Below are 57,671 nucleotides of genomic sequence, written 5' to 3' on the forward strand. Positions count from 1 at the left end.
AGCATCTTTGATCTGATGGGAAAATAGGAAGTTAGGAGAAGACCATGACTGATGATGTTTCAATAAGCAATCGAATAGAGGAAAAGTGGGACGAAATTAAGCAGATAGTTCGAAAGGAGTGCTGTCTCACCAATATATCCTATGGCACGTGGATAGAGCCATTGGAGTTTTTGCGATATACAGATGGCGTGGCTTATGTACTTCTTCCGCAGAACAATGCCATGGCAATGGACTATGTAAAAAACAGGTTTTACAGCTTTTTTGTTGAAGCTATGGCTGCTGCTGCGGAGCTGGACGGCCTGATAGATGAGTTGTCAGTGGAGTTCACGTTTGACGCTGAAGAAGTAACAGCGAGAAACGAAGAAAAGATGTCTGAAGAGAAACTGGCACAGCTAAGGGCGAGCCTGAAACCCAAGTTTACCTTTGAAAGCTTCGTTGTTGGAGGTAGCAACAGGTTTGCTTATAGCGCTGCTGTGGCTGTAGCTGAAGACCCAGGGGCTATATACAATCCGCTGTTTTTATATGGAGGACCGGGGCTTGGTAAGACACATCTTCTTCAAGCCATAGGTAATTACATCTGTAGAACGGCGCCTGAGCAGAAAGTCTTATATGTTACTTCTGAGGATTTCACCAATGAGGTTATTGAGTACATCAGGACAGGGCAGGTAGATGAACTGCATGAAAAATACAGGACGGTAGATGTACTGTTGATTGATGACGTTCAGTTCATAATTGGCAAGAAGGCTACGCAGCTTGAGTTTTTCCATACCTTTAATACTTTATATCAGGATGGGAAACAGATAGTTCTTTCCTCGGATCGTCATCCAAAAGAAATAGAGGCTCTGGATGAGAGATTCAGGTCGCGCTTTGAGATGGGATTGACTTCAGATATCCAAAAGCCCGACTACGAGACCAGAATGGCAATTTTGCGAAAGCTCCATGAGGGAAAAATTCTTGATATTGATGACAGCGTTTTTGAGTATATAGCAAATGGGGTTGTTTCTAATGTCAGGGAGCTTGAAGGTGCTTACACAAAGGTTGTTGCTTATTCAAGGCTTAATAAGTTAGAGCACATTGGAGAAGAAGAGGCAAAGCTCGCTCTCCGGGATGATATCGAGGTTGGAAGAGCAAGAAATATCCCTCCGTCAGTAATCATAAGCACTGTAGCAGAGCAGTATAACGTGAGTGTTGATCTTCTTAAGTCCAAAAAGAGGAGTAATGATATTGTTCTTCCAAGGCAGCTTGCAATGTATTTAATCAGGGAATATACGGATACAACGCTCGCTGGCATAGGAAAAGAGTTGGGTGGAAGAGATCACTCAACAGTAAAGAACAGTATTGAGAGGATAACCGACATGCTCTCCACAGATGAAGATGTCAATCAAAAGATAGATGTTATCTGTATGAAGCTGAACCTCAACAAAAAGGAGTAGTTATGTATGCGAGAAATAGAGTGTATACATTTGAAAACTTTGACGTAGACAGAAGAAATAAGTTTGCGTTCGAGGCAGCTAAGGAAGTCACAAACGAACCAGGTGGCAGATTTAATCCTCTTTATCTGTATGGGAAAAGATATGACGGCAAGACACATCTGTTAAAGGCAATGGAGCGAGACCTTCGCGAGAAAAAGCCTCTTTTGGATGTCCTATATGTAAGAGGTGAAGATTTTGATAACGACCTGCTAAGCGCAATTTCTTCAAACCAATATGGGATAGGAATCAAATTGTTCCGCGAAAAGTACCGAAATGTAGATGTGCTTCTGGTGGATGACATTGATTATTTTATGGAAAGACGAGTGGTCCTAAATGAATTCATAAATACCTTTGATTCCCTTTATTTACAAGGAAAACAAATAGTCTTTTCAGCAGACAGGAGGCCTACTGACCTGGGGGAGACGGACAAACTGTTCAGAGGAAAGCTTGAAATGGGACTGGTAATAGGGATAAGGAACTAAAAAACAGTATACGAGGGAGGAAGACAATGAAGGATGAAAATGTATTGCGGCGGGTTCCGCCGAATAATCAGGAAGCAGAGCAATCTGTAATAGGGGCAATGATACTTGACAGAGGCGCAATCAAAACAGCTGCTGAAATACTGATTGAAGATGATTTCTATTACAGACAGCTGGGAACGATGTTCTCTACGATGGTAGAGCTGGAGAAAGAGGAAAGCGCTGTTGATCCGGTTACTCTGCAAAATCGACTCAGAGAAAAGAATGTTTCTCCTGAGGTTTGTAGTGGCGAGTTTATCGCAGGGCTGGTAGAAAAAGTACCGACATCAGCCAATGTAAAGTATTACGCCAACATCGTAAAAAATAAGTCTATGCTACGTAAGTTGATCAAGGCATGTAATGATGCTGAGAACGCGTGCTATACAGAATCTGATAATGTGATTGGGGTTTTAAACGATGCTGAGAAAACAGTACTGGATGTAACTCAGAAGAGAAGTGCAGGAGATGTTGTCCCTATCGATCAAATTGTCATGGATGCACTTAACCTTATGGAAAAGGCAAGCAAAATGCAGGGGCATGTTACCGGTGTTGCAACGGGCTTTACTGATCTGGATTATAAGACCACTGGTTTTCATTCAGCGGATCTGGTGCTTATAGCTGCTCGTCCTGCTATGGGAAAGACTGCTTTTGCCTTAAACATGGCAGAGTACATGGCGCTACATGATAACAGATGCGTTGCAATCTTTTCTTTAGAGATGCCAAGAGTCCAGCTGGTCAACAGGCTTATTGCGATGGATTCCCGTGTTAATTCAGAAAACATTAAGAGCGGAAATATGTCCGATGGAGAATGGAGCAGCGTTGTTGATAGTGCCAATGTTATAAGTAAGTCCAAGCTCATTATAGATGATGCCCCTATAATCACTCTTCAGGATATTCAGGCAAAGTGTAGAAAATTCAAGGCACAGTCCGGATTGGACGCTGTCTTTATCGACTATTTACAGCTTGTGAAATATAAGCAGGGCAGAAATGGCCCATCTTCAAGGCAGGAGGAGGTTGCAGAGATTTCCAAATCGCTAAAAGCGCTTGCCAGAGAGCTTGAAATACCGATTATTGCTCTTTCACAGCTGAATCGTGATACAGAGAAGAGAACGGATCATATCCCAATGCTGTCTGACCTTAGAGAATCAGGATCTATCGAGCAGGATGCTGATATGGTGATGTTTATTCATAGAGAAGATGTATATGATCACGACTGTGAAGAAAAGAACGTTGCCCAGATTATTATCGCGAAGCAGAGAAGTGGCCCTACAGGAACGGTAAAGCTGGCATGGCTTCCAGAGTATACGAAGTTTGCAAATCTTGCACCAGAGAGAAAATAGTTTATCAGTTTCGCGGAGGAGATAACATGCCACTTACTAATAACCAATACAACAGCATTATGCAGCAATATGAAGATTTGCGCATTCGCCACAGACGTGAGCGGGAGGAAAAGCTGCAAAAAATATATGAGACCGTCCCCGGATATAAGGAGCTTGATGGGCAGACTTCTACTGCCAGTGTGGAGTTTGGCAGACGAATTATAGCCGGAGAGAAATTGGATAAAAACATTTTGGATTCAAAATTAAAAGCTTTAGCCGCTCAAAAGGCGGAGCTTTTAAAGAACGCTGGCTATACAGCAGACTACCTGGACTTCGAATACAAGTGCAAGGATTGTAAGGATACAGGATATATAGGGAATGAAAAATGCCACTGCTTTAAGCAGAAGATAATTGAGACTCTATATGACAAGTCAAATCTCCGGGCGCTGACCGAGGAGTGCAATTTTGCGAACATGACTGAGTCGTATTACAAGGGTGAGGATCTGGTTAAGTTCAGAGGATTAAGAAAGGCTGCTGAAGAGTTCATTGATACCTTTAACACTGATTATAAGAATCTCTTTATATATGGTCCGGTTGGCACGGGTAAAAGCTTTATGACCATTTGTGTAGCAGATGAACTATTAAAGAGAGGAAACTCAGTTATTTACTTTGGCTCCATTGGCTTATTTGAGCTTATTTCGGAATATGCATTTGATTTCAATAACAAGGCCTGGTTAAGAGCGGTATATGATGACCTGTACGACTGCGACCTCCTAGTTATTGATGACCTTGGGACAGAGATAACAGGCAATTTCGTGAGCAGAGAACTGTTTTCCCTGCTTGAAGAACGGAAAAACCGCAAAAAATCAACAATCATTACCACAAATTACTCTCTTGAGGGTCTGCAGAGTATTTATTCTGACAGAATTTTTTCTAGGATTACTGGGAATTATAAGATCCTCAAGTTGTCAGGACCGGATATCCGTAAAGAAAAGAAACTTGCCCAAAAAGACTTGGAAAGTAAGCGTAGTAATACTGACTGATATGGTATGCGACGTACCCGGAAGAGGCAGAAACCATGGATATTCCAGTGCTTTGGATAATCACAAATGAAGATGTTACCCCACCTTGGGGTAGGATTGCCAGGATAAAATGCCAGGTAGTATAGTTGATGTATTAGGAGGTATTTGTCATGGACAGTAACTATGATTTTCAGAAGTTTGCCGATTTTATGAATGATTGGAATTTAATGGAGAAATTTAGCGATTCAGTACTGAAGGGACTGAGGTTTTCAGTAATCTTCCTTGAAGGAGAAGGAGCTTTTTGCGACTGGATGGTTAGCTTTACATCTAATAAGAAAATGCAGCTTGCTGAAGCAGAAGAGACCAGGAAAGAGAGCCTTCGAAGGATATTTGGTGGCTATGATATCGAGTACGATCCGGATGACTATTTTTTTGAAGTAGATGATGAAGAATTCATAGAAAACGCTGTGGATGAGTATAACGTTGCACCAACTGTAGAAGAGCTCATAGATACAACATTTGAGGCTCTTATAGATCTGGCGAAGAGCACAGCTTTTGATGATGATAATGCCAAGGATGTTGAAAAAAGGCTACTTGGTAAGAAGGCTGAGGCGATTGAAGCTATCGGTTGAGTGAAAAATCATAAGAATATTGTAAAAATGCGCAGAGTGGTCAAAATATGTCCACTCTGTTTTTTATACTCTAAGGGGATGTATACATTTTGAATTGTTGGGAGAGGTGAAGTATGAAAACAGAAGAACGTAACGAGCTTATAGTTAGGAGCAAGGACTATAAGAAGTCAAATGAACTTATTAATGCGATGGGCATAGGTACTGCTCTCAGCCAGAAGCTCTTTGCTGTTGGAATGCTTAACATGCATATAGATGAGACCAACAACGTTGTGGCAACAATACAGGGGACGCAGCTTAGAAAGCTGTTTAATTCAACCTCTGGGTCTCTGTATCAGCATATTGAAGAACTTTGTGACCAGCAGATCAAAGGCTCTACTATTTTCCAATGGCAATTACTCTTCAAGGACAAGGAAAACGGGAAGATAGAAGCACACCAGGTTGTGACTGATGCAATTTTTGAAAAGGGTGTTCTTACTCTAAGGTATAACAACTACCTTACTGATAAGATCACGAATTTGAAGAAAGGCTACACGACACTAAGCCTTGCGGAGACGCTCAGCCTCAAGAGTGTATATTCCTTGAGAATGTATGAGATTTTCAAGTCGGCCTATGATTATCAGAAAGCCTTAAAGAAGAATATTAACGAATGTGTCCTGGAGTATTCGCTGGTGGAACTAAAGCTGGAACTTGGAATAATAACTACCGGTGGAAATAAGGAGATCAAAGCAGAGCTCGAGAAAGAATACCCCAACTACGAAAGAATTGGGGAAATTGTAGACTCCATGGGGGATAAGGCCAATAACAAATACAAGGAGTATAAGGTTTTTAACAGGAATGTCCTGAGTAAGGCAAAAGAAGAACTTAACGAGAAAACCTGCATCCAAATGGACTATGAGCCTATGAAGAGCGGCAAAAGAGCCACCGGAGTGAGGTTCTTCATTGCCAGAAAAGATCTTGTGGAAGAACCTGTAGAGCAGAAAGCTACATTGACTGATGATCTTTTGGACGAGTTATATGACCTGATGCATGAGAACTTCAGGCTCAGAGAGATTCGGGAGATAGCAGATGCCGCGGAGTATGACGCTGAGAGGATTCGAAAAGCATACAACTATATGCTGAACTATAGCAATCCTATTGATAACGCAATAGCCTTTATGAAGGATTGCATTAAGAAGGAATACTACAATCAGGAAAAGAAGCCATTTTTCCCAAAGAAGAATTCATTTAACAATATTATGCAAAGAGACAACATCGATTTTGATGAGATGGAAAGACTATTGGTAGATAACTAAGAACGAGGTGAATCATGAGTAGTAAAGCAAAAAAGAAAAAACATAATGCATATAGCACAGGACTTTTTGCAGGAATGCCTGTCTTAGCAGAAAGAGCTGCTGACTCAAATCGTAATGAGCTATCTAAGAAATTCATACAGGTGTCAAAAGAGTTTGACACTATGATGAATGAGGTTAATGGAAAGAGTAAGACTAAGAAATATATGACATTTTGGCTGGATTTTGAGGGGCAGAACCTGTTTGATCAGTATATCGATATGTCGTATTTAAGTGATGATTTTGAGGATGCCAATTTCTTTTTGGTTGATGCAGGTTCCAAGTATGAGGCGGCCAGGCAGTTTGTAACCGGGAAATATAATGACCTGATAAGACGAAATAAGAGATCCGAAATACAGAATATGTGTCTGGAATACATCTTTGAGGAACTGTCAGAGGGCGAACACGTTCAGGTAGAAGGCAAGATTGGGCACTTGATAAGTGCAATTGAGAATCTCATGGAAGCTTATGAGATTGATGATGCTTCCTCTGAAGAAATGGATCCATTTAAGATGTTCTTCAGTAAGAGTAATGTAAGCGAGCTTTTTACGCCAGAGGTAGAACTGGAGTTATTCATTAAGGAGAATATCCATAACGTTGGAGTGTTGGAATTAAAAACTTTTCTTCAAACATAAGGCAAATCCTAAATAATTTACAGGTGTAGACAATCTTTGTCCTATCTCTTTTGTAATATGTTGAATGAAAAAGAAAAGTGAATAGGAAAAGTCTTATGAAAAGGAAGGATAAATCAAATAGTGAGTTCTCTGCAGGGAGTGAATTCTCCGCAAGGAGCGGAAACAAGTATTCAATACAAAGATTGATTGGCGAGGGTGGTCAAGGTTGCGTTTACGAGGCTTCTTGCGAGGGAGAAAAATATGCCCTCAAGTGGTATAAAACAGGAACGCAGGGAAGACCTGAACAGAAAGAAATCATAGAAAACCTGATCAGAAGAGCAAAACCGTCTGAGGCCTTTTTGTGGCCAATTGACCTAATTGAGCATGGGGATGAGTTCGGATATGTCATGCTATTAAGGCCGCCAGGGTATTTAAGCATTCCGGCTTTACTGTCAAGAAAAGCGGAGCCGTCATTTATGACAATCTGCAAGATTGGATATAATCTCGTGGCAAATTACAGAAAGCTCCATGCGAGCGGATATAGTTATTGCGATATAAATTTCGGCAATGTTTTTTTTGACGCTGAGACAGGTGATGTTCTGATATGTGACAACGATAATGTGACTATAGATGGCATGAAGCAATCACTGGCAATGGGAACTATAGGGTTTATGGCACCCGAATTGGTAATGGCATGTGAAAATCATACGTCAGAGCGCCCATCAACAGTCACTGATTTACATTCGCTTGCGGTGTTATTGTTTTATCTTTTTATGATTGCAGATCCATTCCAAGGGGAGCTTGTCAATAAGATAAGATGCTATGATCTGGCGGCAAAAGTTCAGATTTATGGCAAGAATCCAGTGTTTATTTTTGATCCTGTAGATAAGAGCAATAGACCAGTTAAAGGCATTGATGACAATGCCATTATTTTTTGGAATTTGTATCCGGATTATTTTAAGGATTTGTTTGTCAGGACCTTTACAGACGGTTTACATTCACCCAAAAAGCGAGTGCAGGAAATTGAATGGCAGAATGCAATCATCAAAATGATGGATGAGATGATCACTTGCCAGAATTGTGGGGCGGAAGTGTTTTACAATCCACTGATAGAAAAGTCGCATGCGGCTCATACGTGCTGGTTTTGTGGGAACTCTTTATGTGTTCCAGCCAAGCTTGAAATTGGTGATATGACAATACTGTTGAATTCTGAGTCAAAGATATCAGAGCACCATATTAAAAGAAATTACAACATGGAAAAGACAGTTGCAAGAATTACAAGGCATCCAACTTATTCGAATGTCTGGGGACTAAAAAATGAAAGCACACAAAACTGGATATATGAAAACAGTAGTGGTGAACAACAAATAGTAAAACCAGGAAAGTCTGCAACAGTTTCTCACAATGCAAAAATACTGTTTGGAGAAGCAACTGGAGTATTTAGAACGAAAGGGGAACAATAAAAATGAAACGACCAGGAAGAGAGTTGGCTAATAGATCTTTACACTTTATTTGGATGGTTGATTGCTCAGGATCAATGTCAGGGGACAAGATATCAGCCGCAAATTACGCTATTAAGGATGCCATACCGGGTATGAGGCAAGCTGCTGAAGAAAATCCTAATGCGCAGCTTTTGGTAAGAGCGTTGAGGTTTGATAATGGTGCGTCCTGGATAACTCCTGCACCTACGCCCGTTGAAGATTTTGATTGGGATCCATTGGATGCAGCAGGTCTTACTGCGATGGGAGCTGCATATGGGCTGCTATGCGATCAGCTGGAGATGCCTCCGATGCCAGAAAGAGCTCTTCCACCTGTAATTGTTATGCTCTCTGATGGTAATCCTACAGACGAGTATAAAGCAAATCTGGATAGACTATTAAAGCTTGCGTGGGGAAAGAAAGCAGTTAGAATTGCTATCGCAATTGGAAATGATGTGGATAGAGCCATATTGGAGGAATTCACATGTAATCCAGAACTTGTTTTAAAGGCTGAGAATGCAGCGCAATTATCAAGTATGATCAAATGGGCTTCCACTGTCGCTAAGCAAGTATCTTCTCCAGTCAGCATGGCTGTTACGTCGGATACTGATGGTGGTGATATGCCAATCGATATATCTGGCATTTCCAGTGGTGATGCCTCAGTTTCTGTTTGGTGATAGGAGCATTCAATGGGGATAAACACATATGCCAAGACGGTTCAAGGATCAAGCCACATCAGAGTCAAGAAAGTGTGTGAAGATTACTCCTGGTATGATAAGCACAAGAATATGCGCGATTGGACCGTCTGCGCTGTAGCGGATGGTCATGGAAGTGATAAGTGTAAATATAGCCATGATGGATCAAGACTTGCTGTTGCAGCTTTCTGTAAAGTGGTTCGCGATGCTATGGAGAATGATTCTGAAACACTAAATCATATGCAGATAAATGAGCTTCTGTGCCAGGAGTTTGTTGTAAATGTTAAGCGGGAGTGGAAGAAGAGAGTAATTGAACTCCATTTAGCAAATCAAAGAGAAACGGATAATTCTTCTATGAAGAGGACATCTGTTAAACTGGCACATGTTAAAGCCGAGGACATGAACTACTCCAATAAAGAGATTGATTATTTGTTGTATGGAACTACATTGATCGGGGTAGTACAGGACAATGATAATACTATGATATTTCAAATTGGAGACGGTGATGCGGTGTATGTGGACAGAAAAGGGGCTGTTCATCTGACAGAAAGCGATAATCTATTAGGCGTTGAAACACATTCCCTGGCAGAGGAAGATTACACTGATCACACGAAGTTAAAGATCTTGAATTTTGGTAAAACGGAAAAAAATCCGTTCATGATAATTCTAACCACGGATGGATTTAGTAATTCATATACAGATGATAAAGCTTTTTTGGACACATGCTTTGAGTATTTTTATTTTGCAAAGAATAAAGGTTTCAAACGGCTATGTGATGGATTAGGAGATAATAGGACTGGTTGGCTTAGAGAAATAAGCGATGGCGGTTGTGGTGATGATGTTTCGATTGCAATGCTGTATTATAAGCCAAATATAAAGGATTATCTCAGACTTTTCACAAGGAAATACCTGAATGCCTAGGAAAAATGATGCTGAATTAAGACTGATTAGCACAATATTCTCTAGTCGGCAAAAGAAGAATAATGAACTGTATACCAGATTTTCCGGAATAATGATTCCAAAATCACGACTTAATAAGGCGATAAAGCTTTACAATGAGCGGATCGTAAGTATCGATACCATCTATCACGCTCATCGTACGGTCTTGGATCCAAAGAGTAAGGATTTTGAAGATAAGCTGATTCTGGTAGCAAATGCTCATGTTCGTGGGAAGATGTCGATGGAGACTGTACAGGTGAAGCTTATAACTTACGGTATAGTTGATGCGTTCTGTGAAAAATGCGGCAGAAAGTCAGATGGGCAAGATAGAAAAGATGCTGCCAAACTGTGTGAGCATGAAATTGCTGTACTGAAATATATAGACGACTATCTTGTTGCGGGGAATGAGTATTTTGGAGCAGATTCCAACAATAATCTCAAATATTATGCAGAGGTGCTTGCGGGAACCAGGAGTGTGGACTCTTTAAAGCTTGTTTCTCGAAAAAGCAGCTTGGAATCACGATATTTGGGTGATTTTCCTGGCATGAGTACGTTGATTGATAGGGTAACCGGAGTATTTCTGTCGGATTCATGTCTGTGGAGCAGTGATAAAAGAATCAAGGCAGTTATTCTTGATGTAATGCCTGAAAAACGATTAGAAAAAAACATAATCAGGATACTGATAGATGAAGGCATAAATGAAGACCTGGAAATCCGCAAAGACATAGAGGGGATAGCCAATAGGTATATTTCAATCCTGGTGTATGAGTATGGTGTAGGAATGGAAGTTGCTAGATCCATCGCCTATTTTTGGATTATTTGCTATGAACGTATTATGGGGAAAAGCAAAAAAAATAATAAAAATCTTGACATGGACATATAATGTCCGATATATATGATAGTGTAATAACAGAAACAACAAACAAAGATTTTTCATGATTCTAAAATGAATTTCAAGAAAGGAGGACGATCATGAAACACACGATGAATACTAACAACATAGCAGCAATAGACAACAGGGGCATGATTGTCCGCCGTCTTTATTTCTAAAACTATTTCACACAAAGAAAAAGGACTGGTATAAGGACAAGACTTTAGGCCTCTGAGGATTAGAGGTGTTTTTTGTGTACTCATTTACACAAGCACCTGCAACGGAGGTTTTATTTTGATACCAGTAAAAGGAAAATATTCAGATGCCATGATCATGTGCATGGGAGATATCGCTGACGGAAATGTTGATCAGTATGCGATTGCCCAGGTTCAGATGATCAGTGACATCGAAGCTACTAAAGGTAGCAAGATCCGTGTAATGCCTGACGTTCACCCTGGAAAGGTTGGACCTATCGGTCTCACAATGACTGTTACAGAAGCAGTGCTTCCTGCACTCATCGGAATCGACATTGGTTGCGGTATGAGCATGGTAAAGATTGGAAAGATCAGAAAGGATTTCCAGAAGCTCGATACAGTAATCAGAGATAACGTTCCGGTTGGATTCAAGGTAAGAAACGCTGTTCACAGGGATGCATCAGATTTTGACCTCGGAAGACTCAACTGCTTTAAGCACATCAGAGATGATAAGGCAATGCTTAGTATCGGAACTCTTGGCGGAGGGAACCACTTTATTGAGCTTGATGCAGACGAGAATGGAGAGGGATATCTGATCATTCACAGTGGCAGTCGTCACCTTGGCAAGGAAGTTGCTGAGTATTACATGGATAAGGGACACAAGTACTTAATGGAACATGGAAAAGAGGATGTTCCATATGAACTCACATACCTTACAGATGAGCTCCTTTCTGATTATATCCATGATCTTCAGGTGGTTCAGGAATATGCTGAGCTTAACCGTCACATTATCATGAGAGAAATCTGCAAGGGAATGAAGTGGAAGGTAACAGATGAAAAGAGCTGCATCCACAACTACATTGAGCAGGCTGATGGAGCAGCTATCCTTAGAAAAGGTGCCATCTCCGCTAAGGAGAATCAGGAGGTGATCATACCAGTAAATATGAGAGATGGCGTAATCCTTGGCGTAGGAAAGGGAAACACTGAGTGGAACAGCTCAGCACCTCATGGCGCTGGAAGAATCTCATCAAGAGAGAAGGTTACAACCAGCCACACAGTGTCTGAGTTTAAAGCTTCCATGAAGGGAATTTATACAAGCTGCATCAGCAAGGACACACTGGATGAGGCACCCTTTGCTTACAGGGATATTGATTACATTAAAGAGGCTGTAAAGGAGACTGTAGAGATCACAAAGCTCCTTAAGCCAGTTTATAACTACAAAGGAGGCAATGCTTGAAGATTAAGTTTGATAAGTATCATATCAAGCTGAGAAATGCCGAGCATACGATACTTATCCCCAGAAATACCGCTGGTATTCACTGGAACGCTGTTGGCGGTGAATGGGGAAATGAGCTTATCGGTGACAGAGAAGCTTTATATGCACTTTTATATTCATGTGCGGTGCTTACATATGATCACAATAAGATAATCTATTTCCCCATTAAGGAAAACAAGCTTAATGAAGAGGATTTTCTCGACTACAAGCATGATGTCGTGTTCACTACATACAAGAGCGGTCTCCATGTCAGTGATTGGAAGGAATACAGACAGATTATCAGAAAAATGACACCGCAGACTTATTCTTTCAATTACGACAGAAAAAGAATTGATGCTCATGCAAAAGAGATAGAGGATCAGGAGTATTGGCACTACAAGGTAAGGGAAAGAACTTGCATCGGCTACGAAAAGGATGCTTTTGATACCTGGTTCGTAGCACTTGATGGAGAGGCTTACCTTTCCGGCTATGGGGCACTACGAGAAATGGCAGACAGACCAATGGAAAACGAATTTGTGAAGTGCCAGGGTTATCCTCCATTCAGGACTTTTCTTACTTATGAGCCCGCAACACGGTATGGGGGCAGCTATAGTGATAAGTACTGCTATGGTTTTATGTTTTACGATACTTCTCTTGTTCCAGCGATGAGAGCATACATAGAAAAAATCCGTAGTGAAAAGAAGTTCGATGAGAAAAAGAAAAAGCTTGTAGTAAATGAACATGACACAACCAAGACCAAGAGCGACCTTAGAAATATCAGGGTAGCAAAAAAGAAAAAGACCAAGAAAGAGGAAGAGGTAGTAGAAATATGATATTACAGATCAGCTCTGGAATGGGCCCAGTTGAATGTAGAGCAGCTGTAGGCGGCATTTTCAGAGCGTTACAGAAGGAATTTCCGGATATAGAGATGATTACAGGCGTGAAAGGAGAGGTAGAAGGAGCCTATTCATCAATCATTTTTACTTCAGAACAGGACTTGTCAGCCCTTGAAGGGACAATGCAATGGGTGTGCAAGAGTGGCTACAGACCGGGTCACAAGAGAAAGAACTGGTTTGTAGACGTAAGCATAATCGAAGAGCCTGATGAAGTGGATGAGAAGATTACGGAAGACAAGATAAGAATCGAAAAGTTCCACAGTGGAGGACCGGGCGGACAGCACGTTAACAAGACAGAGTCAGGGGTTAGGATCATTCATCTACCTACAGGTATTACCGTGTCCTCCACCAAGGAAAGAAGCCAGTTTATGAACAAGCAGGACGCACTCAAGAAGCTTTCTGCAATTCTCAAACAGACAAACGTAGATAGTAAGGATAAACAGAAAAACAGCGCGTGGAGTAAACATGCTCAGATAGTTCGTGGTAATCCAGTGCGCATTTATGAAGGTGAGAGCTTTAAGCTTATCTTCGTAAAGGAAGAAGAGGAGAACGAAGATTTATGAATCTACCAGTAACAGTAAATCAGGAGGAATTACTGGATATTCTGCTTAATATTGCACCTGCAAGACCAGTATTTATCTGGGGAGCTCCAGGAATCGGCAAGTCTGCTCTTGTAGAGGAGTTCTCTATGGAGGTTGGACTTGAGTGCGTTTCACTTCTTGGAAGCCAGCTTGCACCAGAGGACATCATTGGTATTCCTCAGATCAGAGGAGAGACATCAGAGTTTCTCCCTCCTAAGATGATCGCAAGAAAAGAGCCATATGTTCTTTTCCTTGATGAGCTCAATGCATGCTCACAGGAGGTACAAAAGGCATTTTATAGCCTTATCTATGAGAGAAGGATTGGTGAATACCACCTTCCTGAGGGCAGTATTGTAATTGGCGCAGGAAACCGAACACAGGATGCAGCAATAGTTAAGACAATGTCCAGCGCACTTATTAACAGAATGTTTCATGTTCAGCTCAAGCCAGATGTAAAGAGCTGGCTCACATGGGCTTATGGAAACGGGATCCATAGCTGGGTAACTGATTATATCAGCCAGAGACCAGATCACCTTTTCTCAGAGCCACCAAAGACAGAAGAGCCTTTCTCTACACCAAGATCATGGCATATGCTGAGCGATGCACTTAAAGAATTTGGAGCCGGGGAGAAAGAAATCCCAATCGAGACAGTCAGAATGCTTGCTTACGGAAGCATTACAGCCAGTCACGCTGGAATGTTCGCGGCATTCGTAAAGCAGCTTGATAATAAGTACCTTCTTGAAGATATCATCAAGGGAGATGCAAGATGGCCTGAGAAGCCTGAGGACAGGGATGTTCTCTACTTCCTTGCACAGTCTTTCAGAGCAAGACTTCTTCATGACCTTCCTCAGAAGAAGGCTGAGATTGACAAGAAGAACCAGTACTTTGCACACCGAGCAAAGTCTCTTTTAAAGGAACTTGCACAGCTCAACTACGAGCTTGCACAGATGGTTGTATCTGCTGATGACGGCAAGGTACTTCCTGAGTGGTTCATGATTGAGATTGTAAGAGATCTTCCCAGGCTTGTAGCACAGGAGAAGAAAAAGGATGGGAAAACAGCATAAGGAAAGAGACAATCCAAACCTTGTTCAGCTTAGAAAGGGAATAGACCTTGTATATGAAAATGATGTTTTCAGTCATTTTGTAGCTTATTACCTTGAGATGGCAGGCAAGGGAGAAATTGGAAAAAAGACACCTGCATGTTCGAAGTCAGATGGAACAATACTTGTAAACAAGCAGATCAGCCTTGCACCTAAGCAGTGGGCTTTCGCTATAGCTCACTGCATTCTTCACAACTGCTTTGGTCACTATGATCTTGATAAGATACCAGGTTATATGGTTGAGGATGCATCAGGAAAGCAGGTCAAGAAAGCTAGCTTTAATATGAAGCTTTGGAATATTGCCTGCGATATCTATGTAGACAGATTTCTTCATGACATAAAGTTCGGAGAACCACTTAATCAGTCACCGGTAGGAACAATCCCTTTCAGTATTATGGAGGATGAGTATAAGATTTATGACTATCTTGTAAGGGAACACTGGGATGAGAACAATAACATCTATGGAGTGGGAGACCTTGATTCCATGGACATGATTGGCCTGGATAAGCCAATTGAGTACGGCATCGACAGATGGGGCAGACAGGAAAAGAATGAGTTTGCCAGTGATTTTGCGTATTATCTTGCAAGGTCCGTATCAAACGCAATCGACTATGTTTCTGATCATGAGGAGGAAAACTCTTTTGGAAGAAGCATAGCCAGCTGGTTTATAAATGCATTTCCGCTTCTTGGTGCTATTGCAGCATCATTCAATGTGGTTGATGACATTGAAGAATGCAGAAAGTACGACATCAGCATAGCTGCTGTGGATGCCTATGAAGGCATAATCTACATCAATACTTCCAAGAACATGTCAGAGGAAGAGTGGAGATTTGTCATGGCGCATGAGTTTCTTCATGCAGCACTTCTCCATCACAGAAGATCTGCTGGGAGGGACCCATATCTTTGGAATATTGCTACTGACTATGTGATCAACGGCTGGCTTTTTGAGATGCAGATAGGTGTTATGCCCGAGGGAGTACTTTATGACCCTGCGCTTAAGAACATGTCTGCGGAAGAGATTTACGACATGATCTGCCAGGATATGAGAACTTATATGAAGATGAATACCTTCAGAGGCAATGGTCAGGGTGACATCATGGGAAGAAGAGCTCCAAGTATGTTTGATGGTTCAGGAAGAGGAGTATCCCTTGATGAGTTTTATAGGAATTCACTTACTCAGGGACTTGAGTATGAAACTGGCAGACGTGGCAGAGGCTCTATTCCGTCAGGGCTTATTGAAGAGATCAGAGCACTTGCTGTGCCTCCTGTACCTTGGGATGTAAAGCTTTCAGAATGGTTCAATGCTCATATCAGGCCACTTGAAAAGCACAGAAGCTATGCGCATCCAAGCAGAAGGCAGAGCTGCACACCTGATATTCCAAGAGCAAGATATGTTGTTACAGAGAGCAAAGAAGCATCAAGAACTTTTGGAGTAATAATTGATACTTCAGGGTCTATGACTCCTGCAGATATCGGGAAGGCACTTGGCGCTGTGGCGAGTTATTCCGCTGCGAGGGATGTACCTGCAGCAAGAGTAATCTTCTGCGATGCGGATGCATATGACGCAGGCTACATGACACCTGATGATATCGTTGGAAGAGTAAAGGTTATTGGAAGAGGTGGCACCAGGCTTCAACCTGCAATTGACATGCTTCAGAACGCAAAGGATTTTCCAAAGGATGGTCCAATCCTCATTATCACAGATGGCGAGATTGACCAGCACCTTGATATAAAGAGGGAACATGCATATATCATGCCTGTTGGGTGCAGGCTTCCTTTCAAGGCAAAGGGCGAAGTTTTCTATATGTAAAAATGGTATGATGAGCTTTAATGCCCGATGTAGCCTAAGACTCGGCAAGTAGGCAAGAATATGGTAGACATATAGTGTCTTTGCTGTTCTGTATAATAGAATCATAAGGAACTGACAACGCGCTTAAAGAGGAGAGAAGGATGTTAGGAGCTATTATCGGTGATGTATACGGGAGCATATATGAATTTGACAATGAAAAAGACAAAAGCAAGATAAAGCTGAGCAGATTCAGCACCCCAACAGACGACAGTATAATGACAATAGCTATATCTAAAGCACTTCTGATATGCTACGACGAGCTTATTAGCAAGACCGAAGATTATGAAAAGCATTTATATGATAAATGCGAAGAAATAATGGTTGCTTATGGTAACGCATATTCACGTAAGGGTTATGGCGGGCGTTTTAGAAAATGGCTGGTTGATCCAAACAGAAAACCCTATGGAAGTTATGGTAATGGCTCTGGTATGAGAGTATCACCAGTTGGATGGATGTTTGATTCCCTGGAAGATACTCTTAACATAGCAAGGATAACAGCTGAGCCTACTCATAATCATCCTGAGGGTATAAAAGGAGCACAAGCTATAGCTGCAGGAATATATCTTCTTAGAATGGGAAAGACCAAAGAAGAAGTGAAGAAGTATATAGCAGAGACATTTGAATATGATCTGGACAGAAAACTAGATGACATCAAAAAACACTATAAGTTCGAGGTTTCTTGTCAGAAATCTGTTCCTGAAGCAATTATTTCCTTTTTAGAGGGTGAATCCTATGAGGAAGTCATTCTCAATGCCATCTCTTTAGGCGGGGATAGTGACACAATTGCATGTATGGCAGGTGCTCTTGCAGAAGTTATATATAAGATCCCGGATTATATAAGAGAAGGTGTGATTGAAAATATTTCAAATCAGCATGAGCTAAAGCCAAGGGACTTTGAGTTCTACAACAAAGTGGTTCTAAAAAAGAAAAATCCTAATTTCCACGAGCCACCGGTTGAATTTGAGTATAGTAAATTTAATCCTTTAGAGTATCTGAAGGACTTGGGTTTGGGAAGGAATCTGGAATGAACGCAAGTGATGTTATAAATAGGATAACTGAATACTTTGATAAGGAAGAATTAAAATATGATTACAATGAAGAACTAATGCGTTTTGACTATGGGTTCTGCATAGATAATGAGATTGTTCAGAAGGTAGATTGCTTAATACTGGTAGATTCTGATGGAGATGATTGCCAGATAGTAGGATATCCGAACATAAAGGCTAAGCTGGAAACCAAGAAAGAATTGGAATCACTTTTGTTTGGAATTAACTGCAATACGTTCCGGGGAATCTGGCAATTATGCAATGACGAGGTTCGCTATATAAGAACTCTTGCATTGGAGGGTGATGCTGTTCTTACAGATGAGATGCTTGATATGGCTGTATTCAGTGTTCCAAATATCATAGCGAAATACGCCGATTCCATGGTGGCAGTAGTAATGGGATATTCTAAAGCTGATGATGAGCTGAAAAAGCTGTATGACGAGGATGGTGATGCAGATGATCAGAGCGAAGATGCTGAGGAAACTTCCAACCAGACAGAATGTAACTTTGATGAACTTGAAAGCATTTTATTATGGGTAAAAGGTGATAAGGATGAAGGAGATAACAGGAAAGTATAATACCGCAAAGGTATTCACTGATAATTGCGAAGATGTTTGTGTTGAGCAGATAAGAGACTTACTGGACCAGGAGCCATTTCGTGATTCAAAGGTTAGGATAATGCCTGACTGCCACGCAGGAAAGAGCTGTGTTGTTGGTTTCACTGCAGATTTGGGAGACAAGATCATTCCTAATGTAGTAGGTGTAGATATTGGCTGCGGAATGTTGACAGTAGAACTTGGCAAGGAAGCCATTGATTTTGACAGGCTTGATAAGGTGATAAGGCAGTATGTTCCTTCTGGCAGAGAAGTAAATGAAGGCCGTCTCATGAGGTTCCCAAAGCTTCAGGATATGAAGTGCTACCGCGAGCTTCAGGACACCAAGAAGATGGAAAGAGCTATAGGATCACTTGGCGGTGGTAACCATTTTATAGAGATTGACAGGGATGAGGATGGTAACCAATACCTTGTAATTCACACCGGAAGCAGAATGCTTGGAACAAGGGTTTGCGAGATATATCAGAAGATGGCTGTTGGCCTCCACACAGGCAAGGAAGCACTTTGGGATGAGGAGGACAGAATCAAGAGGGAATATAAGGCAGCTGGAAGAAGATCAGAAATTCAGGAAGTGATCAAGGAACTTCACCGTAACTTTAGACAGACCGCTCCGGATCTTCCGCTTGACCTATGCTTCTTGCATGGAAAGTACAGTCAGGACTATTTATATGATATGAAGATTTGCCAGGAATTTGCTGATGAGAACAGGCACATGATTGCTAGGATGATCATTGATAACTATGGATTCAAGCCTCTTGTAGAGTTCACTACAGTTCATAACTATATTGATCATGATAGTAACATAGTAAGAAAGGGCGCTGTTTCAGCGAAGAAGGATGAAAGGCTCATTATTCCCATCAATATGAGAGACGGATCTCTGATTTGTGTCGGAAAGGGCAATGATGATTGGAATCAGTCAGCTCCTCATGGTGCTGGAAGAAGGTTCTCCAGGACAGAGGCTTTCAATAGATTCACAGTAGAAGAGTTCGAGAAGGCTATGAGTGAGGCAGGCATCTACACTACATGTGTCAATCATTCAACGCTGGATGAGAGCCCGTTCGCTTATAAGGGCATGGGTGATATCGTAGATAATATCGCGCCTACAGCTGATATTGTTAAGGTCATAAAGCCTGTATATAACTTCAAGGCCAATAGTACCACTGTCAAGAAGACAGCAAAGCAGATAGAAAAGGAAAATGAGAGCGATAATTCTAATGAAGAGTAATGTGCGTTAATTCGTTCGCGGCCAGATAGTAAACCGAATGAATAATACCATAAATAAATTAATAAAAAATGATTATATTACTCTAAAGAAGCGGCTTTGCGGGCTGTGCTGCATTGACACATTTTGTCTATCTCAATAATATTATTCTATAGGAATTCTTGGCAAAGCAGCCGAAAGACTGTGACGCAAAACTATTAGGGCCTTTAACATGGTAGCCAGTTGTTAAAGAATTTTGCACCGTCAGGAATGGCGGTGCTTTTTTGTTTTGGGAGAGAAATTTAACAACCAGAATAGCCAAATCATAAGCGTTACATTTTTTTGCTTTTGCAAATAATTAGAAAAGAATAGTATGGTGCCTTACATACATCGTACGGAAAGGTGAATATGGAAACATCAAAAAAAGATCTATATGGCATTTTCGAGGGATTACTTCAGAAATATGAAGAAAGCGAGACACAGGTAAATTCATGTCTAAAAACGTTACAATCCGAACACATTGGAAAGGTGGATTTTTCTGAGCAGAAACGCACCATAAAACAGCAAATGGCAACTGCACAAAACAAGTTTACTATTGCCACTATAGGTATGTTTAAGGCTGGAAAGTCAACAACATTAAATACTTTATTGAATTTACAAGGTGAAACGGGATTAAGTTGTGAGTTTGAACCAGATACTGCAAAAGCAATACGAATAATGAAAAAGTCTGAAAATCAAAATTTTGATGCGGAAGTAGTTTACAGAGATGGTGCGGATTATAAAGATGAAAAAATGAGCTGGAGCGAAGCAAAAAAATACACTAGTCAAGTCGCGTTAAATGATAACCCTAGCTTAAAGCGTAAGGCAGAGCAAATCTCAGAAGTTCGATACTATATTGATTCAGACATTCTGGATTTATGCGATTTTTTAGATTTACCGGGACTCGGAGTGAATCCAAAACATGATCGGGTGACAATAGAGAAAAGTAATGAATGTGATGCTGTGTTTTGGATTGTATCAAATACCGAGGAGGTAAATAAGGACACTTTGTCACAATTGCAGTTGATAAAGCAAAAAATGATTCCAATTATTAATGTTTGGTACAACAGCGACACTAAGAAAATTGTTGGTGATTTTAGCTATGATGAAATGAAGGATATTCTCCTGAATAATTATAAAGCATATATTGGTGAGAATACTAGAATTATGAAGTATTGTGCCAAAGCTATAGAAATGGCTTTGGATAAAATTGCTGATGGAGTAGAAAAGGAAGACGCGTTCGAAGACAATATTGATGATGCTTGGGGATATGATGCAATGCAAGAATGTCTTCATGATTTGGTTTATGGTGGAGACGCTGATTTAGAGGAGGAAAAAAAGGAAAGACTAATTAGCAATGTGCTAGGTGCATGTTCAGATATGGACCAAAAATTGGATGGTACGATTTCTGAAATAAAGAATGTAAATAATAAGTTAGATAATCAAGTACGTTCAAATGAGTTGATAAAAAAGAAAATATCAAAAGCATATCATTCAAATCAAATCGAACTGAAAGAGATAGCAAGTAATTCAGTGGACGAAATAATTCAAAGAATTAACGAAGCATGCGAACTGTTTATTGATGCAAAAATGTCTAGCTTAAAGATAGGAGTAGCACTTAAAGCTTTATCTCAAAAGGGGAAAAAACAGCTACAAGAAGAATATAGACGTGAGTATATTTCAAAATATCTGGAGATTGATAATTTTGAAAAAGGAGGAACATGGATTAATTCTGTTATGAACGAGTTTAAGGATGACCTGACCTCAATTTTTGAAAATGAGTATTCTAAAGCCGGGTTAGATATGGATGATCTGGAAGGAAATCTTGATAATAAAGTTCGATTAGATTTGAAGTTTTTTGATGCAATTGGAGAAAACATGAGTATTGCTTTTGAGCAAATCTGCAAAGAGTTTTTGCCAACAATTGTTGCAGGGATACTTCTTTATATTCCAGGACATCAGATAGTGGATCTTTTGCTGATGCTCGGGTCACTAACTGGTATAAAGAATGGTAGTGGTGAAAGCAAGCTTGAGAGACGTGTTAAAGAAACTAAAAGACGAGCTAGACTCTCAGTGTCGTTTCAAAGGGTTAAGCTTACAGATTATTTCAAGCAACTAGGCAGAAGCTACAACGAATCATATCGGAATAAAATTAATGAGCAACTCAATTTAAAAAACGAGCAAATTGATCAACTTATAGCCGCTACTGAGGAAATCTTTACAATTCAAGAATGTTTAGATGAATATCATAAGCAGTGTAGAGAAAGTCTCCTAAACACTGATGAAGGAGTCTGATATGAGTGATAAAAGAGATGTTTTGTTAGAAAATAGGAATATTCTGTCTGATAAGCTAGTCAGCAGAATTAATGCTTTTCTGAATTATGAGGATTCATCAAGCGTAAGAATTGTTGCTATTAGCAATGAAGAAAAGCTTAAGGCAAAGGCTTGTTCGGCATTAGAATCTGAATCAAGTTTTATTGTTGAAGGGTATGCAACTTCGCAGACTGAGGTGGAGGTATATGATTTACTTTTGGCGGATTACATCGTGGTGCATACCGCTGCGCTCAGAATGGCTCCGTTACAATTGGTTAATGCGTTAAGGTTAGTTGGCAGATTTAATAAAAAAGCATTTGTTATAGTTGATAAATGGGATATGCTGACCCCGACAAAAGAGAATATTGAAAAGGTTAGGAAAAATGCAATAAAGGAATTCTCTATGCTAAATATTGTTGGTATCTATAATGTTGGGGAAAGCAAAGATTTAGGTCTGGAGACAATAGAAGAAGTAATTGGGAAAATCCAGGCATGTGTTGCGACGGTTGGTGAACAAGTAAAAGGACAACAAGTGGATAAAATCTATGAGTTCTATTTGGATGCTGTTAAATCAGAGTATCTAAATGTGAAGGGACAAGCAGATGAAGTTAGAGCTAAAATTGAAAGCTATATTACAAGTGTAGATAGTTTTCACTCTGCTAATAGCGTAAAGATAAAGAGCGTTAGTTCTGAATTGAACATGTATTCACAAGATCTATATACTAAATGGAATTTGATTAGTATTGAAGAGTGTGTAGGAGATATGTCTTACGATGACGTAGATGGATTGCGTAAGCATATTTTGAATGAATATGTACAGCGTGTTATGAAAGATTACTCTGTAATAACCAAAACGGTATTAGATAATTATAAGAGAAGATTGGGTGCTATTAGAGAAAAGGTATTAGAAGAATTGTATCAAATCATCGATAAGATAGAAGGACTTAAATACACTAGCGATGAGTTGGTAGAGAAGTTTAGAAGAGATGTTGATGAATTAGAAACAATAGACAATATCATGAATGATATTCAAAGTGTAGCTAATGAGAGCATGGCAGAATTGGAAAGGAAAGTAAAACAAATTGCCTCAAAGACATTTGATGAAGAAACACTCCAAGCTACTGTTAGGAAAAAAATAGAAGAGCTAATATCAATGATCAAATCTGAGGGTGAGGAAGACAGCGTATCACAAAATATAATGGGGGAGGCTTCAATACGTAAGTATTATGCGGATATTCTAGAAAAGTGTACTACCCAACTGTTTTCTACAGTAGACGAATTTGTTTCTGTATTAAAACAAAATTTAAATAAAAAATCTGAGAATATTTTTGATACATATTACACATTGTTAGGGAAGGACCTTTCTGAAATAGAGACAGCTGTTGAAAAGGAATACATTGTTTTATGATTGACGGATTGACAGAATATGAATCATTAGTAGCTGAGGTTGAACAGAATCAGGACTTTGCTGATTGGACAAGAACTAAGATTGGTATTGGATATGATCGTTTGAATTATGGAATAGATGATCGTCTCATGGCAAAAATGGGACGATCATCTAAAAATACTGCCTTTTATAGAAATCATATTTATGGCAACAAGAACGATTATAGCTTAATAATTTGTGATGAAAATGATATTTCTAGTGACGATAAATCAAAGCTGTTATATAAAAAGGCTAATACGAAATGTTTGTTTATTATAATGGTGTGCCCTACAAAAATGTTAAAAGAAGTACATGATGTCCATGATATTCCTAGTATTATACGCGAAAAAAGTGAAATATCTGGATTCCCTGTAGGGATAACTACTGAGAGCAGTTTTGCACAGCATATCAAGCGATACATGAGCTTGATAGAAAAATATGTAATGGTAAAGCATATTTCATTCCAAATTGAAAGTAGAATAAATTCGCTGGAAAGCGTATTAGCAAGCCTTGCTAATAACGATAGTGATTTGTTCCAAAAAATGTACATATGGTGGAGTGTACAGTCTATAAAAAAGAGTTTAAAGAAACTATATGATTTAGGGCAGGAGTGTGAAGCTGTCCTTAAGAAATTAGAAGCAGATTATTATAGATATTCAATAGATTGTAAGAGTGAAATTGCGGAAGAAATTTTTCATAAGGCTAATGTGGGTGATTGGGCTGCTGATATTGCATTCAAGTATGGAGGAATTCAAAATTTATTCAGCGAAAGCTTAAACGTTTTGAAAGATAGTCAATGCTCGGAAGATGATGCATTTAAATTGACTGTTAGTAACTGTATTACAAGGTTGGATGAGAAACCACAAGTTGCCTTTGTCGGAAACTTTTCATCTGGTAAAACATCATTTATTAATTGGATATTATCCATGGAAGGAAATAGGCAATTACGAACATCTGGTAAGCATAACACTGCCATTCTCACGTCTGTAAAATACGGGAATCCAGAAAGGGTTGTCGTGGAGTATAAAAAATCTCCAGATTTATTTCAGTGGAAATTGTTAGATGTGGAATATGAAAAGCAATTTGCAGATTATTATAGGGGAGAAAAAAAAGCAATTGTAACAGCAGTTGATGATGAAAAAAGAATTGTAAAGTATAGGTATCAAGGAAAAAGTAAATATATAGTATTACAGAATAAGTCAGATCGAATCCTTGTTAAAAAGAATGATGTATTAAGACATGGTATGCAACTTACAGAGGGAGCAAGAGACCATGTTGACATGCCAAAACCCAATGCAAATATAAAACTATGTAATGTAGAAGAATATAAAGAAATTATTAAGTCCATAAATAATCAATCGTTAACAAATTGTACGTTGATAATATCATATGTTAGTCAGAAAAACGTGAAACAGAGACTTGGTGCGGAAACCAAAACTATTGAAAAGAATGCTAGCTATGAAATACTAAAGTTTTTATCTTTGCTAGAGAGCATAAGTTCCGAGATTGGTACGAATATAAGTTTTAATAAGCTAGAAGAAAATGGAGGATGGTCGCATAATGAAGTTTTCAACTTCCCTGAAAACGTAAATTTTATCTATGATGTAGTGATAAAAGGTGAGTGTAACTTTGGGGATACAAAAGAAGAATTAAATGAAAAAACATGGATTAAATATGGTGGTTCGGGCAAAGAAGGAGAAAATGTCTTTACAGAAACACCTAAGTGCTATTTATATGCTAGCCAGATAACTTATTATTTAAACAAAGGTTTTTTAAACTATTCTGATATCATTGATACTCCTGGTTTGGGCTCAGTGAGTGGTGAACATGATGCAATTACGGAAAGATATATAAGAAAGAACGTTAGCAATCTGCTAGTTATGATACGAATAGATAAAAACGGGAAGGATAGAAAAAAAAGAAAGTTTATAATTGACATCTCTTCAATATATGATGACTCAAATAGGGATAAAAATACTGTATTCTTCGTGTGTAATATTTGGAGCAAAGATTATGGGACCAGCGATTTAAGGGAATTAGAAAGAATATGCGATTATTATTACAACGATATTATAGAATATGGATTTAGCAAAGATAATTTCTATGTTATAGATATTCTAAAAATGCAAGCTGGCTATAAAAATGATGAAATATTTAAGAGATATCAATCTGCTGAAGTTTTTAGGGGGAACTTTATTGAACGCATTGCAAATGATGGGATTAAACAACAATTAAAGAAAATAGACAATGAAATAGTTAATCTATTTATCATGCAAATAAAAACCTATGAGAAAATAATTTCTGAAATACGTGGGAATGCTTTAGAAAAAGAGATAAAAATAGAAAAATTAAATTTAGCGCGAAAGCATATTAATAAAATTGAGTTTAAAAAGACATTTGAAGAATTGTTCTTCGAAAATGAAGTTTTACAGTATCTTTCTGATTTATCAAGTCAAATTCGAAATCTATCTTATAGGCATGAATGGATTAAATTTGCATCAGAAGTACTCGTTAAGAATTATGGAGATGATAATTCAAAAGATGAGCTTGATGCGATAGAGTCATTATGTACAGATCCGGATGATGTTAGTAAATTTGAGGATAAAATAGCTACCTATTATGTTTTGCTAATTGAAAAGATTAAAAGAATCATAGTGTCTGATCTTGATTATGATAATACTCATCCAATCTGTGTATACATAGAAAATGAAAAAAGTGAGATTCGCTATATTGGAATGGGGTCTTTTCCTTTTAATGATTTTAAAAAAAGGATTAAGGCTCAACGTGATCATTTTGAGAGCATAATCCGTTTTATTCACAACACAAAAGTTAGCAAAAGAGATGCAGAGGAGATTTCGAATTATATTGATCAACAGATTGAGAAATGCCGACAGGAAAACCTGAAAAACTATAATCTTCTTATTGGAAAATTTAACGATATTAAAAATGCAGCACTAAGTAATATTTGCAAGCAGATAGATAGTTTTTCGGTTGATTCAGATGAAGGCTTACTAGTATGTAAATACGAGGACAATATTCGCGAATTAACCAGCTTACAAGATAAATGGACAAGAACGATTAGTAATACTGTACTAATGAAGGAGATTTTAGCATGAATGATTCGGTTGAAAACATGGTTCAAAAGATAAAACAAGATGCAAAAAAGAGTGAAGAGTCATTCCTTCAAGAAGTTGATAGTGCGGTTAGGAGTGCAATAGCAGAGAATATAGATAACGCAAATTTTCAAGATTCTGTAAAAGCTTTGAAAGAAAATGCTGAAGAACTAGGGCAATTGAAGAATATCCCAGATATCATAAGGACAAATAACGAGAGCTGGCAGAATATTAAAGATATAAAGGCATCAGAAGAACAAACAGCAAATGAAATACAATTCATTAAGAATACTTTAAAACCTGAAGATGTCACTGATTTTAAAGCAAAAATGAAAGGAATTAGTGATAAAAATGAAAGTATTCTTGAAAAGGTTCAGAAGCTTGAAAGTACTTTGACTCCTAAAGATATTATAGACATAAAAACAAATTTGGATACCTTAGATAGCACAATTAAAGGAATAAGTGCTTCTGAAACTGACATTATTGCTAACATTAAGACTTTAAAAGATGTTATAAAAGCAGAAGATATAGCAAGCATTTTAACTAAGTTAAATGGAATAAGTGAAAGCAATGAGTCTGCATCAGAGATAATAAAGTCGATCCAAACATGTGTTATATCGGAAAATGAGACTAGTGTTAAGTCAATATTATTAAAATTAGAAGAGTTAGAAAGTGAAAAGTTTTCAAGCATCATAGTGACGCTGAACGATATAAAAAGTAATGTTGCTGAACTTGAGGCAAGACAAGATGCGTCTACAAGGATAGAAGAATTACAAAAGAAGACAGAAGAGATTTGTGACACAGTTAATAATATACATGATAAAAATGATGAAAGACTAGATAGAATAAGCAAAATAACGCAATGGGGATTATATTTGAATATGGTTTCTATTATAGGTATTATCGTTTTGCTTATTTTAAGGTTTTTGGGGTAAGCGTTAGCTAAAGGGGTTGTAAGAAATATGGATAAAGAATCAAAGAATTTAAGGACTTTAGACATGTATGTTCGCTTATGTGAGGGTAAAGTTCTTAATAAACATGAAGAAGCTCTTCGATTCGGTGTTGATGAGCGTTCTATTCAGCGCGATCTAAATGGTATACGCGAATATCTTGCTGACCATGCTGGCGAATCAAAGGGTATACGCGAAATAGTTTATGGCCGCTCTAAAGAAGGTTTTGTCATGACTGGTTCTGATGGATCTCTTATGTCAAATGACGAGATACTTGCGGTTAGTAAAATTTTGCTCGAGAGTAGGGCTTTTACAAAAAAGGAAATCAGCGTCATCCTTGATAAGCTTATATCGGGTTGTGTACCACAAAAGAACATAAAACTAGTCTCAGATCTTGTTTCTAACGAGAAATACCATTATGTAGAGCTTCATCATAAATCTACTGTTAAAGATAAGCTTTGGGCATTAGGAGAAGAGATAAAGCAGACAAATCTTCTCGAAATAACTTATGCAAAGCAGATTGCATCAAAAGAAGTGGTAACTCGTATCATTCAACCACTTGCTATCATTTTTTCTGAGTATTATTTCTATCTTAATGCTTTTATTGTAGAGAAAAATGATGATGGAGAGTATATAAAGAAGTATGATTATCCTGCCATTTTCCGCATAGATAGAATAAATAATTACCGCGAGATAGGAGAGAAGTTTGCTATCATATATTCCAATCGGTTTGAAGAGGGTGAGTTTAGAAAAAAAGTTCAGTTCATGTTTCCGGGTAAGCTAATGCGTCTTCAGTTTAAGTATACTGGACGAAGTTTAGAAGCAATATTGGATAGATTACCAACCGCAAAGGTCGTTTCTGAAGACGGGGAATCTAGTTTGATAGAGGCGGAAGTATATGGCAAAGGTATCATTATGTGGCTTTTGAGCCAGGGACGTTCTATAGAGATTGTTCGCCCTAAAGAGATGAGAGAGGAATTTAAACAAATATTGGAAGACATGCTTTCAATGTATAATTAATCGGTTTTTTTCGTTTCTTCTACGTCCTCCGACAGTAATGGCCCAATAATTTCTGTTAAACCAGGGAGATACTCCACATAAGTATTGTGAGCGGAATTATAATATGTAAAAGCCCGGATATTTACATCATGTGTAAGTTCTTCCAAAGCTGTATCAAGACCTGATGTATGATATAGTTCTTTGTAGTAACTAATTGGAAAAAGCCTGTAATAATCATGGTTATCCAACAATTCTTTTGCCAACGTAGATTCAAAAGAATCGTTGCTCTCGCGCATAAACAGATTTATTTTAGAATATGCTTGAAGCAGTTTTGCTATGGCTTGATAGTCATCCATACCGTCTGTATAAAGCTCGATTGCTTCATCTATATGCTGCATGTAATAATTCAAAGTAAAAGAAACAATTGAAGTCTCTGATTCTGAATCAAACAGATCAGAGGCTTTTTTGTATGCCTGATTTATGATCTCCGAAGAATTTGTCTCGCTGGCATAGTCATTCCGGGAGATAGTAAACTCGGAAGCTGGCTTTTCGCTCAGAGTATTACTTATTTTTTGTGATATTAGGCTGTTGTTTTTCATATCTGTATTATATTTTTTCACCTGGACATTATACGTCTTGGATTGATGATATATTTGCCTTACCACTGAAACAACATAAGCTAATAATTTAATTGTGGGAAGGAGTACTATAGATGGTTCTGAGCAACATTCCAATAAAAGTCATGGACAATGAAATAATGTGGGACACCTTACAAAGTGATAAAGGTTGGAAGTTAGAGCAAAACATTATAACAAGTCATGCGCGGATATTAAATCCAGAGGATATCAGGCTTGCTTGGGGTAGTGTTCAGGATATGACGGAAGCCTTTGATCGATTTGTAAAGCCATGGAAGGGATGTAAAAAGGGTGACATCATTGCAGTTCAAAGAATTGGCGGTGTTTACTCACATTATGCCGTGTACATAGGATACGGTAAAGTTATTCATTACGGAATGGATACTACAGCGGATGATAAAAGCAGATGGATATGTACTATTCATAAGGCTGACTTTTCAGAATTTCTCGGACCAGATACTTGTTATGAAGTTTTGAGTTTTCCTGAGGATGGCTCCGATCCTATCCATAAAAGCATAAATCTCTTTTCACAAAATGGAACCCTTAACTTCCGCAGTACCTTTCAAATTTTTCCAGAGCTCAAGGCGATGCTAAGGCATCTGAAAGGATATCATCTGTATTCTGCAAAAGAAACTGTAGATCGTGCCTATATTCGACTTGGAGAGGATGAATACAGCCTGGCATTCAACAATTGTGAACATTTTGCTTTGTGGTGCAAAACAGGGCTGCGTGAGTCGTCGCAAGTAGATGATTTTTGGAAAAAGTTTTGGGTAGGACGAAGAATTTTAGTATAAAAAGAGGAGTTTAATCATGCCAAAGTCAACAGAAAAAGCCGCGAGACTATTATGTATAAACGAGTATCTGAGGAGCGGGAAACAGATTAATCTTCAATCACTTGCAACTGAATTCCAGGTTAGTAAACGCACAATACAGCGTGATTTGGATGATATTAAAGCTTTCTATGCAAACCAGATTGTTCGAGATGAATCTTACAAAAGTGTCTATTTTGACAATAAAACTAATACATATAGACTTAAATGAGCGTTTTGTGGCATGAGGAAAAGAGTATGTTAGATGTACTATCAAGAGAAAACACCTGGATCGCTCCAAAATTGAGTGAACAAGATATCCTGAAAGCCACTGCAGAAGCAAGAAGAATCAATGAGAGAGTAGCACTGCTTACGTTTATAACGATAGAACCTTACATTGACCTGTTTCTTGTGGAGATAATTGATCCAGAAGACAAGATATTTAATGTCTCTAGATTTACATTTCATGAAGGATTATCTTGGAGTCCAGAAGAAGAGGAACAGTTTGAGAAGAAATGCCTGAAAAGTGAGTATCCACTGCGCTTTAGCTCTGCCGACTTTGATCATATATACAAGTACTATTCAGAAGCACACCCGCAGTGGCACTTAAAAAGATATTACACTCACGAGATGCGTCTTTTAGATCATATCCACCACTGCATGACTCAGAACACAATCAAAGAGCTTCTGTATAAGTCCGGCGTTGATGAGTTGGCCGTGAGAGTTCCCGAAGCCCATGAAATCAATCTTTTGGCGACTAATCCATCGGAAATCTATGATCATGTTCCCATGCGAGTCATCAGAGCAGTGAATACTGAGTACGGCGCCGAGTTACTGGCAAACAAAGAATACCGGGAATATCTAAAACAGTTGAATAACCAGTATCCTGATATCTTCAAAGATCCTTTAAACGATGCCCAATGCGAGTATCTTTTGCGACTGAAAAAAGGAAATCTGACTAATCCAGAAATATATAGGCTATTCTTATCGAAGAAGCCAAAGCTTACCAACATCTGGATCCATGCACAGTTTTTGAGATTTATGTATTCTGAGACAGCGCAGAAAACGCTTAATGAAAGAGCTAAAGCGCTTGTAAAGGTTGATCCATTCTACACAGCATATCTGCCCAAGTTGGATCCTTCAAAGATTTCAGAACTTCTTCATTATCTGACTTCTTATAGAAAGGACCTGGATAAGGATATTCGAAGGTCTAATAGAAAAAGAGATTACAAATGGCAGGAACGCTATGATGGCTATGTTATCCGGTATCCTCAGACAATAAATGATTTTTGCAAAGAATCTATCTACATGAGTAATTGCCTCATGACCTATCTTGAGGCTTATATCGAAAATGATACAACCATTATGTTCCTAAGAAGAGAAGAGAACATATATGAGCCCTTCATTACTCTTGAAATCTATGAACAAGAGCTTACTCAAGCCTATCACAGATTTAATACTGAGTGCTCAGAAGAAGAGTGGCAGTGGATAAGAGAGTTCTGCTTTAGGCACGACATAAATTGTGACTTCTAAGGCTGGACATAATATGTCTTTTCCGTTTTGTAATATGTATTCATGGGAATCTATTATAATCAGGGAGAATGCGATGATATTAGACGTGGGTTTTACGACCACTAAAATATTAGTGGTTGGTTTTGGGGAAGTAGGTAAGAAGATAACAGATAAGATACAACAGGATGATCTAGTCGACGTTGACACTGTTTTTGTAAATTCTGGGAAGATTGTTCTTAGACTAAATCAGATGTGGAACCCTGATAATTTCAATGGGGCAGAAATGATTATTATCGTTTTTGATTCCGCCGAAGATAATGAGGGACTGGCATATATTGCTGCAAGCGCCAAAGAAAAGGGTATTCTTGTATTGGGTATGGGAACAAAATCTTTTTTTCCAAATAAAGATGAGGACAGAGCTTGTACTGAAGCTATTTCTTGTGGTATTGATGCTCTGAACATTTTTTATAGGGATAAAACAGTAGAGTATTATTCCAGGAAACAATGCATAAGCAAAAAGTATTCTGCCGAGAGGACCATAATTGGATCGATACAGCAGATTGTTCTCATGATGAATGTTCCAAATGTGATAAACATCGACATTGAGGATTTCCGTAATTTCCTAAGAAAAGCGGGCATTATTCAAATAGGAAATGGTTATGGAGTCGGTGATAATAAGGCCGATGATGCAGTGCGCATGGCTTTGGATTCATGTTCTCATGCTCCGGATATCCGTACAGCAACAAGGTGGATTTGTGCGGTGTTTGGTGACATAACACTTACAGACGCGTCAGATATCTGTGAATCTATAAGAAGCTTTTCCGGTGAAGATAATGATATTATTTTCGGTGTAAGCTATGACGACAGTCTGGAAGACGTGTGCTATGTTACAATCATTGCTGCGGATTTTGTTGATTCAAGAGTTAGTCGAAAACAGGTTTCGTTAGACATTCAATAATCTTTAAAAGCAATCTCAAGATTGCCTAAGAATTTAGTATATTGCTGATGTGGCGCTTAATAATTGGGGAGGTACGATTTTGGTTTTAGAAGAAGCAAGTGATTTTGTTAAATTCATGATTGATATAAATAATCATTATTCATATGAATTTATCCACATGATTGATAATGTTATTAAAACCGGAGAATATCCAGACGGAATTAGTAAGAAAGAACGACGAAGAATAGAGCATATCATAAAGGTATATAATTCCGGACTGGCTAACTAATTCTTATTTGTTCCTCCAGTTCCTCGACTCTTTAACCGCTTCTTCTTTGTCGCTGGCTCTGGCATAGATGTTTGTAGCAGCCATAGACTTATGGCCCATGCGCTGCTGAAGGACCAGGATATTTTTTTCATGCTTATAAAACTCCATGGCGAAGCTGGAGCGGAGCTTGTGAACGCTGATATCGCTGCGGTTCAGGGATGCTTTGACGTACTTTTTCAGCATCTGCTGAATCTCACGGATGGAGAGCCTAGTGCCCTCCAGAGTAATAAAGAGAGGAGTGCCTTCCTTGAACTTCTCACCTTTTATCTCACGTGAATCCAGGTATGCCCTAAGATAATCTTTGGATTCATCGGAAAAATAAACCTTACTGGTGTTGTTGCTTCTTTTGTGACCTTTTCTAAGGGCATTAACATAGCACTCGTTTTTCTCTGGGTGATAAGGATTCTCGAAGATCACCACGTCATCCACATCAAGAGCCTGCAGCTCGGAAACTCTAAGTCCGGTATCGAGGAAAAGAAATACAATCGCCAGGTCACGTTCTTTATATTTTTCATGATAAGCCTGTTGTTTTGGGGTCAGACCGGTTCCATTCTTAATGCAATCCAGAAGTACGTTCTGCTCATCAAAGGTCAGATATGTTACAGTCTCCGGCAGATCAATATTAATTGATGATGAACCTGAAACCGGATTATATTCGAGCTTTCTTTCCGTATTAATAAGATACTCAAAAAGCACAGATATAGAAGTCCTGCGTCTGGCCAGAGTTTTGTCTTTGAGATGCTGGTTTTCAGTCATCCAGCTTACAAAGTTATCTATATCCACAGCTGTGATCATCTTAAGATCATCTAGTGATAGCTCTTTTACCGATTTATCAGGGAAGTAACTATAGAAATTGACTGCATACTCAAAGAAATACTTAAGATCCAGCGCATAATTCAACTTTGTAAGTACAGATCTGTTGGCAGATCCAAAGTAAAAGAAATTGTTGGTGAACTCCGGGAGCTCCGCTAATACAGCATACAGCTTTTCTGAATTGGTCTTGGCAACTGGCTTTTCCATGATAAATACCTCGATTTAAACGTCTATACCTATATTCTACCATCTGGCAGCCGCACTTTCAAATATAACTTAAATTATACGCATACGAACAGATGTTCCTACGCCCTCCACTCAGATACGTTTTATCTCATAGCTGAACCTCAGCCCGGTTCTTGCATGCTTTGAAATGCTGTAAAGAGACAGAAATTCTGTTGGCACTCCAAAACGCTGGTACCGCCTGTCTTCGCCTATTGCTTCAAGAACTCTCTTGTTGAAGTCGTAAAGGTTTTCCCTGATAAACTCATCAAAGTCAGTAAATGTGAGGGTACTCCTTAATAGGATCTCAACATTTATAAAGTCAAAGGTCTTGGTGTTTTTGTTGCCTGTCTGCCTTACAATATCAGGCTTAGATATCGTAATGATCGGATCATTCATATCATAGCCTGCAAAATAGGTCGTATCGACAGGAGGAAATGAAAACCGGTCCGGGTCATGCTCAAACATCTCAAGCGCAGTATCAAAGTCTGTTACATTAAGGTCGTCAATAATGACCTTAAGGAACTTTGAAAACATATAGCGCCTCCTGCCTCCGGGTACTGACAGTTTCCTTCGTAGTGACATATACCTTTCCTGATAATTGTCATCCGTAAGGCGCCAGTATATCCTTGGCCCTTTATCCTCTCTATCGTATCTCCAGATGCCTCTATAATCCTTATAGTAGCTTGTAAACCCCTTGGAAGAATAATCTTCGTATATCCTTGTTGCGCTTTTTTCCAGCAATTCATCAAGATGATCCTGTAAGTAAGCTTCCGCCTTTTTTTCTGCATCCGCCCAGTTAGCATGCTCATCCAGATAATAAATGTCTATGAAAACCCGCTTTGCATCAAACTTGTCCCAGAATGATGGCCAAAACGGTCTTCTGTATGTTTCTGGGTTCACCGGAAACTCTAATATATATTCCCTGCCATCATACTCATAAGTTCCGCTTGCAGTAGCATATTTTCTATATTTGTTTATATCTATTTCAAACATAGGTATTGAACACCTCAAAATAAATATCTTTTCAAAAAGCTCTGTATTGCGTTTTCAGAATTCAAAAGTGAATAATTCCACCCTGAAAGCCAAAATCTTTTAACGATTTTTAATTGTTTTGAAGCTTCTTGCAAAATGTGTTAATGGTAAGGTCATTTTGCTCTGATGGTTTAGTCTTAGGATCGATAAGAATGATGTTGGCATAGAACTCATCTATTCCGATGAAGTCTCGAAGTTTTGCAAAAGCTTTTTCAGCACCGGCTCCGCTCTGGCATGCAAAAGCAGATATTCTCTTTCCGCTAAGTGCTGCCTTGTTCTCTTTTACAAAAGTCCTGATAGGCGGAGTAAAGGTTCCAGCCCATACAGGGAATCCAATTACTACCTGATCATATTCTGAAAGGTCTACATTATATGGCTCAAGTTCAGGTGTCTCTGCCATTACAGCGCTCTTGCCACCCCAAAAGAACTTTGAAAAGCCTTTATCTGAATAGGCTTTCTTTGGAACAAGCTTTAATACATCTGCAGAAAGCTTGCTTGAAATAGTATTTGCAACAGATTCAGTATTTCCCTCAAGTGAATAATAGACAATGATTGTTTTCATTTCTTTTCCTTCTCCTTTAACATAGCATCCCGTATTGCCATGGCAATGACTTCGTCTGGAGCTTTCTTAATAGCTTCAGCCTTGGGATTCTCTTTTATTTTGATCTCAGATTTTGTAGTAGTTGCAGGTAAATTCTTCATCGCGCTCCTATCAGGCGTAAAACCACTTTATGTGATTCCATCTATCCAAACAGTATCTCGGGGCTTGCCTTCCTTAATCCAGCGAAGGATCACATCGGGAGTTGCATAAATGCAGGGCTCATCTCCATCAAGCACAGCATCAGCATTAGGATCTTCGTTTCCATAAGTTGATTCACACTCAGAATCGTACAACCAATAAGGATTGGCATGGCATCTGAAGATCAGCCGCTCCAGAAGCAGATCTTCCACAGGCGACTCCTCTTCTTCGCTTCGGGAATACCATTTTTCTACCTTCTCAGCCTCTGTATATTTGTTAATCGGATATTCGAGGAACTTGGCAAAATCCCTCTGTGTCATAGGCTTGCCATCTGACGCTTTAATCCCCTTCCTGATACGTACAATCTTCTCGTGGACAGAGGCTACATAGTCATACAGATACGGCTCATCTTCCTCTTCTTCCTTTTTTGCCAGCCGCCTCTTCCATTCCTCATCGAACTGTTTGTATTCCTTCTCCTGCTTTTTGTGGCCAAACTCGCCCAGTGCTTCATACTCTTTTTGATTGTAAAAATGAGCACCTTTAGAACCAATAGCTTTTATCAGGGTCATTCTGGCATTTTTATAAAGAGAAGGGGTAAGACCTTCAGCCTTTATCCGCTCTACATACATTTCAAGGTCCTGGCGATCGAACCTGGCATGATATTCGGAGTGTTGAATTCTCTCCTCTACAGGCATCGCCGGAGTATCCCATCCATAGCAGGTATAATAAGGATTACGTCTTGCGCACTCATTCAAATAATGCTCGCTCAAAGCAGCTGGATCAAATGAATCCAGAACCCCCATCCAATCTACGCCTTCAGTCATTTCTTTCGGCGGTAGATTTTTTACCATATCCTCTGTCTTAATCCCCATATCAGCCTTTCCCCTTACTCAGATCTTTTCAAGATACTTCACCGGTACACTTTTTGTCAGCCAGACTTTATTTGCTGACAGGAAGAATTCATAACCATCTTTTGTCATCTCTCCCGCTTTGACCTTATAGATGACAGGCTTGCCATGGCGAGAGCCAACAGTGACAGCAGTGTCATAGTCTTTAGAAAGATGCACATACAGCCTGGATTTCGGAATAAGGCCTTCTCTATCTATGGATTCCTCAAATTTTACTGCACTACCATGATATAAGATGTCCGGTGGAGTTGCTTTCTCAAGCTCTACATCTACTGGGATGGAATGTCCCTGGTTAGCCCTGATCAGAGTTTTATCTTCATTAAAAGAGTATCTCTGCTTGTTGTCAGTTCTGACAATCTCTTCAAGCATTTCCATGTTGAAATCATGATCCTTTGAAATACCCACTATGAGCTCGTCGACATTTGCCCAGCCGTGTTCATCAAGTGTAATTCCTATTGCTTCAGGCTTGTGCCTGAGTATAAGCGCTATATATTTACTGATCTCTGTTAGACCCATTTTTCTGTTTTCCTATTATCGTTCAGTTTCCAGAGTGCTTGAGAGCCTTCTTAGTCGCGTTAATCGTTGCTTGCTTCTCTGCAGCCGCTTTCTGTTTGGCTCTTTGCTGTTCTTCCGCTGCTTTTTCATTTTTAATCTCAAGATTTATCTCGGCAGCTACTGACGAAAAGAGCATCTCCAAATATTTCTCAGGCTCCGGATATGTCCCTAAATTGCGTTGAAACTCATTAAGAGAATTAATTAACCTCTTTATAGGGGTTGTATGCCTTACCAGTTGTAGGAATATTCCCGCCTTATCATCGCCTTTGGAAAAATCTGTCGAATACATTCCAGGAATATAGTTTTCGTAGTAGAAAATCACTCTTGCTTTCCACAAAAAATATACTGCATTTACTATTTTTTTGCCTTCATCAGGCTCAGAAATAATAAAAGCACTATTCTCATCGCCGTAATACAATCGTTCAATAGATACTCCAAGCTGCTTTGCAATAGTAGCTATTGTTGTCAAACTTGGAATCTTTCTGGAATTCTCATACGAGCTGAGCGTAGTATTAGAAAATCCGCATTTCTTTGCCAATACTTCTTGTGAGAGTCCTTTCTGTGTTCTTACTTCTTTTATGTTTTTCCCAATCATTATTTCAAATTCATTCATCTTCCCTATATTTATCCTCCAATCTATAACGTTAATTATACCACTCTTTATCCATCGTATAAGATGTTTAACTATCGTTAAATTCATTTTTACGATGATCAAAGCATCTTGCTCTTCTCATATCTCTTTATCAATACATATACCTTGATCTTCTAGAGCAATTTTTTACTTAGTTGCCGTCATCCATAATTCAGGTATAGCAAGCAAATTGCTGCAAAAGTTTCCAAGGAGGTGACAACGTATGGAAATAAAAAAAGAACAACTGAATATTGAGAGCACTAACCAATCTCCACGAAATGGATGTTTTGACATGTGGAACGCTTTTATGGTAAAAGAAGCAACGTTCTCTTTCATGTCTGATATCCCAACCTGTCCTTGCACAGCACAAAAACCACCAGTACAATTAATTTCATACGAGGATGCCAAAGCCCTGTGCAAAAAAGAAATGAAAAAAGGAAATCCATCATTTATGTACGATGCTTTTATTCATTTCTACATCGACGATCAGAAGTTTGATGGCAAACAAAGTAGCATATGGACGTATCCTGACAAGGCCTTGGAAATAATCAGCCATTTCTCTGGAATTATCACTCCTGACTTTTCAACAAATGCTGATTTTCCTGACCCCATTAAAAGATACAACACTTATCGCATGCGTGCTTTGGGATATTGGATTTCTCAACAGGGAATACCAGTAATCAACAATGTCCGTTGGGGCACAGAAGAAACCTGGAGTTATTGTTTCGATGGAATTCCAAAACACAGCACTGTCGCTATTGGTACTGTAGCCAGCAATCTTAAGTCTCTGTCTGTTAGAGCCACCTTTGAAATGGGGCTTAACAAAATGGTCGAAGCCATAGCTCCTAGTACTATTATAGTCTATGGCTCAGCTAATTACCCGTTCTTTGAAACGCTTAATAAACAAGGAATTACAATTATTGCTTTTCCAAGCAAGACTAGCGAAGCATTCGCAAGGAGGAAAAGTGATGAGTAAGTCTATCAGCGGTCATTTTCAGGGAACGACAGGTGCAAAAAACTGGAACACTTCAATTGTCTGGGAGCACATTCACCCGACACAAGATAATTATGGCGGAACAGATCTTCCTCGCTCATTTAATGTGGATACACCACAAGGAGAAATGTGGACACATAACAACGCCACAAAGCATATGCACGAAGCGCTTCTCTCTATAAAAGACAATCCAAAACTAAAGACCACGAATCCCAAGCTTTATACCCAGTTTATTCTATATGACTACTGGCGTGCTCTTGGGTCATCTGTTAAAAACGGAGTTGCATATGAGAAAAAGATATATTCTGGTAACTGGGAATTTATTTTCTCAAAGCCTCGAAAGCCAGGTGACAACTCTGTTATAAAACACGCTAAATTCACAGGCTTATCAAATTAGGAGGTCCAGCAATGAATTTTAGAATCGATACTACTAAGAAGGCTCAATCTACATTTATTTGTGAAGAATACTTTCCTGCTATTATTGAGTTTTCTTCTGAAGAATTAAATAATCACTTTATGGAGTTCAACTTCCAAGACTCCGATATGTTTGAGCTATCTGTCCACCCAAAGACACATGCGTTAAAGCGCTTTACACTTACCCTGTGCAATCATTATGAAATAATAGATGAACAGCTAGATTGTCCGCCCTGTGAAGAAGGACTCATCTGCATCGATGGTCCTGATTCCTGTGAATGCAAAACCTTTGTTTTAAAAGTCTACAACAATGGTGCAGCACTGAAAATATCTGATGTCTTTGCTGAAAGGTATATCAAATCAGGTCATCTCATTTTTGCGCTGTCTAAAGACCATGATATAGTTGGCGTTTACTTGACCGGCCTATCGGAACAGCAGATCACACATATTAAGACAGAGCTTACTATTTAACACACTAACAGTGATAGAACATCCTAAATATGCTCACAAATAAAAACACCGGAGAGCCACGATGCTCTCCGGTATAACAATAATCATTTGCTTCTTAGTTAAAACCTCGATGCTGATGCCAGAAACGCTCTTCTTTTTGATGCCCTAACCAATACGTTATCATCGCCATATGGCTGGTCATCATAATCAGGCATAGCAATTTCTTTTGCCTCCATGCCGTCAAACTGGCAATCTGAACTGATCAAGTTTACTTCTTTATCAATCTGATTCATCGTTACTCTCCCCCACCAATAGATTCCTTTTTATTTTATCATCCGGGGAAAAAGAAATAACGTCTTGACTTTGTTTATAATGTTTTTATCTTTTAACCACAATCTGGAAACAATGCAAGCGTATCATAAAAACAACGTCATAAAACTACGGGGGATTTAGATTTATGGGTAGATTAGAAGCGAGAATCGCTGAATACGTTGGAAATTACACCAGACATCGCGGGTATCCGCCCACAGTAGAAGAACTCATCAGCTCTTTTGGCCCGATGGCAATATTCTGCGCGATGTTCCACGTATTAAATCTTTATAGGATTGGCATGATCAGAAACAGCCTGTTCTTCGGAACAAAGGATCTCGTGCTCATTCCTGTGAAATCACGCTAAACTGAATACAGAAAAATCGTGCCAGTCTCCATCATTAGCTTGGAGACCGGCATTTTAATGCTAAAATATATCATTTTCCAAGAGCAGAAAGCAATTCCTCATACTCCATAACGCCGCTAATTTCCTTCATCTCATAACTGTCATAGATATCAATTACTGCTTTTATCTCATTTTCGGTCATTTCTTTGTCCGTTTCGTTATAATACTCTGAAGATCCGACGTATTCCCCGGAAGCTTCTAATTCCTCTTCTGAAGGCCAGCCATCGCCATCAAGATCATTAAAGTTAATGTGCTTTACCCAATAATCTGTGGCAAGCTCTCCCTCTTCACGCTTGGACATGTATGACTCATAGTATATAGCACCGGCATGATCAGCATTTCCGTTGTAATAAATTCCTGTTCCAGGGATGTACGAATATCCCGCATTGCCCATGGCCCCATAGGCCCAATCATTCATCAGGCAATGCGCCTTTCTATTCTCGTAAGCATAAAGAGATGCCCCATAACCAGGAACATCGATTACAAGCTCGGGAATATCGTCATCATCTGCATAAATAAGGTCATACTTGTAACCGTCTCGTGCTACATGGTAGACCTTTGCAAGCTGAGCGTATAGCTCCTTATAACTTGCAAAAGTACCATCGGAATTACCCCCAAGAAGTGCTGCCTTAAGGCTTGGTATAGTGAACTCTGCCCCAATCTCCGACATCTTAGCTTCATCCAGATCTGCGAAGTACTCAAATAAGTACTTTGTAGCTACAGCCTCATATAGCAGTACATGCTTGCCAAAATCTGAGTTCCCCACGATGGCAACATCCTTCATGCCATCACAGTTTAGATCCAGAAACCCGATTGCAAGGATCTTGTTCAAATAACCATTGCCATCATCCGTATAGACCGAGGTATATAGATCCATCAGATACTTTCCATCTTTGACCAGAGTAATGTCCGATTCATCAGGGTTTGCAGAGTATGTAATAAATCGCACGGGGCCATCGATCTGCGGAAGTTCTACTTCAAAGGACTGCTCCTCATCGGAATAATCATCCCACTGGATAGCATTTGACTCTACCATCGCATTTTCATCGGTTTTTGTAAGCGTGAGAACTCTGTCAGCCCATTTGCCATAGTTTTTTCCCGCATTAGATCCCGGAAGGTCCTCGGAATTAACCCTGAACCTCAGCGTATAGTGGTCGCCGTTCTTTTCTCCGGATACACATGTGTAGGTGGACTGATAGGCTGCCCAGTGAGTCTTATAATACGAGTCATGTTTATCAACATAATCCCATGTAAGCGCAGCTGTCGGAATACTGCTCAATCCAGTGTGCGTAACTACATAGTCCTCAAAGTCTTTCTTCCTTATTACAAAAAGATCTCCATAAAGTTCATCCTGGTTGGTTACTTCCAAATAATCGCTAATCTCTTCCTCGCTAATACCCTCTACAGGCAGGCCTGCGCCGAACTCCAGGACACTATCCCAGTTAATTTCTTCCGGCGAGTTGAAGGATTCCGTCAGAAAGCCGTTGTACTCTGCTGTATTGAAAAGAGCTGTAAACTCCTTTAACTCATCATCGGACACCTCAGTTGAAACTGAATTTTCAGGTGCCTCGCTGGCTTCCCTCTTCATTTGCCTCGCTAACTTCTGACTGGGCAGACTCTGAATCAGCAGCCTCATTATCATTTGAAACATTTGTATTGCCACAGGCTGAAACCATCAACACCGTAGCAAATACGCATAAAATACTCTTAAACCTCATCTATTTTCCTTCTTTACAAATTGTTAATATGATTTTTAATCTGGTTTTAAGTATAAGCTATAAGATAAATACATCAAGAGGAACAAAACCTCTTGACCCCCTCATAAGAAAACAACTTTTTCATAACACACGCCACTTGAATCCCCCTTCAGGTGGCTCCTCCCTAAAACAACGCCGTAGCCCTTTAGAAGAGCTACGGCTTAATGTTTGTATTGAACATATTCGAAGCATTGTCAAATAATAGTAGGTTGAATTATACCTACTATTTATATATAATTTAATCATAGAAAGAGAGGTACTCCCCATGACAGTAGATACAAGTATCATGGTTTCCATCACAGAAGCCAATCGTAATTTTTCAAAAGTAGCTAAACTTGTTGAAGAGAAAGGCGCAGCGCTTATTCTCAAGAATAATACTCCTTGCTTCCTCATTACAGACATAAGGAAGACAGATGAGAATAGCGAAGCCTCTGACGAAGATGTTCTTGCCATATCTCAGAAACTTATGGCACAAAACAAAGAAGCTTATGAGGTGCTGGCAAAGTGAAAAGGCTTACTCAGAAACAGATACTCATGATGCACAAGCAGCTCGTCGAGCAGACTGGAGGCAGTGACAAGGTCTTGAATTATGACCTCTTGGACTCAGCTCTCGAAAATCCATTTCAGACCTTTGATGGAAAAGAGCTGTACCCTACCATCCAGGAAAAAGCTGCCCGATTAGGATATGGGCTCATCAAGAACCACTGCATGGAAGATGGAAACAAAAGAATTGGCGCTCATACCATGCTCGTTTTCCTGGCACTTAACGGAATTGAGCTCCAATACACGCAGAAAGAGCTTTATGAGATAATCCTCGATATCGCAGCAAGTAAAAAAGAATATGAAGATCTTTTAAAGTGGGTAATAGACCACCAGATCTAACTAACAATGGGCGGTACGTTCACACGCACCGCCCACACTTATGCTCTCTATTAAACAATACTATTGTAAAACTCTACAGCGCTCTTCATCTCCTCATCAGTAGGATGTCCCTTCTGAATTCCACCTACCAGCTTGAATGGTCCAAAGGTATCAAATCCCTTACAAAGATACTTTCCAACCTCCACACACTGCTTATCAGCCGCGATTTTGCTTATTCCCTTGAAATAGCTCTTCATCGGATTCCCACAAGTGGCCATGAAAAAGACCTTTTTCTGTGGTGGAAGGTTTACCCGGGCGAAGTTTAAAACCTGCTCAGCGAACTCTCCATAGTAAATACCGCTGGCAAAACCAATCACATCATATCCATGAAGATCCTGCTCGCGCTTCTGCGTCACATCAATAAGATCAACCTCTGGATGTTCTGCCTTAATGGCATCAACAAGCTTCTTTGTATTCTCATGGTGCTTGGAATAATAGATAATACAACTGCTCAAAACTCTTTTTACTCCCCTAAAATGATAGGTATATGATAACACAAACTTATATTTTTAGCTTCAGGGCTTTTCGAGCAAATCATACAAATTATACATCCATTGGAATACACGGAATTCTTCTTCCACAAATCTTTTGCACACTTTCATCTTTTCCAGGATATAGAATAACCAGATTATTTATTATTAGGCCTCCAGTCTGCGCAAGTTCATTGACTTTATCTTCTGTCGTAATCAAGAACGCTTGCCCAGCCTTTTTATGAGGCTTATATATTTCAGCAAAATTGATGCCGTCTCCGCTTTCAGCTTCTTCAATAGCCATACTGTCCAAATTAGTTCTAAGCCCCTTCACTGAAACAGAAACAGCTGATCTGATTGCTTTGACTAACACAAGCTCTTTCTTCGACCAAATAAAAAGGCGGTATTTTGTTTTCTTAAAAAACTTATCAGTTGATAAAAAAGCGTATAATGCATCGCAGATCAGTCCAGCAGCATCATTGCCCACTTCAGAGTCAACAATTATTGTCCCAAACTCGTGTGCAACAGTGTCTTCACTTACTTCTAAAGCTCCTTCTATGCGCCTTGAAGGTACATATTCGCTGCTTTGTGGCAGCCTTTTATAAAGCTCTTTACGCAAAGGTCTAGTAAATTCCTTATCAACCATCGCAGTTCCCTCCTTTATACTCCAAACCCTATCTTCTTCTCGTCTTTCCCCACCTTTCCGGCATTGACCTCAAAGTCCTCTGCCTTCAACACCTTGAGCGCTTCTCTGTCGATCGTCTTTCCTGCATTCTCCGCCATTATTCTTCCAGCCTGAGCCATCTCTGTCTGCTCAAGAAGTGTCCTTACAAACCTGCCATTACCAAATTCCTTCTTCTGGGATGCATTACGGAATATCTCCATGCACTTATCTGATGCACCATCCGCAAGAGAATATCCCTTCTTACCAGCCATAAGGTCCAGAATCTGGCCCAGTTCCTCCGCCTTATAATCTGGGAAATCGATATGAAACGCTATTCTGCTTCTCAGGCCTTCATTCTTATCCAGGAAAGCTTTCATCTTCTCAGGATATCCAGCAAAAATCACGATTACATCATCCCTATGATTCTCCATCTCTTGGACAATGGTATTTATAGCCTCGTCCCCAAAGCTGTTGCTGTCATCTACCAATGCATAAGCCTCATCGATGAAAAGAATGCCTCCCTTAGCCTCCCTGAACTTAGCCCTCACGGTCTTGGCCGTCCAGCCTACATACTTTCCAACAAGGTCCGCACGTCCACACTCAACGAATCTATTTCCATCCATCACTTCTTCCTTATATAAGATGTCTGCCAGCAGCCTGGCAACCGTCGTCTTAGCAGTGCCCGGATTTCCGGTAAAGATCATGTGCATAGAAGGCTTGTAGTTGTCCATTCCCATCTCGCTTCTAATCTTTCTGACCTTTGCTGAATTCAAAATATCATTAACAGTCTTCTTGACCTCTGTGAGGCCAATCATGCCCATAAGCTCTTTATATGGCTCAATCTCGCACTTCTTCTCCTTGACGTCATAGTAGTTGACCTTTTCATAAGCCAGGTAATGCATCTTCTTGAGACTATCCTTATAAATCTTGTTGATTGTTGAGTATGCCTCTCCTACGGAAAAGAGCTGCTTATCAGGCAGCGCTACGTCAATATCAGCATCAGTGACCTTCATTCCCTTTTCCTTCATCTGTTTCTTAATAAAATCAGCAGCAAGGTCGCGATTTACCGTTCCTTCTCTTAGCTCAACTATATCAACATCTTCCTGGATTGTACTCATTAGAGCCTTTGAAAACCCTGGATTTTCAGTGAGCTCAACAAAGATAAACAGGGTGTTTACCTGATACTTCTCAATCTGCTTGTCAAAAAAATGTATGACTTCATGATATGCAGATGCATAACTTCCATGGTCTTCCTCAGTGCCGGACATATCTATCACAACGACTCCACCTTGAGCATGATCAACGGTGTGAACAAACTCATCTTCGTCGTAGCAGCCCTCTGTAATCTCATAGATCTTATTCACTCTGTTTCCCAGAAGTCTGTTGTTGGATCTCAAAGCGTTGACCAGAACATCAACCATACCATTAGCTGAATCCATATTTGACGCTGAAACCTTGTAGTGCACCGGGTTTCCGTAATATTTCTTTTCATTCCTGTCAGAATAAATTCTCTCAATCTCTTCGACCAACGACTTATCTGCCAGTATCTTGGTGGCTTCCTCTTTCGCTTTTGAAAGGTTCCATTTCTTCCCATCCATCAGCTTTTCTTTTATACTGAAGGCTCTTTCATTGAAGTAATCAGTCCCCAATTCTGAAATGGTGTCATAGGAACTGTTCAACAGCTCATAAAAAGGCGCCTTGTTGATCATAATATTAAACTCATGAACGGTTATCTCCCTGACTTCGGAAAAAGAAATATCATCAACATCAAAGTGCTCTGTCAGATAGCCAGTGATCTTCTTCTTAAAATTCTTCATTGAATACTTATTAAGATCCACAGAAAAGACGACCTTCAATTCCTCAGCTCTTGCCGAGTACACCAAAAGAGAAAACGGATCTTCGTGCCCATCTTTGTTACTGAAGATTCCGTTCATATTCCTGAGCTTAGTATTAAAGCTTCGTTTTTCTTCTTCGCTAGATGGCGTATAAGTAAGCTTGCGATCCTCATCACAGCCAAATGGAAGGCTCATAGCCTTATAAGTCACAATGGCACTATAAAAATTCATCCTTGTACCTCCGTCTGAATCACGCTTTTCCTTCTTTTCACCTTCATAGTATCAGACGGATGGTACAAAAATTTGCACATTAAAAAGAGCCCCATTCGAGGCTCTTCCAGGTCACTTAATACTTGATTTTATTGGTGGTGTTACTCCGACACGCAAGGCATATCATTGCAGTCTCGCACACCATTCAGCATAATCTCGCCAGTCCTGTTGTGTGGTATTCTCATCAATAATAAAATCATCCTTAGCTATTTCAGAGGTTACCTTCCATGGGTATGTTATCTCCTCAGTGCTCTTAATCTCATTAAATGCACTCCATATATGTCCAAATATTTGTTTCTTCGATCTCTCATTACCTTCATTATCAATCAGCCTAAATTCATCTGTCCACATATGCCATACCTCCTGTCTTATTAAACTTTCTTACCGTACTTTTGGCTCATCTTCTTGATCTCTTTTGCCAGTTCTTCTCTTAGACTTGGCGGAGATAATACTTCCACGTATGGTCCGTACTGAAGGGCCCAGCAGAAAATGGCGTTCTCATTACTTCTTACCATAATTTCCAGATCATCTTCAGTGCTTTTTAGGATCTTGAAATCCTTGCCAAACCAGTCTACAAGTACATCCATCATATTAGGAGTGGTCTTTAACGTTACATTCAGCGTCTCACCGCAGAACATATAGATATGTTCTGCCATATGCTTGGAAAGGTTAAGCTGCCCTTCCAGGCCGTTTACATCCTTTTGCGGCTTGACCTTCTCATCAAGGATCATGACGTTTGTCATCTTATCGATTCTGTAATAAGCGATATCATCGTATTTATCGAAGTTTCCTAAAAGATAATAATGCCCTGCGGAAGCCACCATCTGATATGGATTTACCACATAGTTCCTGCCAAGGTCATGCATCTTGAAATCCAGACCATACTTACAGTAGTGAAAAGAGATTTTTTTCTTATTATCAATTGCCTCGTCAATGGCGCTGACGTTGTAGAGAACCTGCTTATTATCAGTGCGGTTCATGGTCGGCGTCGGCTTAACATGAGAAACACGCATATCAAAATATATGTTGCCGAAGGACTTCAGCTTTTCGATGAGTCTTTTGGCATAGGCATCTGAAATGGTCTTGGAAAAAAGCACAGAATCGATGAGCAGACGCAGTTCAGCATCCTCAAACTCCCTGCTGATGAGGTAATATCCGTTACCCTCTTCCATGGATATCTCATAACCCATGTCCACTAAAGACAGGACATTCGCCTTAACAGAGCGGCGGTCAATCTTCTCAACTCCATAGTCAGACCTGAGAATCCTGATGATTGCCTGCTGCGTCAAGGGATGCTCCGCATCAGAATATCTCCGCAGGACGTCCAATATCAACAGATTCAACATCTTTTTTGTTTCAGTACCATATACTTTGATCATGACAGTCTCCCAAAGTTATTCAATACTCTTTATCAGTCCAAAAGCCTTAGACAACCATCCGCATACTCACGCCACTCTTCCTGAGTAGTCTTTGCTGTGACTTTAAACTCATTTCCAGAAACATCTGACCTGATGTAATAGACATCGTCCTCACCAATTCCCCTCTCGTCGAGGAACACTTTGAGGTGCTGAACCATCATCTTTTCCTTAAGAACATTTCCGTCTTTGTCCTTCAAAACAAAACTATCTGTCAACATATGTCTGGCTCCTTTCTTTTAAAAGAACTGTCTCATCCTCTTAAATGATAAGCCATGGTCATGTGCATTTTTATGTTCATGGTTTCATCACACATCTATATGATACGTCAGAGCATCTGCGTCTTCTCCGGTTGTCTCCTTGAATGCCTTGATATATGCAGATAACTGTGCCTGGTACTTCGTATCCAGATCACTTCCGTCAGCATTGGTCTTGTAATCTACGATATGCCACTGGCCATCCTTGGAGTAGATTACGTCCATGATTCCGTTCCAAATAACAAGTCCATCAGAATCATCCCTATAGCAGAAAGGAACCTCACAGTATACTTCATCTGCACCAATAAGCGTATTCAATATATCCTGTGGAAGACCGTTTGTCTGGGCATAGCCGCCAGATCTCATATGTTCTGCTACAGCCGTCAGCCTCTTTGCAATAACCTTCTCATATGGCTCAAACTCAGCTGTTCTGTACTCTCGGATTATCTCCATAATGGCATCGGAAACATCAAGCTTATTCCTAGTGGAAACCATCATTTCCATGAGTTTGTGGACCATGGTTCCAGTAAGAGCCGCCATCCCGCCACGAGAGCCTGCATCAACAGTCGGTTTCGCATCTTTGCCCTTTAACGAATCAGTACTCGAAGCCTCATTATTATCTACTGCAACTGTACTCTGGGCCTCATCTTTATCAGCAAGCTTTGATTTCAGCTCCAATCTGCTCGGATTCTCAATAGTATAAGTGCCGGTCTCAGAATCTCTATCATTAAGAGCACATCCTTCCTGGGCTTCCTCATAGAGCTTCGCAGCGTCGGCAACCTGTACATCCGTCTTTCCCTTTTCTGTAGGCTCAGTCAGAACCGAGAAGATATCGCCATCTACTGAAGCAAGCAAGTCTTTCCACTTACAATCCTGCACTTCGTTCCCGCCTCTTAAGTAAACACTGTTGCAGATGATCAGCACATTACGGGCTCTGGTTGCTGCAACATAAACGAGCCTTTGCCCCTCAGCCTTCAGCGAAGCATCCTCAGCCGCCTTCTCATCAGCAAAGCTACTAGTTTCAAAGTATTTCCAGGTGCCTCCATTATCAAGTTTCTCACCTAGAGAGAACACATAGCCTTCCGAACCTTTCTCTCCATGAACAAACCTGGATGTGGAGCCAAAAGACTTACCAGACGAAGCCGCCAGTATTACAATTGGCGCTTCCAGACCTTTCACCTTATGAAGATTCGCCATATGAACACAGTCCTTGCTGTCATTTAAGCTAAGGCATCTCTCTTCATCGGACTCCCCGGCAATCAGCTCAGACAAAAGAGCTGCTCCGTCCTTCAAGGTCACAACCTCTCCGGACTTTTCTGCATTCCTGATAAGCTCCAGCGTGTAATAGACTACTTCAAGATTATCAGCTTCCACCACCTCATATACCTTGAATTCATCCATTATTCTGGAGAAAAGAGCTGCCGGCGACAGTCTCTGCGCTTCCCTGCTCAAGTCCTTCAGCATCTCCAGCTTCTCTTTTACCTTCTGCACGGCTTCCGTCTGGTCCGAAAGCTCTTTTGCATAATTCAGTGCAAGAACTCCGCCCTTAGATCGGAACTCCATAATATCTTGTTTCGATATTCCCAGAACCTTACCGCTCAGCGCGCCATAAAGGGCAATCTTGTCCTCAGGATCTGCCACAGCAGTATAGATCAGCAGAATCTCCCGAAGCGCCTCATTCTCTCCGAAGGGAACAGAACCCTCAACCTTAGTCGGAATCTCTCTTGAACTAAGTTCAGCACCAATAGGCGCAAGCCCTTTCTTTGCACCAGTAATGATCATGATATCGCTGTACTTGATAGGCCTCGGTGCATCATCACCATCGGTGGATACGAGATACTCCGGCCTTCCTACAAGCCGCTCTATCATGTCAGCAATCTTGACCGGATCTGCCTCATCCGGATTATCCTTGGCCGCCTGTCCCGTATATGCCTTATACGAATATATGCCCTGGAACTCGCCATTTATCTCTTCGGGAAGAGGAATCTCCTCGAACTTACTCTGATCATCAGTCTCTTCAGGCAGCATCTCAGAAAAGACCTTGTTATAGTACGTGCACAAAGCCCGTGTAGACCTGAAGTTTCTGGACAGCATTGCTATCGCACCGCCATTCTTCTCAAACAGCTTCTTCACATTCAGGAACGACGTAACATCCGCGCTTCTGAACCTGTAAATGGACTGCTTGGGGTCACCAACTATGAAAAGAGATCCCGGCTTGGGCTCGCAGTCTCTCCACTGAGGCACAGGCTTTTTTGCCGTCAGATAAAAGAACACTTCCGCCTGCATAGGATTTGTGTCCTGGAACTCATCGATCAGGAAATAGCTATGACGCTCATAGATGTAATTGATGAGCTTTCCATCCTTCTCAGCATCCTTCTTGAGCATATTCCTCAGGTAAAAGAGATAGTCAAAGTAGGTAAGGCATCCCTTTTCCAGCATAGCCTGCTCAATGATTGGAATGCATCTATTCAAAAAAGTCATGGAAATGTTGTACTTAAGCTCACCGGCCTTTACAAACAAACCTTCTTCCTGACCAACAGAACATTCAAGCCACTTGCCCTTAGCTCCGCCGGGTTCAAAGAGTCCTCCAAGAGAAGCTCCAAAATCATCAACTGCACCAGGAATTGTTCGAATATCTTTCAGATCCTTAAGCGCACTAAGTATACCGGTAAAGTCATTAGACCACTTTCGTTTAAGCACATTATAAATGGATTCAATTTTTGCCCATGCTTCTCTGCTTTCCTTTTTGCCGTCATACATGACTTCAGGGTGATCCTTAAGGCACTTTACGGCTCTTATTATCTCGGTTCTCTGATTACCATATTCTTTATCCATGTCAAAAGAAGTGATCTCTTTGTAATTGAAATGCACGTTCCGGTTGTCCATAAGAAGCTGCATTCCCTTTACAAACACCTCCTCTGCAGACCTGTTGACTGAGCGGAAGCCCTTGGCCAGGTCCTGTATCTCTTTTCCGTACTCACCATCACAGATCTTCACATACTGCTGTTTATATATTGTCTCAACATCCACGTCAGAAACTATCGTTGAATCTGAAGGAATGCCGGCCTCAGAAGGATGCTCAGACAAGACCATTCCACAAAAAGAGTCAATGGTCCCCATGAAGCACAGATCAATGTTCTGAAGAGCTTTTTCACACCTTGCCCTGGTCTCATCTGTCGGAGCCGGAAGCTGTCCTGCAAAGCCCTTATCCTTCCAGACAAAAGCAGGGTTACTGCGCTCAATAAGTGCCCTTTGGAACCTGTCGTAGAACTCTCCGGCAGCTGCTTTTGTGAAGGTAATGGCGCATATCCTGCCAATATCAATACCAGCCTCAACCATAGCAACCATGCGGCTTACAAGCATAGTCGTCTTACCGGATCCTGCGCCGGCTTCAACAAAGAAATTAGTATCTATTTCAGATATGATCCTGTTTCTGGATAAAGAATCTATCTCAAGGTTTGACTTAGGATTCCCCATAGATCACACCTCGCTTTCTGCGGAGCTCTTGCCGCATATGTTGCCATATTTGCAATACTTGCAAGGGTTCTTATCCTTAATCTCCTCTGGATCAGGCACCGGAAATTCTCCATTAACCATGGCTTCCTTAAAAGAATTCAGCCTCTCAAGCAGGGCATTCTTCATTTCATCATCATACTTACAAGCCACAGTTTCTCCCAAACGGATATATCTGTATTCCCCGCCTGAGATCTTAAGCCCCTTCTTCTCCATAAGGTAGGCATATATGAGTACCTGAAGGCAGGTCTCGATGTCGTCCTGAACGTGTTTAACGCTACGGCCGGTCTTAAAGTCCACGATAAGGCAGGTGCCGTCATCCAGTTTTTCGACACGGTCCGGGAATCCATGAATCTTAACTCCACTCTCATGAACGCAGTGCACGTCCTCTTCCTCCAGAACTACTTCTCTGTGAGGATCCATTTCATAGGCAGTCTCCATCATTTCCAGGAACTGTTCTTTTTCAGCTTCAACCTTACCGCTGATCAGTGGCGGATTCTCAGATATAAAGCTGTCAAAAGAGCTTTCGGACATCTTCTGGAATTCGTCACCGGTAATGGTGGAATTGCCAAGCTCTTCCATCAGAGCATGGGCCATGGAACCACTTTCGGCTGCAGATATGATCTCAAACGGGTCATCATCTTCAGGCTCAGGTATACCAAGAATATAACTAAGAAGGAACCTTCTCGGACAGCTAAAGAAAGTATCAAGAGCGGTCGGTGAATATTCATTTTCAAGGTTCCAGCCGAAGTTAAGGGCCACCTCGGAATTATCCGTGCCCATTGAAATCTTTAGTCCTTTATCGTATGCATCACCAACTTTTCTGGTAACAGAAACAGCTGGTGCAAAGTAAGTAACCTTCTCTACTACTGCCTCAAGTTCTTTTGCCGTAGCATCAGCTCCATGCTCCTGACGGAACAGTTCAAAGAGTAGTGACGATGCGTTATCGCGCTTAAGGTCAGAAACATTTAGCCCTGCGTATGACACATGGATATCTGAACCCAAAGCCGAAGCAAGACTTGCCAGCTTAAGAAGGCTCTCTCGTTTCCTAAGAATCTTTCCATCAGCAGTCAGGAAATCCGCTCCAGTACCAAAGAGCTTAAGGTCAGAATCCAGGAGAAGGTAATTCTCTCTTGGCGATCCGGGATATTTGGACGCAGACAGCCCTGCAATGTACAGATTCTTTCTGACAGCAGAAACAGCCCCACTGATACTCGTCACATGAATCTTTCCGGCCTCGCTCCTTTGCGAGCAGACATTATTCTTAAGAATAGAAAGGATCAGACCTTCAGTATCCTGCTCTATCCCCGCCTTATGAATCGTACTAAGTTCGCCGTAGATGGTTGCTGATGCTGCTATATCCAGACTCATGAGAAGGGCATCTTTGTTCTTGTCAGTTCCAGTGCGGATATAGGAATATTTGGAGATAAACTCTTCCACCGGAAGTGCCAGCTCATTTGCCACAACTTCAAGACAAGGGATCACCTGCTTCTTTTTCTCATCAGTAGTGTTCTTAAGAGCAGCTATCTTCTCATCATTTGTCTTTTTATCATTAGTAAGCTTAAGGCTCCCCAGAGTCTCGTAGAACACTCTCCAGCTAAAGCCCTCCCCGGCTTCCGGGAACATGTCATATAACTTGGATCTGTTAAAAGAAGCACTGCCAAGCATCTCATTGATTGCTGCAGCACCAAAGAAGCCCCTGGTCATCCAGTTATAGTACAGAGACAGGAGCTTTGCCGGGTTAGAGTTAACGATAGGAATCCCGCATCCGAAAGTCACGGGGATGTCATATAGAAGCGCATAGTCAAAGAAAAGCTGCGCATAGGTTGCTACATCTGTCACAGCCACAGTACATTCATCAAGCTTCTTGCCATCATAAACCTCTGTAATGATGGTCTCCACTTCATTGGGCGCACCATAACAATTCTTGAAGCTCGAGATTTTAGTCCCAGAATCCGACTTATCAAACAGACTACAGATATCCTTCTGCTGATACTTTCCACTTGAAACTTTTGTCAAAAGAGCTTCATCCAGAGGCGTCAGCGGACATTCCTCCAACGTAATAAAGTCGGCATCTATCGGATCACAGTTCATTGCTGCTCTACGCTCAAGAGTAATGGCATCCACAACCTTTTGGGACGCCAACAGATCCATGTATTTCTTATATACACTGATCAGAGCTGCATTTTTCCCAGTAAAGATGCCTTTACTGAGGGTATCTTCAATTACCTTGCCTTCATTGGCATCAGAAACAAGACTCCTCATACGCCTTATGGCTGAAGCAAGCTCCTTGATATCTGAGTATGAGGGCCTTTCAAAGTAGCTCTCACCCTCTACAGCCTTGGCAACAAGAGTCGTCTCCTCATCAGAATCTATAAAGTCCTCTTTAATAGAAATTCCAGAACGCATTAGGGCTATGCGAGCAAGCTCTCCAGCATTACAAATGCGCAGATTGATGCAGTTCTTGCCGTGCATTGCAAGACTCTTTATCAGTTCCTGGCCGTTAAGGCCTGGGGCAAATGCGATTGTTTCTCTCATATATTGAAACCCTTCGTGACTAGGATATTTTTTATATCCATAGTCATTTAATATAGTTCATAACATATCACAATAATTGTATCATGATACCGACAACACAATTCCTAAATAACAATAAATTTCCTGTATGGCTCTATCATGCCAATACTAGCCCAGCAAACAGATCTCCTATACAAAAACTCAGATGATCAACATCTTCCTTTCTAGCTGTCTCGTACCATTCGTTAAGTCTGTAATCTGGTTCTGTCTCCAGCTTAGTAAAAAGAGTTGCTGTATTAGCCGCGTCTACAAGGCCATTATGTGCTCTGCCTTCAGGAGCAATGTTTGAAATAAAGAGCGCATCTTCAAGGCTGTAAGACTTCTTCCTATCCATCTTCTGCCCAAATGTTTTTTGGCAGTCAATCCAGTTTGCAAAGATAATATCCAAGCGATCATCCTCTATCCCCTTTGCAAAAGCTTCATGTATTATCTGCTTTGGATCTGAATCACTCCAGGACACACATCTCACATCGTCAGCTGGCAACCAATCTAGGAATGCCTCCAAAGCTTCCTCAAAAGAAGGAGCATCTGCTACATCGTGCTGAGATATCCCTGTCAGCTTCTCAATAAAGTCATCAATCCAGCCATATTCAGGTTTAACATAAGTATTGAACTCATCTATGACTTCATAATTATCATCAAGAAGAACCGCACCAATCTGGATAGTCTCTTGGCGATATTTATACCCATATTTCCTGATTCCCTTAGGAACCATGCACATTTCGAGGTCTAATACGGCATATTTCATAGCAGTTTCCTACCTTTCTCTAACAAAAACTATAAAGAAACTTTACTTCCTGATGATATAATCCTAGCAATTCAGAAGGGTCATAAAAAGGACTGCTCAACATGCGAAGATGCCTTGCGTTTGTCATCTTCCTATGGCCATCACAAAAAAGGTGCCCTAAACTCTATGTTAGGGCACCAATTTTACTTTTGCCTGTTAAACCATTCGTACATTATTTCAAATCTGATTTCTTTTCAAATCCATCAAGTTTCTCAAACTCATCTACCGGCATGGGCTTGTAGAAGTAATACCCCTGCATTTCCTCACATCCAAGGCTTCCGAGGAAATCTGCCTGTTCCAATGTCTCCACGCCCTCTGCAATGAGGGAGGTTCCAATAGCTTGGAGCATCTGAACCATGTAGCTAAGTATCGTCCGCCCCATCTTTTGATCTCCAGAGCCTGTGATGAATCGAAGATCAAGCTTAATTCGATCTAAAACTACTTCTTTTAACATATTTAGTGATGAGTATCCGCTACCGAAATCGTCCATCTCAACTTCAAAGCCAGCCTCCCGAAGCTTAGTGGTGGTCTTTATGATGACATCTGAGTTCTCAACATATGCGCTTTCCGTTATCTCAATACGAAGCTGCTTTGACGACAGGTTATAGAACTCTTTTAAAGTATTAAAATGCTCTGCCACATCGGGGTTCTTTACAATATCTTGTCTTGAAAGGTTTACAGACACACAAATATCTCTACCCTGTTCATTCCAACGTCTTAAGTCTTTGCATACAGTGTCCCACACATGACAATCAAGATCGTAGATGAGCCCTGTCTCCTCAAGAATAGGAATAAATTCTCCAGGAGAAATATTCCCATTCTTTTTACTGTTCCACCGGCAAAGAGCCTCTGCACCTGTTATCTTTCCTGTCTTATAGTTTACCTGTGGCTGATACCATACCTGTATTTCCCCTGACTCAATAGCTGCAGGAAGACGGCTTACTATTCCTGCGCTTTGCTTACCTCTGTCCCACTGCGTTGGATTATAAAACTCAAATCCTTCTTTCTTGGTTTCTCTTACTTTTCTCTCGGCAATACGGGCATAGTCGAGCATCTTATCTACGTTTATATCCTTATAGTCATCCGGCATAAGAACATATATGCCGGTGCATAACCTTACAATGAAGTCTTTGCCGCGATCTTTTAAGTAATTACGGACAGGGGCTAGAACATATTTTTCATCCTGAAGAATCTGCTCATTGCCACCCATGCAGCGAAGAATTACAAAGTGGTCTCCATCATACCTTCCAATGGCCTCTTTATCCGTAAGAATTTCAAGACTTCTCTCTGTCCAGAACTTTAGCAGCTCATCTCCCACTTTCCATCCAAAGCTGTCGTTGATAAACTTGAAGTCCTTTATGTTGTTATACGATATCGTATATGCCGTATCTGGGTTATTGATAAGGAGTTCCTCAACCTTTTTCCTGAAACCATTGTGACTAAGTACGCCGGTGAGAGGATCGATATCCTCCATTAGTCGCATCTTTTCCTTCTGTTCTTCGAAATATGATTTCTGTCTTAAGACAATCATAATAACAAGCGCAATAAAAAGAATAGTCCCGACAATAAGGAAATACTTATATTGATACAGGTAATCCCAGAAAGAGTACACATATAGATCTCTAGTAGTGTAATCAAGGGCTATAGCCTGCTTTTTGGTTTCAGGAATAGCTGTAATTCCTTCATTTATAAGTTCAATGCGTTTTCTTCCCTCTGCGGTATCAAGCGTGCCGGCACGAAAATCCATTGAAAACATGGCAGAAGGCTGTACTTTAAGATCCTTATAGGATGGTTTTTGAAGCACATAGCTCCAAGTATATGAGTTATGCAAAAGTGCATCTACTTCGTTTTTTCTAAGCGCCTTAATGCAGTCAGCCATGGAATCGTAAAGGATTATCGTTATTCCAGGGTATAACTGTTTTACAGTTTCAGTGACCCCGCCCTGTGATTTTAACATTCCGATTCTAATGGCACTTATGTCAGAAATAGACTGTTTACCAGTATTGACAATGGTAAATGGGGTTTGTATGAGATTTTCTGATACGATGGTTGCGTCCCCAGATGCGCTTGTAACAGCACTGCCAAAGGGCATAACCAAGTCATACTCAGTATTATCAAGAGCTTCTTTAAGATTAGGTTCACTTATGGCTTTGAATACGACCTCAAAACCAGCTTCCTTAGCGGCTGATTTCATGAGATCTACTCCGATTCCTACGATTTCACCGGAATCGCTGTCAATGTAAAACATAGGACATCTGTCTACAGGCACACCAATTGTAAATTCGGTAGCTTGGGAATCTGTTGATGCAGAAACAGGCATCAAAAAGATACACATAGAGATTACCAGGAAAAAAACAACTATGCTCATAGATTTAAAGATCCACTTTATGTCCAAAATACACCCACCAAATTTATTACCTTTACTATAAGATAACTCCTACTTAATTCTAACACTATTATGTAAATATTCGCTAAAAAATGAATAACAAATCGATAAATGCTTCTATATAACTGAATTTCTCAATAAAAAAGCTCCACCGCATCTCTGCACAATGTCATTAAGTTAAGGGCGACGACAATAAGACTCTTATACCAGAAATGGTATAGGGGTCTTTTTTTCTGAAAAAACAGTTGACAGTAGGGCTGAAAAGTGCGGCCGCTTTCGCTACTGATTATATTTAGAGGTAGCGAAAGCGGCCCTTGAAATTGTAAGCATAATTCTCAATTTCAAGGAGGTGCACATGAACCCAAAACAAGTAAAGAATCTATTGGTTGCACAAATAAAGCTAGTTTCAGCTAATGCCAAGTCATTCTGTGTCGATTCCGAGAAGAACTTTTCAAGAAAAAGGAAGCTAACTATGGAAAAAATTATTGCTGGAATTATTGGCATGGGAAGTGGGAGTATCACAAATGAATTGGTGGATTTCTTTAACGACAGTTCAGAAACGCCGACATCATCAGCATTTTGTCAGCAACGGTGTAAGGTATCTGTTGAGGCTTTTGAGACTGTATTCCGCCTCTTTTCAAAGAAACTTTTTGATTCT

General features: G+C 40.1%; 58 protein-coding genes and 1 riboswitch (2 of these 59 running past the window's edge). Of the genes, 37 read left to right on the forward strand and 21 right to left on the reverse strand.

The features are described from left to right. The 25 genes from G613_RS0110510 to G613_RS0110635 form a co-directional block, all read left to right on the forward strand. Positions 1-27: the 3' portion of a PolC-type DNA polymerase III gene (locus G613_RS0110510; RefSeq protein ID WP_029232599.1), read on the forward strand. It extends 4,434 nt beyond the left edge of the window; the window shows 27 of its 4,461 coding nt (coding positions 4,435-4,461); its start codon lies off the left edge, out of view; the stop codon is at positions 25-27. A gap of 17 nt (positions 28-44) precedes the next feature. Beyond that, positions 45-1,433, forward strand: a complete 1,389-nt coding sequence (gene dnaA / locus G613_RS0110515) for a chromosomal replication initiator protein DnaA (protein ID WP_022769204.1) — start codon at positions 45-47, stop codon at positions 1,431-1,433. Between the two features lie 2 nt (positions 1,434-1,435). Then, positions 1,436-1,954 (forward strand): DnaA ATPase domain-containing protein, encoded by a 519-nt coding sequence (locus G613_RS0110520; RefSeq protein ID WP_029232600.1) that lies wholly within the window; start codon positions 1,436-1,438, stop codon positions 1,952-1,954. A 26-nt stretch (positions 1,955-1,980) separates the two neighbouring features. Beyond that, a complete protein-coding gene (gene dnaB / locus G613_RS0110525; protein ID WP_029232601.1) occupies positions 1,981-3,330 on the forward strand; it encodes a replicative DNA helicase in 1,350 nt (449 codons plus the stop codon). Between the two features lie 26 nt (positions 3,331-3,356). Further along, positions 3,357-4,352: an ATP-binding protein gene (locus G613_RS0110530; RefSeq protein WP_029232602.1), complete on the forward strand. Its 996-nt coding sequence runs from the start codon at positions 3,357-3,359 to the stop codon at positions 4,350-4,352. Positions 4,353-4,501: 149 nt separating this feature from the next. Then, positions 4,502-4,963 (forward strand): hypothetical protein, encoded by a 462-nt coding sequence (locus tag G613_RS0110540; protein ID WP_026522303.1) that lies wholly within the window; start codon positions 4,502-4,504, stop codon positions 4,961-4,963. A 113-nt stretch (positions 4,964-5,076) separates the two neighbouring features. After that, positions 5,077-6,255, forward strand: coding sequence for a replication initiation protein (locus G613_RS0110545; RefSeq protein WP_026522304.1), 1,179 nt, complete (start codon positions 5,077-5,079; stop codon positions 6,253-6,255). A gap of 14 nt (positions 6,256-6,269) precedes the next feature. Further along, positions 6,270-6,926, forward strand: a complete 657-nt coding sequence (locus G613_RS0110550; protein ID WP_026522305.1) for a hypothetical protein — start codon at positions 6,270-6,272, stop codon at positions 6,924-6,926. Positions 6,927-7,021: 95 nt separating this feature from the next. Beyond that, positions 7,022-8,368 carry a serine/threonine protein kinase gene (locus G613_RS0110555; protein WP_029232603.1) on the forward strand — a complete coding sequence of 449 codons (1,347 nt, stop codon included), beginning with the start codon at positions 7,022-7,024 and terminating at the stop codon, positions 8,366-8,368. A 2-nt stretch (positions 8,369-8,370) separates the two neighbouring features. Further along, the gene (locus G613_RS0110560) at positions 8,371-9,060 is read left to right on the forward strand and encodes a vWA domain-containing protein (RefSeq protein WP_029232604.1); all 690 of its coding nucleotides are present in this window, start codon (positions 8,371-8,373) and stop codon (positions 9,058-9,060) included. A gap of 12 nt (positions 9,061-9,072) precedes the next feature. Next, complete coding sequence (locus tag G613_RS0110565; RefSeq protein ID WP_026522307.1) at positions 9,073-9,999, forward strand: PP2C family serine/threonine-protein phosphatase; 927 nt, start codon at positions 9,073-9,075, stop codon at positions 9,997-9,999. Beyond that, a complete protein-coding gene (locus tag G613_RS0110570; protein WP_026522308.1) occupies positions 9,992-10,900 on the forward strand; it encodes a hypothetical protein in 909 nt (302 codons plus the stop codon). The genes G613_RS0110565 and G613_RS0110570 overlap by 8 nt, the downstream gene beginning before the upstream one ends. Before the next feature lie 321 nt (positions 10,901-11,221). Then, positions 11,222-12,319, forward strand: a complete 1,098-nt coding sequence (locus tag G613_RS0110575) for an RNA-splicing ligase RtcB (protein WP_035774601.1) — start codon at positions 11,222-11,224, stop codon at positions 12,317-12,319. After that, positions 12,316-13,170, forward strand: coding sequence for a hypothetical protein (locus tag G613_RS0110580; protein ID WP_029232606.1), 855 nt, complete (start codon positions 12,316-12,318; stop codon positions 13,168-13,170). Before G613_RS0110575 ends, G613_RS0110580 begins: the two co-directional genes overlap by 4 nt. Beyond that, positions 13,167-13,796: a peptide chain release factor H gene (gene prfH / locus G613_RS0110585; protein ID WP_029232607.1), complete on the forward strand. Its 630-nt coding sequence runs from the start codon at positions 13,167-13,169 to the stop codon at positions 13,794-13,796. The genes G613_RS0110580 and prfH overlap by 4 nt, the downstream gene beginning before the upstream one ends. Next, positions 13,793-14,878, forward strand: coding sequence for an AAA family ATPase (locus G613_RS0110590; protein WP_029232608.1), 1,086 nt, complete (start codon positions 13,793-13,795; stop codon positions 14,876-14,878). The genes prfH and G613_RS0110590 overlap by 4 nt, the downstream gene beginning before the upstream one ends. Then, entirely contained in the window at positions 14,862-16,724 is a 1,863-nt protein-coding gene (locus G613_RS0110595) for a vWA domain-containing protein (protein WP_029232609.1), read from the forward strand. The genes G613_RS0110590 and G613_RS0110595 overlap by 17 nt, the downstream gene beginning before the upstream one ends. 140 nt (positions 16,725-16,864) lie before the next feature. After that, positions 16,865-17,791, forward strand: coding sequence for an ADP-ribosylglycohydrolase family protein (locus G613_RS0110600; RefSeq protein WP_029232610.1), 927 nt, complete (start codon positions 16,865-16,867; stop codon positions 17,789-17,791). Continuing rightward, on the forward strand, positions 17,788-18,387 hold the full coding sequence (locus G613_RS0110605; protein WP_029232611.1) for a hypothetical protein: 600 nt from the start codon (positions 17,788-17,790) through the stop codon (positions 18,385-18,387). The genes G613_RS0110600 and G613_RS0110605 overlap by 4 nt, the downstream gene beginning before the upstream one ends. Beyond that, on the forward strand, positions 18,362-19,648 hold the full coding sequence (locus G613_RS0110610; RefSeq protein ID WP_029232612.1) for an RtcB family protein: 1,287 nt from the start codon (positions 18,362-18,364) through the stop codon (positions 19,646-19,648). Before G613_RS0110605 ends, G613_RS0110610 begins: the two co-directional genes overlap by 26 nt. A gap of 150 nt (positions 19,649-19,798) precedes the next feature. Beyond that, positions 19,799-19,875: riboswitch (cyclic di-GMP riboswitch) on the forward strand. Positions 19,876-20,032: 157 nt separating this feature from the next. After that, positions 20,033-21,958, forward strand: coding sequence for a dynamin family protein (locus tag G613_RS0110615; protein ID WP_029232613.1), 1,926 nt, complete (start codon positions 20,033-20,035; stop codon positions 21,956-21,958). Between the two features lies 1 nt (position 21,959). After that, positions 21,960-23,384, forward strand: coding sequence for a hypothetical protein (locus tag G613_RS0110620; protein WP_029232614.1), 1,425 nt, complete (start codon positions 21,960-21,962; stop codon positions 23,382-23,384). After that, entirely contained in the window at positions 23,381-26,518 is a 3,138-nt protein-coding gene (locus G613_RS0110625) for a hypothetical protein (protein ID WP_029232615.1), read from the forward strand. Before G613_RS0110620 ends, G613_RS0110625 begins: the two co-directional genes overlap by 4 nt. Next, on the forward strand, positions 26,515-27,450 hold the full coding sequence (locus tag G613_RS0110630) for a hypothetical protein (protein ID WP_029232616.1): 936 nt from the start codon (positions 26,515-26,517) through the stop codon (positions 27,448-27,450). Before G613_RS0110625 ends, G613_RS0110630 begins: the two co-directional genes overlap by 4 nt. A gap of 27 nt (positions 27,451-27,477) precedes the next feature. After that, entirely contained in the window at positions 27,478-28,485 is a 1,008-nt protein-coding gene (locus G613_RS0110635; protein ID WP_029232617.1) for a helix-turn-helix transcriptional regulator, read from the forward strand. Here G613_RS0110635 and G613_RS0110640 read toward each other — a convergent pair. Then, on the reverse strand, positions 28,482-29,084 hold the full coding sequence (locus tag G613_RS0110640) for a hypothetical protein (RefSeq protein ID WP_155828070.1): 603 nt from the start codon (positions 29,082-29,084) through the stop codon (positions 28,482-28,484). The genes G613_RS0110635 and G613_RS0110640 overlap by 4 nt on opposite strands. 92 nt (positions 29,085-29,176) lie before the next feature. On the opposite strand from G613_RS0110640, the gene G613_RS0110645 reads away from it, so the two are divergent. From G613_RS0110645 to G613_RS0110665, 5 genes are all read left to right on the forward strand, one after another. Next, positions 29,177-29,893 carry a lecithin retinol acyltransferase family protein gene (locus tag G613_RS0110645; RefSeq protein WP_029232619.1) on the forward strand — a complete coding sequence of 239 codons (717 nt, stop codon included), beginning with the start codon at positions 29,177-29,179 and terminating at the stop codon, positions 29,891-29,893. Between the two features lie 16 nt (positions 29,894-29,909). Next, a complete protein-coding gene (locus G613_RS20125) occupies positions 29,910-30,140 on the forward strand; it encodes an HTH domain-containing protein (protein WP_029232620.1) in 231 nt (76 codons plus the stop codon). 26 nt (positions 30,141-30,166) lie between these two features. Continuing rightward, positions 30,167-31,441 carry a PcfJ domain-containing protein gene (locus tag G613_RS0110655; protein WP_029232621.1) on the forward strand — a complete coding sequence of 425 codons (1,275 nt, stop codon included), beginning with the start codon at positions 30,167-30,169 and terminating at the stop codon, positions 31,439-31,441. A gap of 73 nt (positions 31,442-31,514) precedes the next feature. Then, positions 31,515-32,378, forward strand: coding sequence for a hypothetical protein (locus G613_RS0110660; protein WP_029232622.1), 864 nt, complete (start codon positions 31,515-31,517; stop codon positions 32,376-32,378). 79 nt (positions 32,379-32,457) lie between these two features. Beyond that, positions 32,458-32,646, forward strand: a complete 189-nt coding sequence (locus G613_RS0110665; protein WP_029232623.1) for a hypothetical protein — start codon at positions 32,458-32,460, stop codon at positions 32,644-32,646. Positions 32,647-32,649: 3 nt separating this feature from the next. Here G613_RS0110665 and G613_RS0110670 read toward each other — a convergent pair whose 3' ends face one another. The 7 genes from G613_RS0110670 to G613_RS18685 all read right to left on the reverse strand — a co-directional run bounded on the left by G613_RS0110670 (position 32,650) and on the right by G613_RS18685 (position 37,672). After that, on the reverse strand, positions 32,650-33,705 hold the full coding sequence (locus G613_RS0110670) for a tyrosine-type recombinase/integrase (RefSeq protein WP_029232624.1): 1,056 nt from the start codon (positions 33,703-33,705) through the stop codon (positions 32,650-32,652). A gap of 111 nt (positions 33,706-33,816) precedes the next feature. After that, positions 33,817-34,716, reverse strand: a complete 900-nt coding sequence (locus G613_RS0110675) for a hypothetical protein (RefSeq protein ID WP_029232625.1) — start codon at positions 34,714-34,716, stop codon at positions 33,817-33,819. A 109-nt stretch (positions 34,717-34,825) separates the two neighbouring features. Then, positions 34,826-35,317, reverse strand: coding sequence for a flavodoxin family protein (locus G613_RS0110680; protein WP_029232626.1), 492 nt, complete (start codon positions 35,315-35,317; stop codon positions 34,826-34,828). Continuing rightward, positions 35,314-35,457, reverse strand: a complete 144-nt coding sequence (locus tag G613_RS19500; protein WP_155828072.1) for a hypothetical protein — start codon at positions 35,455-35,457, stop codon at positions 35,314-35,316. Before G613_RS19500 ends, G613_RS0110680 begins: the two co-directional genes overlap by 4 nt. Positions 35,458-35,484: 27 nt before the next feature. Continuing rightward, positions 35,485-36,366, reverse strand: a complete 882-nt coding sequence (locus G613_RS0110690; RefSeq protein ID WP_029232627.1) for a hypothetical protein — start codon at positions 36,364-36,366, stop codon at positions 35,485-35,487. An 18-nt stretch (positions 36,367-36,384) separates the two neighbouring features. After that, complete coding sequence (locus G613_RS0110695; protein ID WP_029232628.1) at positions 36,385-36,918, reverse strand: RNA 2'-phosphotransferase; 534 nt, start codon at positions 36,916-36,918, stop codon at positions 36,385-36,387. Positions 36,919-36,940: 22 nt separating this feature from the next. Continuing rightward, positions 36,941-37,672: a helix-turn-helix domain-containing protein gene (locus tag G613_RS18685; RefSeq protein WP_029232629.1), complete on the reverse strand. Its 732-nt coding sequence runs from the start codon at positions 37,670-37,672 to the stop codon at positions 36,941-36,943. 139 nt (positions 37,673-37,811) lie between these two features. Here G613_RS18685 and G613_RS0110705 point away from each other — a divergent pair, with 139 nt between their 5' ends. From G613_RS0110705 to G613_RS0110715, 3 genes are read left to right on the forward strand one after another with little or no spacing between them, the layout of a single operon-like run. Next, positions 37,812-38,564: a DUF4417 domain-containing protein gene (locus G613_RS0110705; protein WP_029232630.1), complete on the forward strand. Its 753-nt coding sequence runs from the start codon at positions 37,812-37,814 to the stop codon at positions 38,562-38,564. Then, positions 38,557-38,979 carry a hypothetical protein gene (locus G613_RS0110710; RefSeq protein WP_029232631.1) on the forward strand — a complete coding sequence of 141 codons (423 nt, stop codon included), beginning with the start codon at positions 38,557-38,559 and terminating at the stop codon, positions 38,977-38,979. The genes G613_RS0110705 and G613_RS0110710 overlap by 8 nt, the downstream gene beginning before the upstream one ends. Before the next feature lie 11 nt (positions 38,980-38,990). Next, positions 38,991-39,467, forward strand: a complete 477-nt coding sequence (locus tag G613_RS0110715; RefSeq protein WP_029232632.1) for a hypothetical protein — start codon at positions 38,991-38,993, stop codon at positions 39,465-39,467. 98 nt (positions 39,468-39,565) lie between these two features. Here G613_RS0110715 and G613_RS19505 read toward each other — a convergent pair whose 3' ends face one another. After that, positions 39,566-39,739 (reverse strand): hypothetical protein, encoded by a 174-nt coding sequence (locus G613_RS19505; protein WP_155828073.1) that lies wholly within the window; start codon positions 39,737-39,739, stop codon positions 39,566-39,568. Between the two features lie 164 nt (positions 39,740-39,903). On the opposite strand from G613_RS19505, the gene G613_RS0110725 reads away from it, so the two are divergent. Further along, entirely contained in the window at positions 39,904-40,122 is a 219-nt protein-coding gene (locus G613_RS0110725; RefSeq protein ID WP_029232633.1) for a hypothetical protein, read from the forward strand. A 70-nt stretch (positions 40,123-40,192) separates the two neighbouring features. On the opposite strand, the gene G613_RS0110730 is transcribed toward G613_RS0110725, so the two are convergent. Next, the gene (locus tag G613_RS0110730; protein ID WP_029232634.1) at positions 40,193-41,749 is read right to left on the reverse strand and encodes a hypothetical protein; all 1,557 of its coding nucleotides are present in this window, start codon (positions 41,747-41,749) and stop codon (positions 40,193-40,195) included. Then, entirely contained in the window at positions 41,721-41,879 is a 159-nt protein-coding gene (locus G613_RS19510; protein WP_155828074.1) for a hypothetical protein, read from the reverse strand. Before G613_RS19510 ends, G613_RS0110730 begins: the two co-directional genes overlap by 29 nt. A 304-nt stretch (positions 41,880-42,183) precedes the next feature. Here G613_RS19510 and G613_RS0110740 point away from each other — a divergent pair, with 304 nt between their 5' ends. Continuing rightward, positions 42,184-42,426, forward strand: a complete 243-nt coding sequence (locus G613_RS0110740; RefSeq protein ID WP_029232635.1) for a type II toxin-antitoxin system Phd/YefM family antitoxin — start codon at positions 42,184-42,186, stop codon at positions 42,424-42,426. Beyond that, positions 42,423-42,800 carry a type II toxin-antitoxin system death-on-curing family toxin gene (locus G613_RS0110745; RefSeq protein ID WP_029232636.1) on the forward strand — a complete coding sequence of 126 codons (378 nt, stop codon included), beginning with the start codon at positions 42,423-42,425 and terminating at the stop codon, positions 42,798-42,800. Before G613_RS0110740 ends, G613_RS0110745 begins: the two co-directional genes overlap by 4 nt. A gap of 50 nt (positions 42,801-42,850) precedes the next feature. Here the strand turns inward: G613_RS0110745 and G613_RS0110750 are convergent, their stop codons facing one another. The 10 genes from G613_RS0110750 to G613_RS0110800 form a co-directional block, all read right to left on the reverse strand. Next, entirely contained in the window at positions 42,851-43,294 is a 444-nt protein-coding gene (locus G613_RS0110750; RefSeq protein ID WP_029232637.1) for a flavodoxin family protein, read from the reverse strand. 88 nt (positions 43,295-43,382) lie between these two features. Beyond that, the gene (locus G613_RS0110755) at positions 43,383-43,955 is read right to left on the reverse strand and encodes a hypothetical protein (protein WP_029232638.1); all 573 of its coding nucleotides are present in this window, start codon (positions 43,953-43,955) and stop codon (positions 43,383-43,385) included. Positions 43,956-43,969: 14 nt separating this feature from the next. Further along, positions 43,970-46,039 carry an AAA family ATPase gene (locus tag G613_RS18690; protein WP_029232639.1) on the reverse strand — a complete coding sequence of 690 codons (2,070 nt, stop codon included), beginning with the start codon at positions 46,037-46,039 and terminating at the stop codon, positions 43,970-43,972. A gap of 162 nt (positions 46,040-46,201) precedes the next feature. After that, positions 46,202-46,429 (reverse strand): hypothetical protein, encoded by a 228-nt coding sequence (locus tag G613_RS0110770; RefSeq protein WP_029232640.1) that lies wholly within the window; start codon positions 46,427-46,429, stop codon positions 46,202-46,204. 20 nt (positions 46,430-46,449) lie between these two features. Next, on the reverse strand, positions 46,450-47,457 hold the full coding sequence (locus G613_RS0110775; protein ID WP_029674837.1) for a helix-turn-helix transcriptional regulator: 1,008 nt from the start codon (positions 47,455-47,457) through the stop codon (positions 46,450-46,452). A 32-nt stretch (positions 47,458-47,489) separates the two neighbouring features. Next, positions 47,490-47,714: a hypothetical protein gene (locus tag G613_RS0110780; RefSeq protein WP_029232642.1), complete on the reverse strand. Its 225-nt coding sequence runs from the start codon at positions 47,712-47,714 to the stop codon at positions 47,490-47,492. A gap of 87 nt (positions 47,715-47,801) precedes the next feature. Further along, entirely contained in the window at positions 47,802-51,227 is a 3,426-nt protein-coding gene (locus G613_RS0110785; RefSeq protein ID WP_029232643.1) for a UvrD-helicase domain-containing protein, read from the reverse strand. Between the two features lie 3 nt (positions 51,228-51,230). Beyond that, on the reverse strand, positions 51,231-53,801 hold the full coding sequence (locus tag G613_RS0110790) for a PD-(D/E)XK nuclease family protein (protein ID WP_029232644.1): 2,571 nt from the start codon (positions 53,799-53,801) through the stop codon (positions 51,231-51,233). Positions 53,802-53,937: 136 nt separating this feature from the next. Further along, complete coding sequence (locus G613_RS0110795) at positions 53,938-54,588, reverse strand: 3'-5' exonuclease (RefSeq protein WP_029232645.1); 651 nt, start codon at positions 54,586-54,588, stop codon at positions 53,938-53,940. A 211-nt stretch (positions 54,589-54,799) separates the two neighbouring features. Beyond that, positions 54,800-56,995: an EAL domain-containing protein gene (locus G613_RS0110800; RefSeq protein WP_029674838.1), complete on the reverse strand. Its 2,196-nt coding sequence runs from the start codon at positions 56,993-56,995 to the stop codon at positions 54,800-54,802. 373 nt (positions 56,996-57,368) lie between these two features. Here G613_RS0110800 and G613_RS18695 point away from each other — a divergent pair, with 373 nt between their 5' ends. Next, positions 57,369-57,671, forward strand: the start of a protein-coding gene (locus G613_RS18695) for an IS4 family transposase (protein ID WP_029232647.1). It continues 1,014 nt past the right edge of the window; only the first 303 of its 1,317 coding nucleotides appear in the window; the start codon lies at positions 57,369-57,371; its stop codon lies beyond the right edge, outside the window.

Source organism: Butyrivibrio sp. VCB2006, from assembly GCF_000420945.1.
GTDB lineage: Bacteria > Bacillota > Clostridia > Lachnospirales > Lachnospiraceae > Butyrivibrio.

What these genes read in the sequence shown, in the direction of transcription:
- dnaA (WP_022769204.1), top strand. Translation starts at nt 45, where the DNA reads ATGACTGATGATGTTTCAATAAGCAATCGAATAGAGGAAAAGTGGGAC.
- G613_RS0110520 (WP_029232600.1), top strand. Translation starts at nt 1,436, where the DNA reads ATGTATGCGAGAAATAGAGTGTATACATTTGAAAACTTTGACGTAGAC.
- dnaB (WP_029232601.1), top strand. Translation starts at nt 1,981, where the DNA reads ATGAAGGATGAAAATGTATTGCGGCGGGTTCCGCCGAATAATCAGGAA.
- G613_RS0110530 (WP_029232602.1), top strand. Translation starts at nt 3,357, where the DNA reads ATGCCACTTACTAATAACCAATACAACAGCATTATGCAGCAATATGAA.
- G613_RS0110540 (WP_026522303.1), top strand. Translation starts at nt 4,502, where the DNA reads ATGGACAGTAACTATGATTTTCAGAAGTTTGCCGATTTTATGAATGAT.
- G613_RS0110545 (WP_026522304.1), top strand. Translation starts at nt 5,077, where the DNA reads ATGAAAACAGAAGAACGTAACGAGCTTATAGTTAGGAGCAAGGACTAT.
- G613_RS0110550 (WP_026522305.1), top strand. Translation starts at nt 6,270, where the DNA reads ATGAGTAGTAAAGCAAAAAAGAAAAAACATAATGCATATAGCACAGGA.
- G613_RS0110555 (WP_029232603.1), top strand. Translation starts at nt 7,022, where the DNA reads ATGAAAAGGAAGGATAAATCAAATAGTGAGTTCTCTGCAGGGAGTGAA.
- G613_RS0110560 (WP_029232604.1), top strand. Translation starts at nt 8,371, where the DNA reads ATGAAACGACCAGGAAGAGAGTTGGCTAATAGATCTTTACACTTTATT.
- G613_RS0110565 (WP_026522307.1), top strand. Translation starts at nt 9,073, where the DNA reads ATGGGGATAAACACATATGCCAAGACGGTTCAAGGATCAAGCCACATC.
- G613_RS0110570 (WP_026522308.1), top strand. Translation starts at nt 9,992, where the DNA reads ATGCCTAGGAAAAATGATGCTGAATTAAGACTGATTAGCACAATATTC.
- G613_RS0110575 (WP_035774601.1), top strand. Translation starts at nt 11,222, where the DNA reads ATGTGCATGGGAGATATCGCTGACGGAAATGTTGATCAGTATGCGATT.
- prfH (WP_029232607.1), top strand. Translation starts at nt 13,167, where the DNA reads ATGATATTACAGATCAGCTCTGGAATGGGCCCAGTTGAATGTAGAGCA.
- G613_RS0110590 (WP_029232608.1), top strand. Translation starts at nt 13,793, where the DNA reads ATGAATCTACCAGTAACAGTAAATCAGGAGGAATTACTGGATATTCTG.
- G613_RS0110595 (WP_029232609.1), top strand. Translation starts at nt 14,862, where the DNA reads ATGGGAAAACAGCATAAGGAAAGAGACAATCCAAACCTTGTTCAGCTT.
- G613_RS0110600 (WP_029232610.1), top strand. Translation starts at nt 16,865, where the DNA reads ATGTTAGGAGCTATTATCGGTGATGTATACGGGAGCATATATGAATTT.
- G613_RS0110605 (WP_029232611.1), top strand. Translation starts at nt 17,788, where the DNA reads ATGAACGCAAGTGATGTTATAAATAGGATAACTGAATACTTTGATAAG.
- G613_RS0110610 (WP_029232612.1), top strand. Translation starts at nt 18,362, where the DNA reads ATGAAGGAGATAACAGGAAAGTATAATACCGCAAAGGTATTCACTGAT.
- G613_RS0110615 (WP_029232613.1), top strand. Translation starts at nt 20,033, where the DNA reads ATGGAAACATCAAAAAAAGATCTATATGGCATTTTCGAGGGATTACTT.
- G613_RS0110620 (WP_029232614.1), top strand. Translation starts at nt 21,960, where the DNA reads ATGAGTGATAAAAGAGATGTTTTGTTAGAAAATAGGAATATTCTGTCT.
- G613_RS0110625 (WP_029232615.1), top strand. Translation starts at nt 23,381, where the DNA reads ATGATTGACGGATTGACAGAATATGAATCATTAGTAGCTGAGGTTGAA.
- G613_RS0110630 (WP_029232616.1), top strand. Translation starts at nt 26,515, where the DNA reads ATGAATGATTCGGTTGAAAACATGGTTCAAAAGATAAAACAAGATGCA.
- G613_RS0110635 (WP_029232617.1), top strand. Translation starts at nt 27,478, where the DNA reads ATGGATAAAGAATCAAAGAATTTAAGGACTTTAGACATGTATGTTCGC.
- G613_RS0110645 (WP_029232619.1), top strand. Translation starts at nt 29,177, where the DNA reads ATGGTTCTGAGCAACATTCCAATAAAAGTCATGGACAATGAAATAATG.
- G613_RS20125 (WP_029232620.1), top strand. Translation starts at nt 29,910, where the DNA reads ATGCCAAAGTCAACAGAAAAAGCCGCGAGACTATTATGTATAAACGAG.
- G613_RS0110655 (WP_029232621.1), top strand. Translation starts at nt 30,167, where the DNA reads ATGTTAGATGTACTATCAAGAGAAAACACCTGGATCGCTCCAAAATTG.
- G613_RS0110660 (WP_029232622.1), top strand. Translation starts at nt 31,515, where the DNA reads ATGATATTAGACGTGGGTTTTACGACCACTAAAATATTAGTGGTTGGT.
- G613_RS0110670 (WP_029232624.1), bottom strand. Translation starts at nt 33,705, where the DNA reads ATGGAAAAGCCAGTTGCCAAGACCAATTCAGAAAAGCTGTATGCTGTA.
- G613_RS0110675 (WP_029232625.1), bottom strand. Translation starts at nt 34,716, where the DNA reads ATGTTTGAAATAGATATAAACAAATATAGAAAATATGCTACTGCAAGC.
- G613_RS0110680 (WP_029232626.1), bottom strand. Translation starts at nt 35,317, where the DNA reads ATGAAAACAATCATTGTCTATTATTCACTTGAGGGAAATACTGAATCT.
- G613_RS19500 (WP_155828072.1), bottom strand. Translation starts at nt 35,457, where the DNA reads ATGAAGAATTTACCTGCAACTACTACAAAATCTGAGATCAAAATAAAA.
- G613_RS0110690 (WP_029232627.1), bottom strand. Translation starts at nt 36,366, where the DNA reads ATGGGGATTAAGACAGAGGATATGGTAAAAAATCTACCGCCGAAAGAA.
- G613_RS0110695 (WP_029232628.1), bottom strand. Translation starts at nt 36,918, where the DNA reads ATGGGTCTAACAGAGATCAGTAAATATATAGCGCTTATACTCAGGCAC.
- G613_RS0110705 (WP_029232630.1), top strand. Translation starts at nt 37,812, where the DNA reads ATGGAAATAAAAAAAGAACAACTGAATATTGAGAGCACTAACCAATCT.
- G613_RS0110710 (WP_029232631.1), top strand. Translation starts at nt 38,557, where the DNA reads ATGAGTAAGTCTATCAGCGGTCATTTTCAGGGAACGACAGGTGCAAAA.
- G613_RS0110715 (WP_029232632.1), top strand. Translation starts at nt 38,991, where the DNA reads ATGAATTTTAGAATCGATACTACTAAGAAGGCTCAATCTACATTTATT.
- G613_RS19505 (WP_155828073.1), bottom strand. Translation starts at nt 39,739, where the DNA reads ATGAATCAGATTGATAAAGAAGTAAACTTGATCAGTTCAGATTGCCAG.
- G613_RS0110725 (WP_029232633.1), top strand. Translation starts at nt 39,904, where the DNA reads ATGGGTAGATTAGAAGCGAGAATCGCTGAATACGTTGGAAATTACACC.
- G613_RS0110730 (WP_029232634.1), bottom strand. Translation starts at nt 41,749, where the DNA reads ATGAAGAGGGAAGCCAGCGAGGCACCTGAAAATTCAGTTTCAACTGAG.
- G613_RS19510 (WP_155828074.1), bottom strand. Translation starts at nt 41,879, where the DNA reads ATGAGGTTTAAGAGTATTTTATGCGTATTTGCTACGGTGTTGATGGTT.
- G613_RS0110740 (WP_029232635.1), top strand. Translation starts at nt 42,184, where the DNA reads ATGACAGTAGATACAAGTATCATGGTTTCCATCACAGAAGCCAATCGT.
- G613_RS0110755 (WP_029232638.1), bottom strand. Translation starts at nt 43,955, where the DNA reads ATGGTTGATAAGGAATTTACTAGACCTTTGCGTAAAGAGCTTTATAAA.
- G613_RS18690 (WP_029232639.1), bottom strand. Translation starts at nt 46,039, where the DNA reads ATGAATTTTTATAGTGCCATTGTGACTTATAAGGCTATGAGCCTTCCA.
- G613_RS0110770 (WP_029232640.1), bottom strand. Translation starts at nt 46,429, where the DNA reads ATGTGGACAGATGAATTTAGGCTGATTGATAATGAAGGTAATGAGAGA.
- G613_RS0110775 (WP_029674837.1), bottom strand. Translation starts at nt 47,457, where the DNA reads ATGATCAAAGTATATGGTACTGAAACAAAAAAGATGTTGAATCTGTTG.
- G613_RS0110780 (WP_029232642.1), bottom strand. Translation starts at nt 47,714, where the DNA reads ATGTTGACAGATAGTTTTGTTTTGAAGGACAAAGACGGAAATGTTCTT.
- G613_RS0110785 (WP_029232643.1), bottom strand. Translation starts at nt 51,227, where the DNA reads ATGGGGAATCCTAAGTCAAACCTTGAGATAGATTCTTTATCCAGAAAC.
- G613_RS0110790 (WP_029232644.1), bottom strand. Translation starts at nt 53,801, where the DNA reads ATGAGAGAAACAATCGCATTTGCCCCAGGCCTTAACGGCCAGGAACTG.
- G613_RS0110795 (WP_029232645.1), bottom strand. Translation starts at nt 54,588, where the DNA reads ATGAAATATGCCGTATTAGACCTCGAAATGTGCATGGTTCCTAAGGGA.
- G613_RS0110800 (WP_029674838.1), bottom strand. Translation starts at nt 56,995, where the DNA reads ATGAGCATAGTTGTTTTTTTCCTGGTAATCTCTATGTGTATCTTTTTG.